41 protein-coding genes and 4 pseudogenes (1 of these 45 running past the window's edge) are annotated in these 57,671 nt (G+C 70.2%); 16 read left to right on the top strand and 29 right to left on the bottom strand.

The window, feature by feature from the left end:
- The 4 genes and pseudogenes from ACFTZC_RS22050 to ACFTZC_RS22035 form a co-directional block, all read left to right on the top strand.
- Nucleotides 1-337, top strand: the 3' end of a protein-coding gene (locus ACFTZC_RS22050) for an extracellular solute-binding protein (protein WP_382892224.1). 1,052 nt of this gene lie to the left of the window's left edge; the window shows 337 of its 1,389 coding nt (coding positions 1,053-1,389); its start codon lies off the left edge, out of view; its stop codon occupies nt 335-337.
- Complete coding sequence (locus tag ACFTZC_RS22045) at nt 334-981, top strand: 2'-5' RNA ligase family protein (protein ID WP_382892221.1); 648 nt, start codon at nt 334-336, stop codon at nt 979-981. Before ACFTZC_RS22050 ends, ACFTZC_RS22045 begins: the two co-directional genes overlap by 4 nt.
- A 199-nt stretch (nt 982-1,180) precedes the next feature.
- Nucleotides 1,181-1,925, top strand: a pseudogene (locus ACFTZC_RS22040) (helix-turn-helix domain-containing protein).
- Nucleotides 1,922-2,131, top strand: a complete 210-nt coding sequence (locus ACFTZC_RS22035; protein ID WP_382892219.1) for a DUF397 domain-containing protein — start codon at nt 1,922-1,924, stop codon at nt 2,129-2,131. The pseudogene ACFTZC_RS22040 and the gene ACFTZC_RS22035 overlap by 4 nt, the downstream one beginning before the upstream one ends.
- Nucleotides 2,132-2,191: 60 nt before the next feature.
- Here ACFTZC_RS22035 and ACFTZC_RS22030 read toward each other — a convergent pair whose 3' ends face one another.
- Nucleotides 2,192-2,953, bottom strand: a complete 762-nt coding sequence (locus tag ACFTZC_RS22030) for a GntR family transcriptional regulator (protein WP_382892217.1) — start codon at nt 2,951-2,953, stop codon at nt 2,192-2,194.
- Nucleotides 2,954-3,149: 196 nt separating this feature from the next.
- On the opposite strand from ACFTZC_RS22030, the gene ACFTZC_RS22025 reads away from it, so the two are divergent.
- The gene (locus ACFTZC_RS22025) at nt 3,150-3,287 is read left to right on the top strand and encodes a hypothetical protein (RefSeq protein ID WP_382892215.1); all 138 of its coding nucleotides are present in this window, start codon (nt 3,150-3,152) and stop codon (nt 3,285-3,287) included.
- 56 nt (nt 3,288-3,343) lie between these two features.
- Entirely contained in the window at nt 3,344-4,597 is a 1,254-nt protein-coding gene (locus ACFTZC_RS22020) for an asparagine synthase-related protein (protein ID WP_382892213.1), read from the top strand.
- 1 nt (nt 4,598) lies between these two features.
- Here the strand turns inward: ACFTZC_RS22020 and ACFTZC_RS22015 are convergent, their stop codons facing one another.
- The 8 genes from ACFTZC_RS22015 to ACFTZC_RS21980 form a co-directional block, all read right to left on the bottom strand.
- Entirely contained in the window at nt 4,599-5,483 is an 885-nt protein-coding gene (locus tag ACFTZC_RS22015) for a GNAT family N-acetyltransferase (RefSeq protein ID WP_382892211.1), read from the bottom strand.
- Nucleotides 5,484-5,577: 94 nt separating this feature from the next.
- Nucleotides 5,578-7,371: an Hsp70 family protein gene (locus ACFTZC_RS22010; RefSeq protein WP_382892209.1), complete on the bottom strand. Its 1,794-nt coding sequence runs from the start codon at nt 7,369-7,371 to the stop codon at nt 5,578-5,580.
- A 9-nt stretch (nt 7,372-7,380) separates the two neighbouring features.
- Nucleotides 7,381-9,516 (bottom strand): Hsp70 family protein, encoded by a 2,136-nt coding sequence (locus tag ACFTZC_RS22005; RefSeq protein ID WP_382892207.1) that lies wholly within the window; start codon nt 9,514-9,516, stop codon nt 7,381-7,383.
- Nucleotides 9,513-10,259, bottom strand: coding sequence for a nucleotide exchange factor GrpE (locus ACFTZC_RS22000; RefSeq protein WP_382892205.1), 747 nt, complete (start codon nt 10,257-10,259; stop codon nt 9,513-9,515). Before ACFTZC_RS22000 ends, ACFTZC_RS22005 begins: the two co-directional genes overlap by 4 nt.
- A 62-nt stretch (nt 10,260-10,321) precedes the next feature.
- The gene (locus tag ACFTZC_RS21995) at nt 10,322-10,783 is read right to left on the bottom strand and encodes a hypothetical protein (protein WP_382892203.1); all 462 of its coding nucleotides are present in this window, start codon (nt 10,781-10,783) and stop codon (nt 10,322-10,324) included.
- The gene (locus ACFTZC_RS21990) at nt 10,780-16,872 is read right to left on the bottom strand and encodes a CHAT domain-containing protein (RefSeq protein ID WP_382892201.1); all 6,093 of its coding nucleotides are present in this window, start codon (nt 16,870-16,872) and stop codon (nt 10,780-10,782) included. Before ACFTZC_RS21990 ends, ACFTZC_RS21995 begins: the two co-directional genes overlap by 4 nt.
- Before the next feature lie 2 nt (nt 16,873-16,874).
- Nucleotides 16,875-20,228, bottom strand: coding sequence for a hypothetical protein (locus tag ACFTZC_RS21985; protein WP_382892199.1), 3,354 nt, complete (start codon nt 20,226-20,228; stop codon nt 16,875-16,877).
- Between the two features lie 9 nt (nt 20,229-20,237).
- Nucleotides 20,238-20,741 carry a hypothetical protein gene (locus ACFTZC_RS21980; protein ID WP_382892197.1) on the bottom strand — a complete coding sequence of 168 codons (504 nt, stop codon included), beginning with the start codon at nt 20,739-20,741 and terminating at the stop codon, nt 20,238-20,240.
- A 707-nt stretch (nt 20,742-21,448) separates the two neighbouring features.
- Here ACFTZC_RS21980 and ACFTZC_RS21975 point away from each other — a divergent pair.
- A complete protein-coding gene (locus ACFTZC_RS21975; protein WP_382892196.1) occupies nt 21,449-22,048 on the top strand; it encodes a hypothetical protein in 600 nt (199 codons plus the stop codon).
- A gap of 176 nt (nt 22,049-22,224) precedes the next feature.
- Here ACFTZC_RS21975 and ACFTZC_RS21970 read toward each other — a convergent pair whose 3' ends face one another.
- Entirely contained in the window at nt 22,225-22,998 is a 774-nt protein-coding gene (locus ACFTZC_RS21970) for a polysaccharide deacetylase family protein (protein ID WP_382892194.1), read from the bottom strand.
- Nucleotides 22,999-23,457: 459 nt separating this feature from the next.
- A complete protein-coding gene (locus tag ACFTZC_RS21965; protein WP_382892192.1) occupies nt 23,458-23,871 on the bottom strand; it encodes an arsenate reductase ArsC in 414 nt (137 codons plus the stop codon).
- Between the two features lie 93 nt (nt 23,872-23,964).
- Here ACFTZC_RS21965 and ACFTZC_RS21960 point away from each other — a divergent pair, with 93 nt between their 5' ends.
- From ACFTZC_RS21960 to ACFTZC_RS21950, 3 genes are all read left to right on the top strand, one after another.
- Nucleotides 23,965-24,279: an ArsR/SmtB family transcription factor gene (locus ACFTZC_RS21960; protein ID WP_382892190.1), complete on the top strand. Its 315-nt coding sequence runs from the start codon at nt 23,965-23,967 to the stop codon at nt 24,277-24,279.
- A complete protein-coding gene (arsB, locus tag ACFTZC_RS21955; RefSeq protein WP_382892188.1) occupies nt 24,276-25,439 on the top strand; it encodes an ACR3 family arsenite efflux transporter in 1,164 nt (387 codons plus the stop codon). The genes ACFTZC_RS21960 and arsB overlap by 4 nt, the downstream gene beginning before the upstream one ends.
- Before the next feature lie 311 nt (nt 25,440-25,750).
- Nucleotides 25,751-26,185 (top strand): hypothetical protein, encoded by a 435-nt coding sequence (locus ACFTZC_RS21950; RefSeq protein ID WP_382892186.1) that lies wholly within the window; start codon nt 25,751-25,753, stop codon nt 26,183-26,185.
- 90 nt (nt 26,186-26,275) lie between these two features.
- Here ACFTZC_RS21950 and ACFTZC_RS21945 read toward each other — a convergent pair whose 3' ends face one another.
- The gene (locus ACFTZC_RS21945; protein WP_382892184.1) at nt 26,276-27,109 is read right to left on the bottom strand and encodes a PIG-L family deacetylase; all 834 of its coding nucleotides are present in this window, start codon (nt 27,107-27,109) and stop codon (nt 26,276-26,278) included.
- Nucleotides 27,110-27,761: 652 nt separating this feature from the next.
- Between ACFTZC_RS21945 and ACFTZC_RS21940 the strand changes: the two genes are divergently transcribed.
- Nucleotides 27,762-34,826 (top strand): glycoside hydrolase domain-containing protein, encoded by a 7,065-nt coding sequence (locus ACFTZC_RS21940; protein WP_382892183.1) that lies wholly within the window; start codon nt 27,762-27,764, stop codon nt 34,824-34,826.
- A gap of 136 nt (nt 34,827-34,962) precedes the next feature.
- Here ACFTZC_RS21940 and ACFTZC_RS21935 read toward each other — a convergent pair.
- The 4 genes and pseudogenes from ACFTZC_RS21935 to ACFTZC_RS21920 all read right to left on the bottom strand — a co-directional run.
- Nucleotides 34,963-35,411: pseudogene (locus ACFTZC_RS21935) on the bottom strand (hypothetical protein); the annotation flags it as partial.
- A 114-nt stretch (nt 35,412-35,525) separates the two neighbouring features.
- On the bottom strand, nt 35,526-35,741 hold the full coding sequence (locus ACFTZC_RS21930) for a DUF6243 family protein (RefSeq protein WP_382892181.1): 216 nt from the start codon (nt 35,739-35,741) through the stop codon (nt 35,526-35,528).
- A 271-nt stretch (nt 35,742-36,012) separates the two neighbouring features.
- Nucleotides 36,013-36,414: pseudogene (locus ACFTZC_RS21925) on the bottom strand (DNA-binding protein).
- Complete coding sequence (locus ACFTZC_RS21920; RefSeq protein ID WP_382892179.1) at nt 36,411-36,659, bottom strand: hypothetical protein; 249 nt, start codon at nt 36,657-36,659, stop codon at nt 36,411-36,413. The pseudogene ACFTZC_RS21925 and the gene ACFTZC_RS21920 overlap by 4 nt, the downstream one beginning before the upstream one ends.
- A 597-nt stretch (nt 36,660-37,256) precedes the next feature.
- On the opposite strand from ACFTZC_RS21920, the gene ACFTZC_RS21915 reads away from it, so the two are divergent.
- Nucleotides 37,257-38,537 carry a YncE family protein gene (locus ACFTZC_RS21915; RefSeq protein ID WP_382892177.1) on the top strand — a complete coding sequence of 427 codons (1,281 nt, stop codon included), beginning with the start codon at nt 37,257-37,259 and terminating at the stop codon, nt 38,535-38,537.
- 782 nt (nt 38,538-39,319) lie between these two features.
- Here the strand turns inward: ACFTZC_RS21915 and ACFTZC_RS21910 are convergent.
- Both ACFTZC_RS21910 and ACFTZC_RS21905 read right to left on the bottom strand, forming a co-directional pair.
- Nucleotides 39,320-39,721: a DNA-binding protein gene (locus tag ACFTZC_RS21910; RefSeq protein WP_382892175.1), complete on the bottom strand. Its 402-nt coding sequence runs from the start codon at nt 39,719-39,721 to the stop codon at nt 39,320-39,322.
- On the bottom strand, nt 39,718-39,966 hold the full coding sequence (locus ACFTZC_RS21905) for a hypothetical protein (RefSeq protein ID WP_382892173.1): 249 nt from the start codon (nt 39,964-39,966) through the stop codon (nt 39,718-39,720). The genes ACFTZC_RS21910 and ACFTZC_RS21905 overlap by 4 nt, the downstream gene beginning before the upstream one ends.
- Nucleotides 39,967-40,260: 294 nt before the next feature.
- Between ACFTZC_RS21905 and ACFTZC_RS21900 the strand changes: the two genes are divergently transcribed.
- Together ACFTZC_RS21900 and ACFTZC_RS21895 are read left to right on the top strand one after the other, a co-directional pair.
- Nucleotides 40,261-42,087, top strand: coding sequence for a DUF262 domain-containing protein (locus ACFTZC_RS21900; protein WP_382892172.1), 1,827 nt, complete (start codon nt 40,261-40,263; stop codon nt 42,085-42,087).
- Between the two features lie 137 nt (nt 42,088-42,224).
- A pseudogene (locus tag ACFTZC_RS21895) lies at nt 42,225-42,485 on the top strand (site-specific integrase); the annotation flags it as partial.
- 283 nt (nt 42,486-42,768) lie between these two features.
- Here ACFTZC_RS21895 and ACFTZC_RS21890 read toward each other — a convergent pair.
- From ACFTZC_RS21890 to ACFTZC_RS21880, 3 genes are all read right to left on the bottom strand, one after another.
- On the bottom strand, nt 42,769-43,170 hold the full coding sequence (locus tag ACFTZC_RS21890) for a DNA-binding protein (protein ID WP_382892170.1): 402 nt from the start codon (nt 43,168-43,170) through the stop codon (nt 42,769-42,771).
- Nucleotides 43,167-43,415 carry a hypothetical protein gene (locus tag ACFTZC_RS21885; RefSeq protein WP_382892168.1) on the bottom strand — a complete coding sequence of 83 codons (249 nt, stop codon included), beginning with the start codon at nt 43,413-43,415 and terminating at the stop codon, nt 43,167-43,169. Before ACFTZC_RS21885 ends, ACFTZC_RS21890 begins: the two co-directional genes overlap by 4 nt.
- Nucleotides 43,416-43,731: 316 nt before the next feature.
- Nucleotides 43,732-45,783, bottom strand: a complete 2,052-nt coding sequence (locus ACFTZC_RS21880; RefSeq protein ID WP_382892166.1) for a hypothetical protein — start codon at nt 45,781-45,783, stop codon at nt 43,732-43,734.
- Between the two features lie 715 nt (nt 45,784-46,498).
- Here ACFTZC_RS21880 and ACFTZC_RS21875 point away from each other — a divergent pair.
- Nucleotides 46,499-47,473 (top strand): MarR family transcriptional regulator, encoded by a 975-nt coding sequence (locus ACFTZC_RS21875; protein ID WP_382892164.1) that lies wholly within the window; start codon nt 46,499-46,501, stop codon nt 47,471-47,473.
- Between the two features lie 565 nt (nt 47,474-48,038).
- Here the strand turns inward: ACFTZC_RS21875 and ACFTZC_RS21870 are convergent.
- The 5 genes from ACFTZC_RS21870 to ACFTZC_RS21850 all read right to left on the bottom strand — a co-directional run bounded on the left by ACFTZC_RS21870 (nt 48,039) and on the right by ACFTZC_RS21850 (nt 53,091).
- Nucleotides 48,039-48,368 carry a MazG-like family protein gene (locus tag ACFTZC_RS21870; protein ID WP_382892163.1) on the bottom strand — a complete coding sequence of 110 codons (330 nt, stop codon included), beginning with the start codon at nt 48,366-48,368 and terminating at the stop codon, nt 48,039-48,041.
- A 26-nt stretch (nt 48,369-48,394) separates the two neighbouring features.
- Nucleotides 48,395-49,717: a UDP-glucose dehydrogenase family protein gene (locus ACFTZC_RS21865; RefSeq protein WP_382892161.1), complete on the bottom strand. Its 1,323-nt coding sequence runs from the start codon at nt 49,715-49,717 to the stop codon at nt 48,395-48,397.
- Nucleotides 49,718-49,825: 108 nt separating this feature from the next.
- Entirely contained in the window at nt 49,826-51,058 is a 1,233-nt protein-coding gene (locus ACFTZC_RS21860; RefSeq protein ID WP_382892404.1) for a hypothetical protein, read from the bottom strand.
- A gap of 301 nt (nt 51,059-51,359) precedes the next feature.
- Entirely contained in the window at nt 51,360-51,578 is a 219-nt protein-coding gene (locus ACFTZC_RS21855) for a hypothetical protein (RefSeq protein WP_382892159.1), read from the bottom strand.
- Between the two features lie 283 nt (nt 51,579-51,861).
- The gene (locus tag ACFTZC_RS21850; RefSeq protein ID WP_382892157.1) at nt 51,862-53,091 is read right to left on the bottom strand and encodes a helix-turn-helix domain-containing protein; all 1,230 of its coding nucleotides are present in this window, start codon (nt 53,089-53,091) and stop codon (nt 51,862-51,864) included.
- A 300-nt stretch (nt 53,092-53,391) separates the two neighbouring features.
- On the opposite strand from ACFTZC_RS21850, the gene ACFTZC_RS21845 reads away from it, so the two are divergent.
- Nucleotides 53,392-54,234, top strand: a complete 843-nt coding sequence (locus ACFTZC_RS21845) for a DUF1932 domain-containing protein (protein ID WP_382892155.1) — start codon at nt 53,392-53,394, stop codon at nt 54,232-54,234.
- Between the two features lie 32 nt (nt 54,235-54,266).
- Here the strand turns inward: ACFTZC_RS21845 and ACFTZC_RS21840 are convergent, their stop codons facing one another.
- The 3 genes from ACFTZC_RS21840 to ACFTZC_RS21830 all read right to left on the bottom strand — a co-directional run bounded on the left by ACFTZC_RS21840 (nt 54,267) and on the right by ACFTZC_RS21830 (nt 57,500).
- A complete protein-coding gene (locus ACFTZC_RS21840; protein ID WP_382892153.1) occupies nt 54,267-55,967 on the bottom strand; it encodes a relaxase/mobilization nuclease domain-containing protein in 1,701 nt (566 codons plus the stop codon).
- Nucleotides 55,964-56,488, bottom strand: coding sequence for a plasmid mobilization relaxosome protein MobC (gene mobC, locus ACFTZC_RS21835; RefSeq protein ID WP_382892151.1), 525 nt, complete (start codon nt 56,486-56,488; stop codon nt 55,964-55,966). The genes ACFTZC_RS21840 and mobC overlap by 4 nt, the downstream gene beginning before the upstream one ends.
- A gap of 214 nt (nt 56,489-56,702) precedes the next feature.
- A complete protein-coding gene (locus ACFTZC_RS21830; RefSeq protein ID WP_382892150.1) occupies nt 56,703-57,500 on the bottom strand; it encodes a DUF2637 domain-containing protein in 798 nt (265 codons plus the stop codon).
- Nucleotides 57,501-57,671: the final 171 nt, after the last annotated feature.

Below are 57,671 nucleotides of genomic sequence, written 5' to 3'. Positions count from 1 at the left end.
CATCAGCCACATGGCCTCCGCCCCCGTGCAGGAGCGGTTCGCCATGGCGTCCGGCTACGCGCCGATCAATACCGAGGTCGGCGCCTCGGCCACCTGGAAGGACTTCCTCGCGAAGAACAAGCCCTCCGCCGTACTCGACAAGCAGTTCAACGACACCCCGGCCAACACCGCCACGTCCGGCTGCCTGAGCGGTGCGATGCCCGGCATCCGGGACGCGATCGTCCCCGAGATGCAGCGTGCCTTCAGCGGAGCCGCACCGCTCGACCAGGCACTCACGCGGGCCGAGAAGGCCGCGACCACCAAGATCGACGACTACCGGAAGCAGGCAGGCAAGTGACCGAGCGATTCGCCAAGGCCCCGGGTGACCCGTACCGCTACGGCGTCTACCTGCGGCCCGACCCCGCCACCTGCGCGGCGGTGACCGCGCTGACCGGCCAGGTGCGCGCCCAGTACGGGTTCGTCTCCGCGGGCGCCTTCCCGCCGCACGCGACGCTCGTCGGCAGCCAGCACATCACCGCGCCCGTGGACGACATCGTCGCGGCGGTGACCCGGGGGATCGCCGGCATCGCGCCCTTCACCGTCCACAACGCCGGGATCCGCCGCCAAGGCGTGGGCATGGTCCTCGGCGTCCACCACCTCGCCGACGGCACCACCCCGAACCCCGCCTTCACCGACCTGGCCGAGGCGGTCGACCGGGCCGTGGCCCCGCTGGTGACCCCGGCGCCCAACCCCGACCCGCACACCTTCGACCGGGCCACCTTCGAGGCCCATCTGTCGCTCGTCTCGCACGAGATGTACGTACGCCCCGACCTGTCCGAGGAAGTCGCGGAGTACGTACGCGGCCTCCCCGTCCCCTTCCCCGACGCCTTCCCCGGCGACACGGTCGCCCTCTACCGGACGCGGAGCGACGACTGGTCCGGCCGGTGGTGGACCACCCTGACCTGGGAACACCTGCACACGTGGCGGCTGCGCGAGGAGTGACGGGCCGTCGCCGGTGAGTGGGGCGTTTCCGTGAAACGCCCCACTCAGCGCGTCCGCGTCCGCCTATCGTCCGGAGTGACGGAGAGATCGCGTACGGTCACTGTCCGGTGCTTGTCCGGTGCTGTCCTGGCTGTCCGCGCGGTTCCTACGGGTAGGGCGTGGGCGCCGAGGGACGGCGCGGCAGGACGGAGGAACACGGATGTCGGTGGACGGCGAGGCGGAGCAACCACTCGGTGACGAGAGGGACGAGGCGCAGGAGGCGCAGGAGCCGGGGTGGGAGGTGGACCCGGACGACGAGTGGGGCGTGGCCGTGATCACCACGGTGGGGCGGCAGTTGAAGCTGCGCCGGGAGGCGGCGGGGATGCGCGCCGGCCAGTTCGGCAAGGCGGTCGGGTACGGCGAGGACATGGTGTACAAGATCGAGGGCGGCAAGCGCATCCCTCGGCAGGACTTCCTCAACGCGGCCGACGAGGTGCTGGGCGCGGATGGGCTCATCGCGGCGGCCTGGGAGGACGTGAAGAAGGTCCGGTACCCGAAGAAGGTTCGGGATCTGGGGAAACTGGAAGCCCAGGCGGTCGAGATCGGCGTGTACGAGTGCAACATCATCCTGGAAGAGGCGCCGCTGCACCGACAGGTTGGGGGGCACAATGGTGTGGCGAGAACAGCTCGAACGTCTGCTGGAGGCCGGGCGGTTGCACAACGTCACGCTTCAGATGATGCCGACCAACACCGAGGCGCACCCAGGGCTGGACGGCAGGATCGATCTGCTGAAGTTCCCGGACGGTACAGCGGTGGGGCGCTCCGACGGCCTGTTCAACGGACGGCCCGTCTCTGATCCGAAGCACCTCCGCATCCTTGAGCTGCAATATGGCACTATCCGGGCGCAAGCCCTCCCGCCGAGGGAGTCGCTGGCCTTCATCGAAAGACTGCTGGGAGAGACATGATGCGCAAGGCCACCGCCGGGGAAGGCTTCGAGCTGACATGGTTCAAGAGCAGCTACAGCGGCGGTACCAACGGCGAGTCCTGCGTCGAGATCGCCACCACCCCCGGTGCCGTGCATGTCCGCGACTCCAAGAACCTCGAAGGCCCCCGGCTGGCGCTCGCGCCCGGCGCCTGGGCGCACTTCGTGGCGTACGCGGTGGAAAGCTGACGGCGTAATCGCACGTGCCCCGCGCGTGGTTGCACCAAGCGCGGGGCCGGCGGCCACTGCCTACCCGGTCGGCTCGGCGGAGGGGTGGCGGGTGACGGAGTATCCGATTTCGAACTCGTCGGCTGACATGCGGGTGTCGTTGACCTCGACCACCGTCCCGTCGGTGCTGGTGGTGGTCCGCACGATCCGCAGCAGCGGGACGCCCTTGGGCAGGTTGAGCCGGGCCGCCTCGATGGGGGTGGGCATGCGGGAGCCGACCGCCTCTTCCCAGACCAGGGGGCCGTGGCCCATGTCTTCGAGGAGGTCGTAGATGCCGCCGGGGCCGGTGTCGCGTTCGGCGAGCCGGGTTCCGCGGGCGAGCGGGGCGGGCAGGAAACTGGTCGCCAGCTGTATCGGTCTCCGAGTCTCGGGGTCGCCCATGATCCGGTCGCGGATCAGCACCTCCTCGCCCGGTCCGGCGCCGAGGGCGGCGGTCACGTCGCGCGGGGCCGGACCGAGAGCAATGGTCGGCGCCTCCAGAGCGACCCAGGGTTGGGCGGTCGGGTCGAAGTAGTAGCCGCGCTCGTCGCGGAAGACCTGCCGGGCGCGGGTGAGCCGGTGCTTGGCCTGGCGGACACGGACGATGGTGCCTCGTCGGCGGATCACCTCCACGAGGCCCTCGGCCTCCAGCTCGGCGATGGCCTCGCGGGCGGTCTGCTTGGCGATGTTGTGGTCGCGCGCGATGTCGGTGATCTTCGGCAGCGCGGTCCCCTCTGGGTGCTGCCCCCGCTCGATGGCTGCCCGGAGGTCAGCTGCGACCTTCCGATAGGCGGGGTTGTTCACGGCGCTCCTCCTTGGTGGGCTGATTTTTCGTCAGACAAGTTACTCCTAGCTCTATTGACGTGCTGCGTCGACCCCTCGAATATAGTCCTAGGACTAATGCCCCGTCAGGGCTGGATGTCCGAACCGCCCGGTCGCTCCTCCGGGCGGGAGCCGCCTGCGCGCTTCTTCGGGACCGCGCGACCTTTCGGGAGGGTTCGTGTCCACCAAGTCCACGCCCGGCGACGGGCAGCACGGCAAGGGCAGCAAGGGTCTGCCGTCCGGCGATGACCATCAGGGCGTCAGGCAGTTCGCCCAGGGCCTGATCCGCGGTTTGACCGGGCTTCGCCGCCGGTGATCCTTCGCCCCCTGTTCGAGGACGGGGCCGGCTCACAGTCAGCGGATCCGCTGGCCGTGACCGGCCCCGGTCCGGTTGTCGACCTGTCCGCACTCGCCCTGCTGCTGGCCCCGCCTGCGATGCTGGGCGAGTTTGTGCCCGCCGCACCCTGGCGAGGCATCCATCGCGTCCCCTTCACGCCGCCGCCCGCTCGACCGGGCTCACTGCCGGACGCGTTCAGCGCGTCGGTTGCCGAGCAGACCAGGGACGCCGAGACGATCGGTGTGCTGGTCTCCGGCGGCTTGGACTCGCTGGCCGTCCTCGTCCACGCGCTCCGCGTCGCCGACGGCCGCCGCGTGATCGCCCTGACCACCGACCTGACCGACGACACCGGCCGCAGTGCTGCCGAGGTCGCCCGTCGGCTCCTCGCCGACCTCGACCTTCCTGCCGAGCTGGTCGTCCTGGACCCGATTGTCGACCGGGCCGAGCCGACCTGGTCGGCGGCTGGTCCCCGGCTGGACGCGCTGCCGGAGAGCAACGCTGCCGCCGCGGCCCGGGCCGCCGAATTCGGCGTCGGCGTGGTGCTGTCCGGGGACGGCGCCGACGAACTGCTCGGCGTCCCCCGGTTCGCCACCGCAGACGTCGCCAGGCGGCGCGGCCCGGCAGCGGCCGTCCGCTATGCGGCCGATGTCGCCTCGTCCGGTCCGGGGGTACCCGGCGAAGTCGCCGCGCTGGCCGCCCAACTGCTGCCCCGCCGGACGAGGGCACGGTCCTACTGGGCGGCGAACTGGCCGGCCTGGGTCGACCCGGTCGCCCCCGCAGTCCTGGCCGAGCCGTTCCGCCGGTACGCCACCGATTGGGCGAGGAGTTGGGTGGATGAGCAGATCACCGGGCATCAGACCGCAGGCCGGACCTGGGCACAGGCGGACGCGCACGACGCCGTCTTCCCCCGGGAGGCGATCCCGCCAGCCGGGATCCTGCCCGAGGCCTCGCCGTTCCTGGCCGAGCCGTTCCTCGGCGCGGCGCTCGCCCTGCCGGTCGGCGACCGCTACCACTCGGGCCTGCCGAGCGCCTACCTGCGCTGCAAAGCCCAGGTCGTCCGGCTGCTGCCCCAGCGCGCGCTCAAGATGCTGCCCAGGCGCAAGCAGTACTTCACCACCGCGCTGGCTAGCCAGTCCACCACCGGGCAGACGGCTCCGACCTGCGTCGCGGCCGGGCTGATCGATCCGGACGCGCTCACCGCCGAGCGCGATCCGGCCGTCCTGCTGGTCGTCGCGGCACTCGAACGCTGGCTCGTCGGAGCGCTCCGGCATGGCGCTGACATCCGCTGAGTCAGGGGCGGCGGCTGAAGGAGAACAGCCGGTCGACCTGGGCCAGGCCGGCCCGGTCATACATTCGGTTGGCCGCTGCCCGGCTCCGCTCCGGATCGTCCGCGGGGGCGTCGTCGTCGACGAACAGGATCACCTCGCGCGCGCCCAGCCCTCGCAGCAGGTCCACGCTCGACCCGAGCAGGGCTTGGCCGAGACCGCGGCCCCGCGCCGCCGGCGTGACGCTGATCCACCACAGCACGCCGATCCCGGCCACGGGCCGGCCGATGGTCGCTTCGGCGAGCAGCTCGCCGCCGTCGCGCATCTCCAGGCGCTTGCCCGGTGGCTCCTCGCAGTCGCGCACCGTGAGGCTTGAGGCATGCGGCAGACCGGCGATCGGCAGCTCGGCGTGCATATAGCGCCACAGGTTCCGGCCCGAGAACCCCGCCGCCTCCAGGCCGGCCCGCGTCACGGGCCGGTGGCCGGCCGGCAGGCCTTCCAGACCCAGGGACAGGGCCGAGGCGAACTCGAAGGCCGACACGGTCCGCTGCCTGCCCAACGCGGCGAGCGCGTGGTCGATCAGAGCACCGACCACAGCGGGGGCCTCGTGGCCGTGCAGCCACAGGACGAACCCGGTGTCGTCCGAGGGCCGCACCGCATAGGAGACGACGCCCAGCACCGTCCCGGCGGGGTCGTGGACGACGTCGGTGACCGGAGCGTCCAGTTCGGCCCACCAGCCGGAGTCGATCGGCGAGCGCCCGGCCAGGGCCTCGGCCAGCATCGCCGACGTCGTCTCCGGCTGCCCGGTGATCCGATCGGCGTTGGCCAGGGAGAGCACGGCCGCCTCGTCCCCGGCCTCGTACCGGCGGGCCGGCAGCCCGGTGGCCGGGCCCGTCGTCACGCTCCCCACAGGCAGTGCCTCCTCGTGTCCTGGACCAGCCTGCCCGTACGGGGCGTTCCACGCCAGCGACCCGGCCGGGATCAACGGCCCGGCGGGGCGCCGTTCAGGAGCCGCGTGAGCGGCCGAGGGTGTGGAGGAGGTCCCTCGCGGGGCGGTGGTCCGGGTCCCACTTGAGGGTTTGTTCGAGGACCTTCATCGCCTCGGCGCGGCGGCCGAGCCGGCTGAGCTCCCTGCCCTGGGTGTAGGAGCGTTCGGCGAGCAGCGCCCGGATCCGGGCGTTGTTCGGGTCGTGGCCCAGGGCGCAGCGCAGCCACTCCTCGTCGCGGGTGAAGGTCTCGACGGCCTGGGCGGCGGTCGCGGCGGTGCAGTGCAGGTCGATCATCTCCTCGAAGACGTCCGGCCGGTCCGGCTCCCGCTGCCAGGCGAGATGGGCCATGCCGATGGCCTGCTGGTACTGCTCCTGGGCGATCAGCCGGCGCGCCCGGGCGAGCAGATGCGCGACCCCGCTGGGGCCCTGGCCCGGTGGGGCGGCGGGCTCGCCGTCCGCCGCCGGTGGTGTGGTGACCGGGGTGCCGTCCCGGGGCGGGGGAGCGGCGGCCGGGGTGTCGTCCCCCGGTGAGGAAGCGGTGGCGGCGGAGATGTCGTCCAGCAGTGCCTGCGCCTCCGCGATCAGTTGGCGCAGTTCCTTTCCGGCCTGGTCGAGGCGGCCCTCCTCGATCAGGCGCCGGGCCGCGTCCAGGCCCGCCGGGCGGTGGGACGCGGTGGCCGGTGTGGTCGTTCCGGGCGCGGTGAGCAGGGTGATGTTCAGCGGCGGGGGCTGCATCTGCGGCTCGGCGGTGTCCCGTGTGTCGGCGCCCAGTTGTTCCTCGTACCCCGGGGACCGGCCGCTGAGCCGGTTGGCGTGCAGCGCGGCCCCGCGGGCGATGTGCTCGTTCCCGGACGGGACCACGGCGGTGCCGAGTCCGGAGATCAGCCCGCGCAGTTCGGGCAGCCGGGTGCTGCCGCCGCTCAGCACCACGGTGTCGACGTCCTCCCGCCGCATCCCGGACTGGTCGAAGAGGTGGTCGGCGCGGTCCAGCGTGGGGGCCACCACCAGCCGGACCAGGGTCGCGAAGCTCTGCCGCTCGATCTCCATGGTGACCGGCTGCTGGTTGTCGGGACCGGCCATCAGGACCGGGAACAGGGCCCGGTCCCCCGCGGAGAGCGTCTCCTTGATCTGCTCGGCGACCGCGCGCAGCCGCAGCCAGCCCGCCTCGCCGTGCTGGACCTCCCCGGGCGTGAGCCCCTGCGGGCGCAGCGCGTGCAGCCACGAGCCCAGCACATGGCTGTCCAGGAAGCGTCCGCCCGGGGTGCGGGCCCCTTCGTAACCGAGCACCCGGTAGCGGCCGCGTACCACCCGGACCAGGCCGAGTTCGAAGCCGTCGTACCCCATGCCGTAGCTCAGATACGTTCCGCTGCCCTCCCCTCCGGTGTGTCCGATCACCGCGGCCACCGAATCGGAGATCAGCGAGACCCGGGTCAGTCCGGCCGTCTCGGCCGCCTCCAGCAGCGCCGCCCGCTGCGTGGTCCCGAACCTGGCCGGCACGCTGATCACCACCTGGCCGATGGTTCCCGAGGTCGTGTCGAGGACCCGTCGGCACAGCTGGGCCAGCGCCCGCGCCACGATCTCCACGGGCCGCAGCGGCTGCCCCGCCACGTCCAGCCGGGTGTTCTCGCCCAGCATGCTCTTCAGGCTGGGGAAGGCCACCGGCACCGGTCCCGCCGTCGCCGGCACACAGAGCAGCCACGGCCGGTCCGCCCCGGTCAGCGCCATGAAACCGGTGGGCCGGCCGGACACCGAGTACGCGGCCCGCAGGCCGGTGGCGCCGAAGTCCAGGCCCAGGTTGACCTCGGTCATCGACGGCTCCTACGGCTCTCGGTCGAGAAGCTTGAGCAGACCGTCGAACTCCTCGGCGTCGACGATCTCGGCCACCGCGTTCTGCTGCCCCACCCGGGCCAGCACCGGTTTCAGCAGGCGCGCCTGCTCCAACGCGGCGTCCCGCCTGCCCTCCTGGTGCGACCTGCGGATCGCGGCGATGGCCTGGTTGATCTTCTCCGCGTCCTCGGGCGAGGCCTGGTCGGCGGTGCGTTCGGCGTAGTAGAGGTCGGAGGCGAGGCCGGCGCTGTAGATGTCCGACTGGAGCACGCTGGTCATGAAGCGGCACTCCGCCGGGTCGGAGAAGACCAGGGTCCGCTGGGCGCGCTCCAGGTCCTGGGCGATCTTCATCGCGTGCGCCGGCTCCAGGTACTGCTCGTACCGGCGCAGGAACATCCGGGTGGCCTCCTCGATGAAGGCGAGGTCCTCCCGGTAGGTCGCGCCGTCCTCCTCCGGCTCGGCGGAGGTCCCGGCGTTCGTCCGCTGGGTGTCGGTACGGAGCTTGGTCTGGTACCGGTTCGCGGTGCCGGGCACGGTGATGGTCACGCTCAGCTCGCGGTTCTTGTCGTACACGAACTCGACGTCGACGCGGGTGTGTACGTCGATCTCCTCGGGCAGTTCGTACTCGATCACGCCCTGCTCGTGGTTCTGGCTGGCGACCGCGGCATCGCCCTCGTACACCGGGACGCGGATGAGGCGGCCGTCGGTGGCCTCGAAGGTGCGGCGCATCGGCTCGGTCATCGGGTTGTAGGGCGTGCCCTTCGGGATGATCGGTACGAAGGTGTCGGCCTGTGCGCCGTGCACCGCGCCCACGCCGAGCGCCATGCCCGTCACGTCGTACACGTTGGTGTCGCCGGTGGGCCGTGCGGTGGCGAGGCTGTGGCCGCACTCGGCGCACACCGCGGCGGAATCGTCGTTGATCTTCTGGCAGGCGACGCACTCCATGCCGTGGGTGGTGCCGGCGAGGATGCCCGCGCCGAGCGCGACACACTCCATCGGGTTGATGTTGCGCCGTACCTTCTGCTTGCCGAAGAAGCTCTCCACCGTCTGGTAGACCTTCGGCGTCAGGGTGGAGCCGCCGACCAGCAGCACGTCCGAGATGTCGTCGGGCCGCAGGCTCTGCCGTTCGAGGGCGTCCCGCACCAGCCGGATCGTGCGGGCCACCAGCGGTTCGATCATCTCCTCGAACTCGGCCCTGCTCAGCGTCATGTCGACGTCCACCACGGTGCCGCCGTCGGCCCGCAGCGCGGCCGGCACGATGATGTCCACCTCGGCCGCCTGGCTCAGCTCCCGCTTCGCCAGCTCGGCCTCCTGCTTGGCGGTGAACCGGAACTTCAGGTCCTCGGACGGGTCGACCCCGGCGTTCTGCTTGATCCACTCGATGATCCGGTCCACGACGAGGAGGTCGAAGTCGTCGCCGCCGAGCCAGTTGTCCCCGGCGAAGTCCAGTACCTGGAAGTGGTTGTTGCCCTCCGTGTCCTTGGTGGCGTACAGGATGGAGATGTCGAACGTCCCGCCGCCCAGGTCGTACACGAGGATGCGGCGCCGCTCCCCGGGCTGGAGGTCGACGCCGAACGCGATGGCCGCCGCGGTGGGTTCGTCGATGATCCGCTTCACGACGAGACCGGCCGCCTCGCCCGCCGCCCGGGTCGCCGCGCGCTGCGCCTCCCGGAAGTAGGCGGGCACGGTGATCACCGCGTGGGTCGGCGTCTGGCCGAGCCGGTCCGTGGCGTCCTGCTTCAGCTTTTCGAGGATCATCGTGGACACCTGCGCCGGGGTGTACGCGGTCCCGGCGATCATCACGTGCGCCCGCGGGTCCTGGTCGGGGCCCGGCACGATCCGGTAGCTCAGCCGGCCGCGGGCGTCCGCCACGTCGGCGTCGGCGTAGTCCCGCCCCATCAGGCGCTTCACCGACACGATGGTGTCCTTGGGCTCGCGCTTGGCCCAGTTGAGCGCCGGTCCGCCGATCAGCCGGGTGTGTTCGCCGTTGCGGATACGGACGCCCACGACCGAGGGCGTCAGCGGCTTGCCGTCGCCGTTGACCAGGACGCTCGCCCGCTTCTGGTCGGGCTCGTACTTCGCCACCGCCGAGTTGGTGGTCCCGAGGTCGATGCCGATCGCCTTCACTGTCGCTCCTTCTTGCCGCCGGTGTCGCCGGTGCCGCCGGTGCCGCCGGACCGGGCCGGGACCCGTTCCGCCGTCCTGGCGTCCGCCACCTCGGCGGGTGTCTCGTTGTCGTACGGTGCCTGGCTGCTGTCCGGCGTTTCGTTGTCGTAGGGCTCGTAGGGCGTTTCGTTGTCGTACGGCGCCTGGTCGTCCTTCGCGGGCTCGCCCGACGCCACGACCACCGCGGCCGGACGGATGAGCGTGCCCCGGTGGCGGATGCCACGCTGGACCACCGTGAGCACCGTGTCCTCGGGGAGGTCCGGGGCGGGTTCCGGGTGCAGCACCTCGTGGGTCTCCGGCTCGGCGATCTCGCCCGGCTCGCCGATCAGCTCGACCTCGTTCTTGCGCAGCATGGTGGTCAGCGCGGCGTGGGTCCGGCCCACGCTGGCCCGGTGGGCGTCGAGGCCGACGTCGGGGCCGAGTTCGAGCAGCCGGTCGAACGAGTCCACGACGCCGCCGAAGCCCCGTAACAACCGCCCGACGTACGCCTCGTGGGCGCGCACCGCGTCCTGAAGCCGCTCGACCTGCGCCTCCCTGTCGGCGAGTTGACCGGCCAGCTGCTTGATCAGCTCATCCGCCGACGGTTCGGCGGGCGGACCGGTCGGCTGCTCGGCCGTCTGCTCGGCGGGCTGTTCGGCGGGCCGGGCGGCCGGGGTGTCGCGGCGCGGCGGCCGGGCCCGCTTCTTGGCCTTGCGGTGGTTCACATCAGGCTCCTAGCGATCTGCGTCTGCGGTCTGCGTCTGCGGTCGGTCCACGGTGTGGGGATCTACCGGTCGAACCGGATCAGGCTGTCGATCAGCGCCCCCGACGGGAACACTCCGAGCCCGGGCGCGGGACCGGCCGCCTCCGGCACGGGCACCTCGACCGCGCTCAACTCCCCGGCCAGCGCGTCGAGCCAGGCCACCGGCACGGACAACGCCCGTGCCACCTCCGGAGGTTCACCGCCCCCGCCCGCCGCGTCCCGTTCGGCCGCCAGGTCCGCCCGGGCGCGGGCCACCTCCTCGGCCGGATCGATGTCGTAGAGCAGTACGTCCGCCAGCAGCCGGCGCCGCAGGTCCCGCAGCTCGTGCCAGGCGTTCTGGGTCCGGGCGTTCATCAGACGCCGGGTCATCAGGTCGAAGGAGACGTCCGCCATCGCCGCGTGCGTCGTGTCGGGTGTCACCCCCGCGACGGTCAGCTCGTTGTACGGGAACGGGCCGTCCCACTCGGTCAACGGATCCTTGATCACCTGTCCAGGTCCCCTTCGCCTACGCCTACGTCCACGCCGTGGCCTTCGACTTCGCGTTCGCTTTCGACTTCGCTTTCGACTTCGCTTTCGGGCTCGCTCGCGGGTTCGCTCTCGGTGGCGCGCGGCCCGAGGTCCGCGTCCAGCGCGTCCAGCAGCGCCTGTCGCACCCGGACGCTGGTCGGATCGGTGCGGCAGGCCCGCACCAACCGGTGCAGGAACCCCGGCCGGTCGCCCAGCAGACGTTTCTCCTCCGCCTGCCGCAGGAGGTCATCGGCGTGCGCCGAGGGGTCGGTCTCCGCGGGGGTGTTCGCCCCGTACTCCGTGATCATGTCGTTCAGCTGGTCGATGCCCACGCCGGCCAGCAGCAGCGGTTCCAGCTCCTCCAGCGCTCCGAGCTGGCATTCGAGCAGCCGGCTGTCCGCCTCCGCCCGGATGAGACCGTGGTGCAGGATGACCAGCGCCTCGCGCAGGATGGTCAGCCGGCCGCCGGTGGTGTTCCCGCCGGGCAGGGCGTCCATCTCGAAGATGAGCGCCTGGGCCAGGTTGAGCCGGGGCCGGGCCGACGCCGGGTTCAGCTCCAGGGCCCGGCGCAGATCGGCCAGGCCGAGCGGCAGGTCCGGCTGTACGCCGACGTCCCGGCACCGCGAGCTGTACCAGATGCCCCGGTCGACCAGGAGCGCCGCCCACCGCGCGGTGAGCGTGTGCGTGCCCACCGTGCCGACCACCGGCAGGGCCGCCTCGACCAGGGCGATCGATTCGTTGAGTGGATCGATCTGAAGTACGGACATGTCGGTCAGCGCGTCCACGCGGCCCAGGATCAGCCGCAGCACCGCCTCCTTCACCCGCACCGTCATCGCGGCGTTCGCGGCGATGCCGATGGCCTCGGTGAGTTCGGCCATGGCCCGGCCCAGCTCACCGCGGTTGGCCAGCAGCCCGCGGGCGATGAACAGATGGGCCCGTACGGCGAGTCCGACCGCGTCCTGCTGGAGATGGTTACGGCGCCGGGGCAGGTAGGTGTGGGCCGGGTTGCGGCGCAGGAAGTCCTGGCACGCCGGGCACTCCCCGATGCCGGGGTGGCCGTCGGCGCCGGGCCCGCCGCAGTCGGCCGGCAGCTCCGGCATCCGCTGCCGGTGGAACTCCGGCAGGGCGCGCAGCGCCGACTCGAAGCGGTGCCGCTCGACGAGGGAGGAGGCCCTGGCCAGCTCGGAGAACGCCCACCGCACCCGGCGCAGCGTCACACTGGCGGACTCGCTCTCGGGTTCGCCGTGACCGGTCCGCTGCTCCGTGGCGCGTGCCACGAACCGGCCGAACCGCCGGAGCAGCCCCGTCATCTCCAGATAGCCGGGCCCGCACGCCAGCCGGGGGCTCTGCGGGTCCTCGGAGAGCGGCAGACCGCCGGCCTCGCTCAGCGCCCGCGCCCCCTCCAGCTCGCGCTCCAGGAAGGAGCCCAGCTCCTGGTAACTGGCGGCCTGTGCCGAGCGGCCGGCGCTGGTGTGCCGGTCCGCGTGCCCGGAGAGCAGGGCCACCAGATGCTGGCCGAGGTCCACCCGCAGCCGGTTGGTGTTGGCGGGGGTCACCGCCTGCCCGTAGGAGGCGGCCCTGGCCTGCCGCCAGCCGGCCCAGAAGAGTTTGTCGTCGGTGAGCAGCACCGCCCAGCAGGCCAGCACCTCCCGCCACACCGGCTCGGCCTGCTCCCACGCCCCGGTGTGTTCCAGCTCGCGGGCCTGCCAGAAGGACGCCACGGCGAGGCTGTGCACGGTGGCCAGGTCGCCGGGGGCGGCGGCCAGCCGTCGCCGCCACTCGCCGGTGGCCCGGCCGCGGTCGCCGGAGAGCAGCGTGAGCAGCGGGGCGTCGTCCGGCAGATCCGCGCAGAGCCGGGCGGTCAGCTCCGGCCGCTCGGCCGGTTCCAGGGCGCCCAGCCGTTCGGCCAGCGCGGCGGGCTCGCGCAGCCGGTAGAGGAACGCGTCCACCAGCAGCCGTTGAGCGGGCCACCGCAGCTGGTTCCAGGCGACCCGCTCCTGCCAGCTCATCCCGCCGCGCTCCATCAGCATGAACGCCGCGTTCTGGACGGTGTCGGTCGGCGAACCCGGGGTGATCCCGGCCGAGTCGAGGGCCCGGTACGGGAACCCCGGGTCGCGTTCGGCGAGCGGATCGGCCAGGAGCTGCCCGCTCGCCGCCCGGTCGGCCCAGGGCAGCGCGGCCAGCAGCGACTCCAGCCGGGCCTGCCGCGCGGCCAGGTCCGCCACCGGCCCCGGCGCGGCGGCGTACGCCAGGACCGCGGAGCGCCAGCGCCCGCCGTCCTCCAGCGCGCGGCCCTGTGCGTACGCCTGCCGGGCGCGGCTGTCGGCGTGCGTCAGGCAACCCGCGTACGCCGCCACGGCCTCCGGCCAGTCCGCGCGCTGTTCGGCCGCCCGGCCGCGTACGTAACCGGTCAGCGTCGCGAGGTCCGAGTAGCCTTGGTCGGACAGGCTCTCGGCGGCCTCGGCGGCGGTGGGCCAGTCCTGTTCCGCGACGGCCAGCCGCAGCCGCGCGTAACCGGCCCGCGCCGGTACGTCGGCGAAGCCGTCCGGCAGCGCGGCGTACCGCTCCACCACCTCCCGCCAGCCGTCGGGGCCCTCAGCCGTGCCGAGTTCGGCGAGCCGGGCGCTCGCGTAGCCGCGCCGTACCGGTACGTCGTGGTGGCCGTCCGGAAGGCCGGTGTAGCGCTCCAGCGCGCCGGCCCAGTCACCGTCCCGCTCGGCCAGCCGGGCCAGCGCGTAGCCGTGGGCCAGGGCCAGTTCCGGATCGGCGCCGGCGACCGGGGCGTAGGCGGTCGCCGCGGTCGTCCAGTCCTGCTCCAGCTCGGCCAGCCGGCCCCGGGCCTTCCGGCGTACGAGGCCGACCTGCCCGTCCCGTTCCTCGTCCCGCGCGTCGCCGAGCAGGGCGAGCACCGAGCCCCAGTCGTCGCGCCGGGCGGCCAGCTCGGCCCGCGCGTACCTGCGCCGCCGGCCGACCTCCCCCTCCGCGTGGTCGTCGGGCAGCCGGCCGAAGCCGTCGATCACCCCGGCCCAGTCGTCCCGCTGATCGGCGGCGCGCCCGGCGGCGTACTTGGCCCGCTCGGCCGCGTCGAGCAGATCCGCCGGCAGAGGCGCGTAACAGCCGTACGCCTCGGCCCAGTTCCCAGCCGCCTCGGCAATCCGCCCGGAGGCGTACCCGAACCGCTCGGCGGCGTCGGCGTGACCCGAAGGGGCGCCGGTACGGGTACGGCCCGGCCGGCCGGTATCCGTGCGTACGGGCCGGCCGCCGGTGTCGGTGTTGGCCGGGCCGGTGCCGGCGGTGCCCGCGTGGGCCTTCCGGCTGTCGGCGTCCGCACGCCCCAGTCCTTCGGCACCGTCCGTGTCAGTGCTATGCGCGTTGGTCCGGTCCGCGTCGGTCCGGTCCGTTTCGGCGGTGTCCGCATCGGCTCGGGCCGTCTTGGTTCGGTCCGCATCGGCTCGGGCCGTGTCGGTGGTGTCCGCGTCGGTTCGGTCTGTGTCGGCGGTGTCCGCGTCGCCCGGAGTCCCGTCGGCCGACGTCGTGTCGGTGGGGTCCCCGCGGTCCGGATCCCCGTGAGCCGAGCCTGTGTTGGCAGGGGCGCCGTCGGCAGTGTCTTCGTCGGCCGGGGTTCCGTGGGCCGGGGTTCCGTGGGCCGGGCCGGTGTCGGCCGGGCCCCCGCCGGTTGTGTCCGCGTCCGCCGGGCCCCTGTCGACCCCACCCCCGTCGATCCGGCTCCCGTCGGCGCGAGCCCCGTCGACCCCACCCCCGTCGGCCCGGCTCCCGTCGACCGGACTTCCGTCGGCCGGATCACCCTCCGCCGGAGCCCCGTCCGCCGGACCGGCGTAGTGGGCCGCCGCCGCTGCCCAGTCCTGGCGCAGCTCGGCGAGTCGGCCCTCGGCGTACCGGGCGCGGGCGCCGGCGTCCGCGCGTTCGCCGTGATCCGGGGGAAGCGCCCCGTAACAGGCCGCCGCGCTCGCCCAGTCCAGGAACGCCTCCGCGGCCAGCCCCTGCTCGTACAGGCTGTCCCCGGCCAGGTCCAGCCAGTCGCCCGGATCCCCGCCCCCGTCGGCCAGCTTGCCGAACGCCCGGTGCGCGGTCTGCCAGTCCGCCTCCTCGGCCGCCGCCCGCCCGGCCGCGTACAGCGCCCGGTGCGGGCTGTCCAGGAAGTCGGCCAGGCGCTCGAACGCCGCCGCCGCGGCGGGCCAGTCCTGCCGGTCCTCGGCGGTTCTGGCCGCGGCGTAACCGCACCACTCGTCGGGCGTCAGGCCGAGCCCGACCGCCGCCGTCAGTTCCCGGTCGGCCGGGGGCCAGTCGCCGGACCCGGCCGCCGCCCGGCCCCGCGCGTACGCCGCCCGGAGCGGCGCGTCCGCGACGGCGGGGCACTCGCCGTACGCCACCGCCGCCTCGGACCAGGCGCGGTCCGTCTCGGCGAGCCGGCCGTCGACGTAGCGGGCGCCCTGCCGCGCGTCGCGGTAGCCGTCCGGGCGCAGCGCGAGGACCGCCGCGTACGCGCGCCGCGCCGCCGGCCAGTCCTCCGCCTCCTGGCACGCGCGCGCCTCCCCGTACATGACGGCGAGCCGGGTCTCCTCGATCTCGCCGCGCAGGCACTCCCGTACCGGCCGCGGCAGCTGCGGCTCGGTGATCCCGTCCAGGATCCGTTCCGCGGCGTCGGGGTCCAGCCGGTCGGCGAGCGCCGCGCACAGCTGGTCGATCGCGGGCCAGGCCAGTTCGAGCCGCGCCTCGGAGATCAGCCGGCTCCGCTCCTCGCTCAGCCGGCCCGTGCGTACCGTACGCAGCACGCCTTCCCAGTCCTGCCGGGTGCGCAGGAAGCGGGCGGCGGCCAGCACACTGGTCCATTTCATGTTGCCGGGGGCGTCCAGCCGGACCAGCGCCGCCTCGCCCTCGACCAGCGGGTCGAGGACCTCGTCCTCGTCGTCGTGCACCTCCCGCGCCTTGAAGAGCCAGCCGTGCGCGTACGACTCGTGCAGGAACAGCGCCGGTGTGGCCCATTCGATCGAGGTGTGGCCCGGCAGGTCGGAGATGCGCTGCCGGGCCGAGGTCACCGCCTCGTCGATGGTCTTGTTCGCCGACAGCCCTTCCATCAGCACCGGGCCGAACACGCCGGCCGCCCGCTCGGTGACCGTGGTCCGCATCCCGACCACCGCGGGCACGCCCCGCCCGATCAGCGCCTGGGCCAGCCCGGAGAACGGCTCCGCGCTGCTGTTCCGGGCGCCGGAGCACAGGTTCAGCACGACCAGGCGCAGCCGCTGCGCCCGGACCATGATGCCGCTGAGCAGGGTCGCGGGAACGCGGTCCGCGGTGCCGTCCTCGGCCTCCAGATACACCACGCCCTCGTTGCGCGGCGTGTCGTAACCGCCGTGCGCGATGAGCAGGACCGCGACGGGCTCGTTCGCGTGCTGGGCCAGCCAGGTCTCGATGGACCGCCGGGTCGCGTGCTCCCGTACGGTCGTCTTGACGACCAGTTCGGACAGATCCTTGCGCAGCGCGGCCAGTTCCGGTCCCGCGTCGATCGCCGGGAGGCCGCCGGGGGAGGCGACCGCGACCAGGAGGTGGATCGCCGCCGGCTGGTCCTCCGCGCCCGGCAGCCGGCCGTGCAGGGGGTTGCCCGGCAGCGAACGGGCCAGCGACATGTTGTAGTTCAGCGCCAGGACCTGCTCGCCCCGGTGGGCGGGTGAGGCCAGCGCCTCGACGGGCAGCCCGTGCAGCTCGGTCGGCAGGTCGAAGCGGAGCCGCAGGCCGCGGAAGCGGTGGTGGTCCTCGGTGCTCTGCGCCCGGCTCAGCGCCTCGGCGATGCACTCCACGAGCCCGTCGTCGAAGAGCAGGCCGTACGTGGCCCGGCCGAGGGCGCGCAGCCGCGTCACGACGTCCCGCCCGCCGGCGGGCGCGTGGCCCAGCTCGATGTCGATCAGCTCGGCGAACTCGCCGCTCAGGCGCCCCGGTTCGCCGTCCACGGCGCGTACGGCCACTCCGGACACCGGGCCGTTGGCGAGCACCAGGTACCGCCGGGGCCCCACTTGACGTACCCGGACGCGCAGTTCCTCGTATTCGAGCACGGTCACCCCCTCTGCCGGTTCGGCGCGGACCGGTCCGGCGCGGACCGCAGCCCGGCGAAGACCTGGTTGAGGCTCTGGCTCGCCGCGGTCCGCTCCTCCAGCAGGCGAGGGTCGCCCGGCCGGTCCAGCAGGGCCAGGTCGAACTGCTCGACCGACTTGGTGAGCAGTTCGACGAGTACGGAGATGTCACCGGCGTCCAGCGCCTCGAACGCCGCGATGCGCAGCACGATGCCGAGATTGAGCCGGGCCCGTACCGAGCGCGGGTTGAGTTCCACCGCGCGCGCCAGATCGGCCCGCGCGGGCGCGGTGCGGGAGCTGTCCTCGTTGACCGTCAGGATGGCCCGGGTGGTCAGCGCCTGGGAGAGCTGGGTGACCACCCGCTCCCGCTGCGCGGGGTCGCGCCCGCCGACCGCGCCCAGCGCGGCGTCGAGGACCGTGATGGCGTCGTCCCCCTTCTTCTTGCGGTGCAGCGCGTCCGCCCTGCCGAGCGCGGCGTCCACCACGGTCCGCCGCACGGGCCCGCCCCGGTCCGCCCGGTCGGCGTACCGCACCGCCCGCCGCCAGGAGCGCGCCACCTCGGCGCCGTCCGGCTCGCGCGCCGAGAGCGCCCGCATCGCCTTGCCGAGCAGGGCCTCGACGGCCAGGGTCGCGCTGCCCCGGAGCAGCTCCTGGTGTCCGGTGGACAGCCCCGCGAGCGCCGGATTGCGCTGGTCGAACGTGGCGCAGTCCGCCCCGCACGTCCGCGGCTCCTCGGTGGCGGGGCCCGGGCGGGTGACGTACCGGCGCTCCGACGCGGAGCGGCGCTCCTCGTCGGCGGCGCGGCAGCGCGCACAGCGGGTGTCCAGGGCCAGGCTCAGCGCCTCGTCGAGCCGGCCCGCGGTCAGCTGCACCTGGGCGAGGCCGAGTTGGGTGAAGTAGACGTACAGGTCGCCGGTGTCCGCGTCCGTCGTGGTCAGCGACTCGGTGAACGCGCCGAAGTGCCGTTCCAGCCCGAGTTCGGCGAGCCGCAGTGGCCCACAGACCAGCCGGGCGCCGGTGTCCGTGCCCGTGTTCGAGCCCTCGCCCGCGCCCGCGTCGGCACCGGCACCGGTGCCGGTGCCGACGTCGTTGCCGTTGCCGGTGCGGTCCGCCGCGCCGGGCAGCGGCAGTCCGCCGTGGTCGCGCAGGGCCTTGGCGGCCCTCTCCTCCCGGCGGAGCAGCAGGGCCGTGGTCGCGGCGGTGCCGGACCGGTCGGCCGTGATGCGCCGCTCGATCAGCTCCTGGACGTCCGCGCGCAGCGTGTCCAGCATCGCGGGGGCGACGGGCTCGCCGTAACGGCGCTCGGCCCGTTCCCGCCACCGTGCCCAGAACGCGTCGTCGCGCAGCAGCGACATCCAGGTGCCGACGCAGGTCGGCCAGTCGGCGCGCCCGCCGCGCGGCCGGACGTCCGCGCTGATCGTGTGGAGCAGCATCAGCGCCCTGACATGGCCGGTCCGGTGGTCGGTGGGGTCATGGGCGTCGGCCCGTTCGAGCCGGTCCACGGCGGTGACCCGGTCACCGCCGAGGCCGTGGGCGAGCGCCTCGATCAGCGTCGGCGTCCGGTCGTCCGGCGCGGCCTCGTCGGCGTGGGCCAGCCAGGACGCGGCCCGCTCCCACTCCGCCCGTTCGGCGTGGCCGTACGCGATGTCCCGCAGCAGCGGGGCCAGTTCGGGGCGGGTACGGTCGCTCGCCACGGCGGCGGCGATCTCCGCCTCGTCCGGCGGCCCGCCGTCGGGAGGGCGGGTGCGCAGCCGCGCCATCGCCTGCCAGGGGCGCCGCCCGCCGCGCTCCGGCAGGGCCAGCAGCTCGGCGAACCGCCCGGCGCGGTACAGCCCTTCGGCATGGAGGGCGCCCCACTCCCCGTGGCCCGGGGCCGGAGCCAGGGCCTCCAGCACGCCCGGCCAGCCGCCGTCCCGGAACCGCAGCGCGGCCAGCGCGTATCTCGCCTGCCGTACGACGTCCGCCCACGCGGGGTCCGCCACCAGACAGCCGCCCAGCTCCTCGGCGGCGTCCTCCGCCGGGCCCGAGCCGGCCGCGCACAGCGCCAGACCGAGGCGCACCCGTCCGGCCCGCGCGCGTGCGGACTCCGAGCGTGCGGCCCGCGCGCGTGCGGACTCCGAGCGTGCGTGCCCCGCACCGCCGGACTCCGCACCCTCGGGCCCCGCACCTTTGGGCCCCGCACCCTCGGACTTCGCACCCTCGGGCCCCGCACCGTCAGACCCCGCGCCGTCGATCCGGCGCCACAGATCCGCCGCCTCGCCGAGCCGCCCGGCCGCGGCCGCCAGCACCGCGAGATAGTGCGCCGGTCTCGGATCCCCGGGGCGCAGCCGCCGGCTCGCCGTCAGGTGCGCGCGGGCCGCGCCGTCGAGGTCACCGCGGGCGATCGCCCGCGCGGCGGCGTGCAGATGCAGCTCCGCGACGAGCGCGTCGGGCGGTACGGGCACCCCGGTGCGCCGGGCCGCCTCCAGGTGCTCGATCGCCTCCGCGAAGTCGCGCCGGGCGGTGAGTTCACGGGCGTACGTCCAGTGCGCGGCCGCCAGCGGGGCGGCGAACCGCGGATCGTCGGGATGGCGGGCCCGTAACTCGGTCCAGGAGTCGAGGTACGTGTCGAACCGGCGGAGCCGGTACGCGGTCAGGCAGTACTGGAGCAGCACCTCGTCGTCGGCGTACCCGCCGGCCAGGGCCTGCGCGTACGCGTCGTACGCCGCCGGGAGCTTGTTCTGCTCCTGGAGCGCGAAGCCCAGCACCGCGGCCGTCCGCGGGGTCCGCGCGGAGGGCTCGACGCGGGCCGCGAACATCTCCGCCTGCTCGGGGCGGCCCTGCCGGAGCAGCAGGCACGCGGCGAGCAGCAGCCCGCTGTCGTCGAGCGCGTCGTGCTGGTCCGCGGCGTACAGATCCACCAGCGCCAGATCGGGCCGGCCCTGGCGGATCCGGACGTACGCCCGCTGTGCATGGGTACGGCCCCGATGGCCGCCGTCGCACTCCAGCGCCTCCCCGAAGAGCCACTCGGCGCGCTCGAAGTCGGCCTGGTGCGCGGCGCCGCAGCCGCCCCAGTAGAAACCGTCGGCGGCGGACGGCGCCAGCCGCCGCGCCTCGTGGAACCAGGGGTCGGCGGCCCGGTAGTTCTCCCGGGCCAGGCAGATCCGCCCCATGCCGGTGTGGGCCTCCGCGGCGGTCGCCGCGGCCTCCGGGTCCCGGTCCGCCGTACGCCGCAGCTTCCGCAGAGCACGGTCGAAGTGCTGCTCGGCCAGGTCCAGTTCACCTTCGTCCCAGGCCAGCCACGCGGCGGCCACCGCCTGCTGCGCCTGACGCCTACCGATCCCGAGGTTCGGCCCCATGGCGGCCGGTCACCCCGCGGCTTCGTCGAGCTCGGAGCGCCAGGCCTCGCGATGCCGGTCGTAGTGGAGCGGGCCGATCCGGTAAGCCGTCAGATCGAGCGCGACGAGCTGCCGGTACGCCTCCGCCGGCAGGTCCGCCTCCAGTACGACGCGCAGCCCGCTGACCGAGTCGTGCAACACCAGCGGCCCCCGGGCCCCGCCTACGCCCCCGCCCACGCCCCCGCCCGTGTCCTCGCTCCCGGCCCCGTCGCCCCGGGGCCCGCGCCGCAGCAGCGACTTGACGCCGGTGTAGACGTCCTTGACCGCCTCCGCCCCCAGCCCGCTGAGGAACGCGTGCAGCGGCAGCGCGAGCAGCACCACCCATCCCAGCTCCGCGGGCCCCCGATGCGCCAGCGCCCGGCGCGCGTCCGCCCGTACCCCCAGTTCGCCCAGCATGGTGACGAGCTGATCTTTCTGCGCGTCGGTGACATCCCGGTCGAGCAATAACTCGGCAGACAAAGAATTGCCGATCATCCGATGACTCCCCCGTAGCAACCGCTTCTGAACTGCTGAACCGCCGAACGGTCGAACTGCCGTACTGCCGAACTGCCGCCACACCGGCACTGGTAAGGACCATAAGACCGGCCGCGCGGTTCCGCCATGAGTTCGCGGAGACTTCCCCGCGCTCGGCGCGAGACCTTCGGTGCCCTGGTGTGCGGCCGTATCTTCGAACGGTTGCCCGCGGCGCGGTGATGTTGACGGGTCCGGTGCGAGGGAGCGGCGGAATGGAAGCGCAATGGAAGCGCAATGGAGAAAGAATGAAGATCGATCTCCCTGGCACGCACGCCGCCGCTTGTCGAGACGGCGCGCCGCGAAAACCTCCGTCGACACGGCACCGGCCCCCGCGGCTCGCTCCGGTGGGCGGCGGCGTCCCGTCTGCCGCCGCGCGCTGGCCGCCGCCGCACTGTGGTCACCGAGGAGCCCCCCCCGCGCCGATGCGCGCCGCGGTGGACCGACGCTCGCGAGATCGGCGCTCGAATTCCATCCGGGGATCGATTTTCGATGCCGGTGAGGGGATTAGGGGATTCGTCCATTGTCCGCCGAATGAAATTACCCGGCCGATCGGTCTTACTCGCGCTCACTCGCGCGAGCGCCAAGTCCCCCGTAACGGGAACTGGTTGGCCGTTCTCGTGGTAGAGTCTTGGTGAATTCACAGGACGCCACGAAAAAAGGGGAATGGCGTGAATACCGAGAAGGTTACGGCTCGGCGTCTTACGGCCGTGGAGGTTGCGGAGTTGGGCCCCCAGGACGGCATCTTCGTCTCGGCAGGGACGGACGGCCTTCCTCTCGACTGCTACGCCCCGGCTTTCCTCACGGGGCCGGGTAAGAACTTCGAGGGAGGGTCCTTCGTCGCGAGGACGGCCTTCGGCGAGGAAATCCATGTGCTCCCGGACAATGCCGAGGAGAGCGGGATCTGGATCGCCGACAAGCAGGGGGAGGAAATCGAGGTTCTCCAGAGTGCCGGCGTCCTCCTGAACCTCGCCCTCTTCGTGCCCAACGGGAACAAGGAATCCCTGGAGGCGCTCTACTCCGCGGCGCGGGACGCCTTCGGCGTGGGGATCGTCCAGCGCTGGAGCGAGGAAGTCGCCGAGGTGCCGGACGTCAAGGTCGACCTGTACGAGGAGCCGGTCCGCGGGCGGAAGAGCGCGAACGGCCAGAACCGCGACCGCCGCGCTCTGGACATCTACCCGACCCGGGTGCGGTTCCTGGAGCCCAGCGACGGCTGGAAGTTCATTGTCGAGCCGCACAAGGAGATCGTGGACGACACGCCGACGATCTGACGGCGTGCGGCCTGCTGGTCACACCTGCTCGCACAACTGATGTCGGCAGTACGCACGAACGCTCGGCTGGGGTCTCCCAGCCGAGCGTTTTACGTGAAGGGACTCGCGACGGTGCGTGGAGGGCCTCGCGACGGCGCAAGGGGACGGCGCGGGCCGCCCGTTGGAGATCCTCCGGCTCAGCGCACCGGGAAGCCGAAGGAATAGCCCTGCTCCTTGAGCCAGGGGAGGACCCGGCGCAGGGCCTCGACGGTCTGGGAGCGGTCGCCGCCCGCGTCGTGGAAGAGGAGTGTCGGCCCGTTCGGCAGCTCCCGCTGGACCGTGGCGACAATGGCGTCCGCGCCCGGCCGCTCGAAATCCTTGGTGTCCACGTTCCAGCCCAGCGGTCGCATGCCCCGGGAGGCGGCGAGCTCCCGGCTGTAAGGGGTGAAGGCCCCGCCGGGCGCCCGGTAGTACATCGGCCGTACGCCCCCGGACGCCTCGGTGATCACGCGTTCGGTGTCGAGGATCTGCTGCGACTGGTAGGCCTCCGACTTCTTGTCCATGGCGGTGTCGTGCGACACCGAGTGGTCGCAGAGCCGGTGCCCGGCCGCGACCACCTTCTTCACCAGGTCGGGGTGGGCCTTCGCCTGCGTCCCCACCATGCAGAACGTGGCCTTCACCTCGTACTTCTCCAGCAGGTCCAGCATCGGGGGAGTCCACACGGGGTCCGGGCCGTCGTCGATGGTGATGTTGACGCCGCGCGCCCCCTTGTCCGAGGCGTGCACGATCTCCTTCGAGACGGGCTTGACGTCAGTGCTCGGCGAGGCCGACGCGGTCGGCTTCGGCGCCGCGTCGTCCACGGAACCGGCCTGCGCGGTCCACACCGAGGCCCCGGCCGCCGCCACCGTGACGCCGAGCACCGCCCCGATCAGCTTGCCGTACCAGCCCCGCCCGCCGCTGTGCCGCGCCATGTCCGCCCCGCTTCTGCTCAGTTACTCGCCGTATCCCCGGTCGCCTTCCGACCATCTGACAGGACGAGACGTGGTGGCCATCGGATCCCTCCGTTACCGATCACGGACAATCCCGGGGGAGTTCGCGGACAACTCGACCACCGGCAACTGCGTCCGGCCGGAGAAGCCCAGCCGCCCCCGACTGCGACCGACCGCGCATCAGATCTGTCCGGCGGAACGCGTCGGCCACGCCGAAGGCGCGGACCGTTACGGGAACTTGTGACGGAAGGGTTGCGTATCGTCACCGCGAAAGCGCGAAGAAGCAGCAGACGAGTTTCGGAGAAGGCGAAATGAAACAGGCATGAGCCGAGCATTCCGATACCTCTGCCACGCTCGGGCAGCAGCGCCGAAGAATTCGTTCAGCGACGGAACACCACGTCATTCCCCGCGACGGTCACCACTCCCGCTTCCGGATCCCGCTCATGCCGTGGTCTCCGGCGCGATCTCGGCGATCAGTCCCTCGACGCGCTTCCTGATCGCGTCGCGGATAGGGCGTACGGCCTCGACGCCCTGGCCGGCCGGATCGTCCAGTGCCCAGTCGAGGTAGCGCTTGCCGGGGAAGACGGGGCAGGTGTCGCCGCAGCCCATCGTCACGCAGACGTCGGACTCCTCGACGGCGTCCACGGTGAGGATCTTCGGGACCTCGGCGGAGATGTCGACGCCGACTTCCGCCATGGCCTCGACCGCGGCCGGGTTGACCGCGTCGCCCGGATCGGACCCCGCCGAGCGGACCTCGACGCGGTCACCGGCCAGATGGGTCAGCCAGGCGGCGGCCATCTGGGAACGGCCGGCGTTGTGGACACAGACGAACAGCACAGAAGGCTTGTCGGACATCGGACGCTCTCTCTTGTTCTCAGCCGGAATCGAGGCGCGAATGACATCAGCGCCAGGTGGCGTCAGTCATCGCTGATGTGAAAATATCAGCCCATGATGACGTCAGTCGACACTGACCTGATCCGGGTGCTCGCCGACCCGCTCAGGCTCCGGATCGTGACCCTGCTCGCCCACCAGACCCTCTGCACCACGCACCTGGTCGAGGAGACCGGCGCCAAGCAGACCAACCTCTCCAACCACCTGCGCGTCCTCCGCGAGGCCGGGGTGGTGGAGACAGAACCCTGCGGACGCTTCACCTACTACAAACTCCGGCCGGACGTCATCGAGACCGTGGCAGGCTCCTTCACCGACCTGGCCACGGCCGCCCGCGCCACCCGGGCGGCCGACACGAAGAGGTCCTGTCCGTGACCAGCACCGAACCGGCCACCGCAGCCCCCGCAGAGCCGGGAGACGACTCGGTCGCCGCGAAACTCTCGACGCTCGACCGCTTCCTGGCCGTATGGATCCTCATCGCCATGGCCCTCGGCCTCGGCCTCGGACGGCTGATCCCGGGACTGAACGACGCCCTCGCGAGGGTGGAGATCGGCGGCATCTCCCTGCCCATCGCCGTCGGCCTGCTGATCATGATGTATCCGGTCCTGGCCAAGGTCCGCTACGACAAGCTCGACTCGGTCACCGGCGACCGCACGCTGCTGGCGTCCTCACTGGTCATCAACTGGATCGTCGGCCCGGCCGTGATGTTCGCGCTGGCCTGGATCTTCCTCCCCGACCTGCCCGAGTACCGCACCGGCCTGATCATCGTCGGCCTCGCCCGCTGCATCGCCATGGTCATCATCTGGAACGACCTCGCCTGCGGCGACCGCGAAGCCGCCGCCGTCCTCGTGGCGTTGAACTCCGTTTTCCAGGTGATCGCGTTCGGCCTGCTCGGCTGGCTCTACCTCGACCTGCTGCCCCACTGGCTGGGCCTGGGCGACGGCCAGCGCCTGGACATCTCCATGTGGAAGATCGCCCTCAACGTGGCCGTCTTCCTCGGCATCCCCCTGCTGGCCGGCTTCCTCACCCGCCGCATCGGCGAACGGAAGCTGGGCCGTGAAAAGTACGAGTCCAGCTTCCTGCCGAAGATCGGCCCCTGGGCCCTCTACGGCCTGCTCTTCACCATCGTCATCCTCTTCGCGCTCCAGGGGAAGACGATCACCTCGCAGCCGCTCGACGTCGCCCGCATCGCACTCCCGCTGCTGGTCTACTTCGCCGTCATGTGGGCGGGATCCTTCCTGCTCGGCAAGGCCCTCGGCCTCCCCTACGACCGCACCGCGACCCTCGCCTTCACGGCGGCGGGCAACAACTTCGAACTGGCCATCGCGGTCGCCATCGCCACCTTCGGCGTCACCAGCGGCCAGGCACTCTCCGGGGTCGTCGGCCCGCTCATCGAGGTCCCCGTACTGATCGGGCTCGTGTACGTATCGCTGGCCTGGCGCAAGAAGTTCCCGGCCTCGCCGCCCTCAGCAGTCAGGCACCCCCTCAACCAGGGGATGGCGTCCCCTGGTTACCCCGACCGCGGACAGAAATAGTCAACGAGTGAACCCGCCCGAACGTGAAGCCTTCCTTCCGCTACGGCGTGCGCGGAACACCACCTCGGAGATCGGACTGCCGACCTCGCCGGCGGCCCTCGTCGAGGACCGGAATACAACCGATGGGAACAAGAGGGCGTAGTCATGAGACGACGGACAGCCCTGCTCTTAGGCGTCACGCTGGCCGCGGCCCCGATCGCGCAGGCGCACGCGCGCCCGAGCCGTACGACGCCCCCTCGTGGGACGCCCGTGGCGAGCGGACCGTCTTACGGCAAGGGATGGCGGCCGCTGGGTGGACGCGACTGCCGTCGATGCCCGCGGGCATCGAACGGGGCAGTGCCGCGATCGGCGTGCACGGAACGGGCGTGCTCGGCGGTCGGGACCGGGGGCAGGTGAACGTGCGGGACACCGTCTACGCCTTCGACCTGCGCTCCCGCCGCTGGTCCGGGCGGGCGCCGATGCCGACCGCCCGCGGCGGCATCGCCACCGCGGGCGTGGGCACGAAGATCTACACGTTCGGAGGCGAGGGCAGACACGACGACACCAACCCGAACACCGTCTTCGCCGAGACCGAGGCGTACGACACCGTCCACGACCGCCGGCAGCGGCTCGCCCCGATGCCGGTGCCGCGCCACGGCACAGCAGCCGTCGCCGTGGCCGGAACGATCCACCTCCCCGGTGGTGGCATCGCGGGCGGCGGCAGCCCGGTGGATGTCAACGACGCCTACCGGCCCGCCCACCGGTGAGCCGCGAGCGGACGGCGGACATCCCCGGGTTCCCGGCGGCTGACGTCGACGCCATGTACCTGGCGGCCGGTGCCGTTGAGGACGGGCGGATCAGCGCAGGCCGGCGAAGAGATCGTTCTCGGGTACGGCCGCGTCGGTGGTGTCCTTGACGCGTACGAAGGTCTCCAGGCCCATCAGCTCGCCGAATTTCTCCTTGCCCATCTTGAGGAAGAAGATGTTCTCGCCCTGACTGGCGTGCGCGGCCAGCGCATCGAACTTCTGACCGCTGAACGCGGTGGTGTCCACCCACGTGGTGATCTCATCGTCGGGGAGGCCGATCTCGGCCATCGCGGCGGCCTCGGCAGGATCCGGCTCCGGCATGTCCTCCTGGAACTCGCGCATGGTCTCCCCGAACCGCTGCATCATCGAGCGGGGCATCGTCGTCCAGTACACCTTCGGTGTCAGCTCGGTCATCTCCAGCGCCGCCATCGTGATGCGGTGGGCCTGGATGTGGTCGGGGTGGCCGTAGAAACCGTTCTCGTCATAGGTGACGACCACATCGGGCCGGTAGTGCCGCATGAGTTCCGCGAGCCGGGCGGCGCTTTCCTCCACAGGGGTCCGCCAGAAGGCTTCGGGAGCGTCGTTGCTCGGCCAGCCCACCATCCCGGAGTCGGCATAGTCCAGCATCTCCAGATCGCTGACCTTCAGGACATCGCAGCTCGCCTCGAGTTCCTGACGGCGCATCAGGGCGACGGCGGCCGGATCGTGGCCGGGATCGCCCGGCTTGACACCCCCCGCTCCGTCGCCGCAACCGCCGTCGGTACATGTCACGAGAACCGTGCGGATGCCTTCCGCCGCGTACCGCGCGAGGACCCCGCCGGTGCTGGTGGCCTCGTCGTCGGGGTGGGCGTGTACGGCCATGAGTGTCAGGGGCCGATCGGTCATGAAAAAGTCCTCCTGCGTCAATACGTCCTGGTCCGAGGGCGCGGCGGGCATGCCGCGTCCCCGGGGTCCGGATCCTGGCGGGGAGGGCGACCGTACGGTCTCCGTGTCCCCCGCCCGTACGGCACCGGTTCCCTCGGTTGCAACCGCGCCGGCCGAACCGGCTGTTCCCGGCACGGCCGCGCGGCCTTCCGGGCGGCGGTGTTTCGACCCGAGAAACACCAGCGTAGGCTCGCCGCCCGCCAACGACGCAGTCGTCCGCCGCCGACGTATGTCGGCCGACACGGGATTCGGCCGTGGTGGCGATCGTGGCGACGGTGCGGCCGACCGCGGCCGGCCGCGGCCTCGCCAGGGGGAGGGCGGGACGCGGGTCCGGAAGCCGGCCCTGCCATCGGTGCGTGCCCGCCCGTCACCGGGCCCGCGCCGCGCGAAGGCGGTGACTCTCTTCGCCGCGTCCCGCGCGTACCTCCCGTGCGGGTTCTGTTTGCCCGTTGTACGCCTTTTCCCTGTCTGATGGCGCACGTTCGTGAACGCGACGGGTGGTGTCCCGTGCGTCCACCGCTGTTTCGCTCCGCACGCTCCGGTGTTCGAGTTGACAACGTTGTCTTACTCTGGGGCGGACCGTGTGGACGTATCGCGACGATGGAGAGGTCACGTGCCCATCAGATTCCGAACTCCCTTGCCCCGCGCGGTTCTTCCGCGGAACGCCCGCCGACGTCATCGGCCCCTGTACGCGACGGTGGCCGTGCTGCTCGCCGGCGCGCTCGGCTTCGGCGCGCCGGCCGGTGCCACCGCAGCCACCGCAGCGCCCGGCGCCACCACATCCACCGGGTCCGGCGGGACGTCCGGCGGGACGGACTACACGAAGTTCGTCGATCCGTTCGTGTCGACCGCGGGTGACCACGGCAACGACATGCCGGGCGCGCAGGCGCCCCACGGTCTGGCCAAGGTCAACCCGCTGACCACGCCGAACCGCAACCACACCGGGTACGACTACAACGAGGACCACATCGCCGGGTTCACGTCGACGAACCTCGACGGCGTCGGCGGCTCCGGAGGCGGTGGCGACCTGCTCGTCGTCCCGACCTCCGTGCGGTACGACAGCCGGCCCGCGACCGGCACGTACGCCCACGCGTTCAGCCACGACGACGAGACCGCGACGCCCGGCTATTACCAGGTGGGCCTCGGAGCCGTCTCCGGTACCGCGTCGTCGGTGAAGCAGGACTCCGGCACCATCAACGCCGAGATGACCGCGACGACGCGCACGGCGCTGCAGCGGTACGCCTTCCCCGCCGGATCGGACCCCGAACTCGTCCTCGACCTCGCGAACAACTTCACCAGCCGCACCCGCTCGACCATGAAGGCGACGACGCTCCCGAACGGGACCGCCTCGATCACCGGTCTCATCGCCGGGTCGTTCAACGGCGCCTCGTACAAGCTGTACTACGCCGCCACCACGAACGTCCCCGTGACCTCCCTGAAGAGCTGGGGCAACGACGGCAAGCTGAGCGACGCGACCACGCGGGACGGGGCCGACACCGGCGCCGTCCTCGGGTTCGACCAGGCCGCCGGCGACGACATCGAGCTGCGCGTCACACTGTCGCCGATCAGCGCCGAGCAGGCCGCGACCGACCAGCGCAACGAGGTGGGCGACCTCACCTTCGACCAGGCGCGCGCCCGGACGAAGGCGGCGTGGAACACGTCGCTCGGCGCCGTCGACGTGCGCGCCTCGGCGAAGTCCGACCCCGGGTCGACGCTCACCCAGCAGTTCTACACGCACCTGTACCGCATGTACGCGCTGCCGGTGAACGCCACCAGCACCAGCGGTACGTACCGCGGCGCCGACGGAGCGGTGCACGAGGCGAACGGCTTCACGTACTACGACGGCTGGTCCACCTGGGACGACTTCCGCAAGTACTCCGTCGAGGCGTACATCGACCCGGCCACCTACCGGGACATGATCCAGTCGCTGATCGTGCTCTTCGCCGACACGCGCGCCTCCGGCAAGAGCCTCGGCAGCCTCACCCACTCGGTCCCGACCGTGCGCTGGGAGCGCTCGGCCGTGCTGGTCGCCGACGCCCTGTCGAAGGGTTTCAAGAACTTCGACCGGCTCGACGAGGCGTACCCGGCGCTGTTGTCGTACTCCGGGTACTACACCGGCGCGCAGTTGCGGCAGGGGTACGTGACCGGTGATCCCGGTACGACCGTGCAGCGTGGCTACGACCAGTGGGCGCTCTCCGTCGTCGCCGACGCGCTCGGCAAGAAGGACGACGCGAAGAAGCTGCGTACGCAGTCGACGATGGCGATCGACAACCTCGTGAAGTCCGGCGCCTGGACCGCGGCCGACGGCACCGAGGTCGGTCTGCTCACCCCGCGCGCCGCGAACGGCGACTGGCAGAGCGCGGATTACGAGAAGTTCGAGGCGGCCGGCCTCTACCAGGGCACGCTGTGGCAGTACCACTGGTACGACGCGTACGACATGGGCGGTCTCATCGAGGCCATGGGCGGCGAGAAGGCCGGCAGGGCCGCGGTCAAGCACATGTTCGGCGAGGACTCCGGTATCGACGACGGCTCGACCATGCTGCACTCCAACGCGAACGAGATCGACCTGCAGGCCCCGTACCTCTTCAACTACGTCGGCGAGCCGAGCCTGACGCAGAAGTGGGTGCGTGCGATCTACACCGGCACGACCTGGAACCGCTACATCGCGACGGGTTCGACGAACGAGGCCCCCAGCTCCGGCGGTGAGTTCACCCCGCCGGTCAGGACCCAGGTCTACAAGCTCTCCCCGAACGGCTTCCTGCCGACCATGGACAACGACGCCGGCACCATGTCGACCATGTTCGTCGCCGCCGCCCTGGGCCTGTTCCCGGTGACCGCCGGCTCCAGCCAGTTCCAGATCGGCAGCCCGTTCTTCGACTCCACGACGATCACCTACGCCAACGGCTCCCGGTTCACGGTGAAGGCCGACGGCGTGTCGCCGAGCACCTACTACGTACAGAACGCGACCCTCAACGGCAAGCGGTTCGACAACACATGGCTCGACTACGCGCAGATCATCTCCGGCGGAACCCTGGACTTCACCATGGGTTCCCAGCCCTCCCGGTGGGGCGCCCGCACCGAGCCCGCGTACTCGCTGAACACCGACGAGGGCGACACCGGTGACGGCGGGGCGGGTGACGGTGGCACGGGCCCGGACCGGGGCCACACCGTCCTCTCCGCCCGCCCGGGCACCGTCGCCACCGCCGAGGACGGCACCGTCCACGGCAGTGTGAAGCTCACCCTCTCCGGACCGGCGTCCTTCGCCGCCCGCAACGGCACCAGCCTCACCAAGTCCGGGGCCGCGCGCGTGACCGGCCTGCCGGCCGGTGTCACGGCGGACCTCCGCGTCAGCGGCTCGCGTACGGCGACGCTGTCGCTCACCGGCACCGCGAAGGTCGACGCACGCCTCGGGATCACCTTCCGCGACGCGGCCTTCGCCCACGGCGTGCGGGCCTCCACGGTGAGCGGCACCGGGATCTCCCCGACCGACCCGCTTCTGATCTCGGCGGCCGCGGTGCACCGCAAGGCGCTCGGCGCACTCGTCGACCAGGCGTCCCTGGTGCGCGGCGCCCACTACTCCGACGGCTCCTGGAACCTGTTCCGGTCGGCCCTCGAACGCGCGCGGACCGTCCTCGCGGACACCACCTCCGCGACGGGCACGATCATGGCCGCACAGGACGCGCTGCGGACCGCCGTCGACGGGCTGACCATCGACGAGGGCGGCTACGCCGTCCTCCAGGCCGAGGACCCCGACCAGAAGGAGGGCCCCAGCCTCATCAGCGAGCGGAACAACTCCGACGGCAACCTCGGTGGCGTCACCGAGGGATCGTGGGAGCGGTTCACCCAGCTGGACTTCGGCGGGGTCGCCCCGCGGAGCGTCTCGGTCCGCTACGCGAACTCGCAGCCGGCGGACGCGAAGCCGAGCAGCGTCGACATCCACGCCGGCGCCGCCGACGGCCCCGTCGTCGCCACCGTCCCGCTCCCCGGAACCGGCGGCTGGCAGAACTACAGCACGGTGCGGGCGGCCGTCACCGACCCCGACGCCCTGCTGAGCGCGAAGAGCGCGACGTTCGTGTTCCACGCCCCGTCGGGCCAGCGGTGGGTGTCGAACTTCGACTGGTACCAGTTCTCGCCGTACGAGGCCTCGGCGTCCCCCACGACCACACTCGCCACACTGACCGCGGCGAACAGCACCACGACCGGCAACGGCTCGCTCCCGCTCAAACTCGCCAACGGCATCTTCGAGAACGTGACCGACAGCGCGTGGGCGCGGTGGAAGGACACCGGCCTCCGCGACGGCGCCGACACCGTCACCGTCCGCTACGACAAGCCCCGGTCCCGCACGGCGTCGGACTCGCACATCGAACTGCGCCTCGGCTCGAAGGACGGCCCGAAGAGCGTCGACATCCCCCTCGACTACAGCGGATCGGACTGGGGAACCGTCGCCACGACGAGCGTGCACCTCGACCCGAGCGTCTTCACCGGCGTCCAGGACGTGTACGCGGTGTTCGTCTCCAGCACACACACCGCCTCCCAGCCCTACGTGGGCAACATCTACTCGCTGGCCCTGACGCGGGCCGCCGACGCCCCCGTGGGCTTCGACGCCACCGCGTTCCGTTCGCACAGCGGCGGCGGCCTCAAGAGCGAGCCCGTCGGCTGGACAGGATCGGGTTCCACCACCGACCTCGGCGGTACCTACGACGGAGCCTGGATCAACTACGGGGACATCGACTTCGGCAGCTCCCCGAAGAGCACCGTCACGATCACCTACGCCAACAACTCCGCCCGCTGCGGCACCGGTTCCGCCGTCCAGCTCTACCTGGACTCCTTCGACGCGGCCGACCCCGGCACGCCGTACGCGACCGTACCGCTGCCGGTCACGGGAAGCGCGTGGTCGTCAGGAGGGACGACGAGTCTGACACTGCCCCGGGCCATCACCGGCACGCACACCGTCCACCTGCGGCTGACGACGAACCCGGACTCCTCGCACCCGTACGTCGCCAATCTGGGCCGGATCACCTTCGACCACGTCGAGACGCCCGCCGTCACGGACAAGTCCGCGCTGCGGAAGGCGATCGAGCGGTACGAGGGGCTCTCCGCCGAGGCGGGGCGCTACGGTGCGATCGACTTCGGTGTGTACGAGCGTGAACTCGCGGCCGCACGCACCCGCGTCGCCGCCGCCGACGCGACCCAGCTGGAGGTCGACACGCAGACGCGCAGCCTCACCCTGGCCGCCAACCAGCTGGTCCCGCTCCCGAGGCTGAAGCTGGAGGACCTGGTCGCCACCGCGTCGGCCCGCGACGACGACCGCTACACGGACGCGTCGTGGCAGGCGTTCGCGGCGGCACTCGCCGCGGCGAGGACCGCGGTCGCCGACGGCGCGGCCACGGACGCGACGCTCACCGCCCGGTACGACGTCCTCCGCCGTGCCCTGTCCGCGCTCACCACGAAGCCCAGGACGGTGCCGGCCGCGCCCGACGCGGTGTCGGCGACCTCGTCCGGCACGAGCGTGACCGTCGCCTGGTCCGCACCCGCCGACACCGGCGGCTCACCGGTCACCGGCTACAGCATCACCCTCAGCGACGGTCACCGGATCAGGATCAACGATCCGGAGAGCCGGAGCGCGACGTTCACCTGGCTGCGGGCCGGCCGGTCCTACACGGCACGCGTCCAGGCGGTGAACGCCGTCGGCACCTCCCGCCCGAGCGCGGCCACGGCACCCGTGGTCACCGGCGGCGGCAAGCCGCAGAAGCCGGCCGTGACGGGTGTGATCACCGACGGCAAGCAGGTCCGCGTGACCTGGCAGGCGGCCGGCGACGGCGGATTCCCGATCATCGGCTACACCGTGGCCCTCGACGACGGAACCACCGCGCACGTCCCCGCCACGACGGCCACAACGCTGCTCACGACCACGGGCAAGGCCACGACCACGACCACAGGCAAGGCCAAGACACACACGGCCACCGTCACCGCGGTCACCCTGGCCGGAACCTCGGACGACTCCGCCGCGACCGCCCCGGCGACCACCGCGACGGACGCCGCCGACCCGGCGTACGAGCCGTCCCCGTTCCCGGACGACACGCTCAACGCCACCTACGCGTCGGACAAGTGGCCGGGCACGGGCGACGGAACCGATTACTTCCGCGACCTGCTGGACGGCATCGACATCCTCGACCCCGACATCCTCGACCCCGACATCCTCGGAGCCAACGCCAAGGTGCCGAACGGCGCCGCGCTCACCGCTGAGAACGACCGGATCGCCGCGCGCGTCAACAATGCGGCGACGCAGCAGGAGGTGGACCGGGCCGAGGTCGACGCGGCCAACAGCAGCACCGTCACGATGGCCGACGGCCTCGGCTCCCGGCTCGGCCCGATCTACCGCGACGCCCTGAAGGGCGGCCGGCTGCCGAAGACCAGCGCACTGTTCTCCCGCGTCACGAAGAACCTCGACAAGGTCGAGGCGGTGAAGAACCACTACGGCTACCTGCGCCCGTACGTGCGGCTCGGGTTCGTCGGCGACGGCGGCGACATCTACGAGTCGCGGGACGGCTCGTACGGCAGCCTCACCACCAGCGGCTCGTACCCGAGCGGCCATACCTACGGCGGCTACGAAGCGGGGACCATCCTCGCCACGCTCCTGCCGGAGCTGGCACCGTCGATCCTCGCGCGCACCTCGGAGTACGGGAACAACCGCATCGTCCTCGGGTTCCACTACCCGCTCGACGTCATGGGCGGCCGCATCACCGGACAGGCCACCGTCGCGCACCGGTGGGCGGACCCCGACTTCGCGAAGCTGCTGATGCAGGCCCACACCGAGATGGAGAACGTACTGCTCGCGCAGTGCGAGAAGGAGGGCTACGGCGACACGCTCACGGCATGCGAGGGCGACTCCTACGCGGGCCTGAGCACGGCGCGGCAGGTCGACCTGTACACGCGGCGCCTGGACTACGGATTCTCCCGGGCCGGGAAGTCCGGGCAGGCCCTCAGGACGCCGTCCGACGCGGCGGCCCTGCTGATCACGGCCTTCCCGGACCTCACCACCGCGCAGCGCACCCAGATCCTCGAACAGACCGCGACGGACTCCGGCTCCCCGCTGGACGCCACCGCGGACGGCGAGGAGAGCTGGGAGCGGATCAACCTGGCGGCCGCGATGTCGGCGCAGGTCGTCGTCAACGCCGACGGGTCGGTCAAGGTGACGAACTACGCGGACGCCACCAAGGCCAGTGCTGCCGACGCCAAGGCGATCACCGTCGGAGGCACCGCGATCGACGGCTTCGCTCCCACCGTGTCCACGTACGTCGTCGACTGGCCAAGGAACAGGAAGATCCCGGCCCTCTCCGCCGTACCGGCGCACCCCGGCGCGCAGGTCAAGGTCACCGACGGCAGTCCGGTCCTCTCCTCGACCGGGCCCCGGTTCACCACCCGCACGATCAAGGTGACCTCGGCCAACGGCTCGGCCACCCGGACCTACACGGTCGGCTTCCAGCTCACGGACCGCGACGACCGTCCGCTCACGGCCGACGGCAACGGTCCTGACACCGCTGACGCCACCATCGCGGGATCCGGCCTGCACCCCACCTACGGCCTGTTCGGTATCGGAGGCACCGGAGCACGTCCGATCGCCGACGCCGCCGTGAACGGAGCCCAGGTGATCCCCAGGACACCGGGCACGACGTAACAACCAAACCTGCCACACCCGGCGCCGGCGCCGTGGCAGGCTCCCGATGATCCGCGTCAGGTGCACCCCCGCCGGCGACCGGCGACCGGCCTCTCCGGGCGAACCCCTGGTGTTCGCCTGGAGAGGCCGTCGGCAACGCCGCGAACTCCGTGTCGTCGATCCAGTCGGCTTCGCCCAGCTGCGCCTGGAGCTCGCTGAGGTCGAAGGAGTCGCGCGCGTGGCGTCGTCCGAGTTCTGCGAGTTCGACGTGGCTCCAACGGTCTGCCGCGGCCTGTACGTCGATCAGGTCCCGGGCGAGCCCACGGTCCGCCGGTGCGCGGACCGTGGTTCCGACGACATCTTCGAGGGACAGCACCAAGCCGTGCTCGGTGTGCACGGGAGGCTTCCAGAGCGCTTCCTTGAGGATGTCGACCTCGCATTCCTCAAGCTGAGCCGGTCGACCAGTCCGTGTGGCTGTACCGCGTAGCCGCCGGTAAGAGCCAGAGGATAAATACCGCCTCGCGCTCTGAGCTTGGGAATCACTCGGTATTGCGTGGGCTTGCCCGCCTCTGGGCTGGGAAAACGCGCCCCTGGGGTGTGCCCCAGTGGCTCCGTCCGGGTCTCTGCTGACCGCCGTTCACCGTCTTGACTGGCACGTAGTGGCACGCCCACCCTGGGGGCGGCCGAGACGCGGGCGGCCGGTCCTGCGGCGGCGGTGCGTCAGCTCTGTGCGGTGTTGTCGCCCGTCTGCTCGGCGCCCTCGGGTGCGCCTGCCTTCTCGCGCATCTTGCGTACCAGCTCTGCCTTCTGGTCGGCGGCACCCTTGCGGTCGAGATTGCGGTGCGGACCGTTGTTCTGCCGTTCGGTGCGGGACAGCCTCTTGCGCTGGCCGCCACCCATGCCCACGGGGTTGTTGATGTTCTTGCTCACGGTCATAGGTTCTCCCGGAATGATGTGAAGTGATCCACGGACTCATCGGTGGGGACGGGCGTGGCGACGTAGAAGGTGACAGCCGGGGCCCATCACGCTCTCACTCGTAAATCGGCGTCCGGAAGAACATGACAAAGACGTTACCCGCTTCAGTCGGCCCCGCTCGCCAAGCCTTTCGCCGCCCCGGCGTCGACCGGGCTTTCGGTGAGCGCCCGGGGCCAGAGGTTTCCTTCCGGTGGCCGCCGCGCGCCGCGGGTGTTCGAAGTGAGCTGGTGGGTCAGAGAGGAATGATGCGGACCTGGCTGCCGCAGAGCTGGGTCACGTCGTCGCTGTCGGACGTGAGCAGGGCGACCGGTTTCGGCTGTCGCAGTGCGACCTCGGCGACTGTGGCGTCGATGGCGTACGTGTGCCCGTGCGGTCCGGCGCCTTGAGGAGCTCCGCTGCCGCTTTCGCCGCCTGCTCGGTGACCGGATCCACCTTGATGCGGGACAGGGCCCAGTTCAAGCGCGGAGTGTTGGTACGTGAGTGGCTGACTTCCACCAGGGTGTTCGCCCCGATTGCAAGGTCTGCCCCCACTGTCGTGGAACACCTGCAACATCGCGAGGAACTTGCGGTCCTGCGCGATCCAGGCGGAGAGTCCTTCCGAGTCGAGGACAACGGTCTCGATGTGCTCGCTCACGCGGCGTCCGCGTCCTTGGAGGAGCCGGCGGCACCGAAGAACTTCGAGTGGGCTTCGGCGAGCTCCTCGGCGCTGAAGCGTCCGTGCTCTTCCTCGTGGCGGCGAAGGTCGTCGCCCAGAAGCTGGTGCCGGATCTGGCGGGCCACGGCTTCCGCCACGTAGCCGGAGACGTTGTCCGTGAGTTTGCGGAGCTCCGCCACCTGGTCGCTGGGCAGTGTGACGGTGATACGAGTGGTCGAGGACATACGGCAAGCATGCTGGAGTATGCGCACAAGGGCTCGCGCTGGCCCTCCGGCGGATTCATCAGCCATAGGTCGAGCGCTGCGGAAGAAGGGTGGCTTGTCGCCGCTCCGGTACTCACGGCAGAGAGGGCTCCGTCGGCGGACACGGAGGCAAAGCGAAGGCACCGGTCTCCGACCGGGGCCTTCATCAAAGAGCGGGTGACGAGAATCGAACTCGCGCTCCGAGCTTGGGAATCACCCAGGCTCCGCGCAGGCCACAAGCGTCTGAACAGGAGTAACGACCCCAGTAGCCGCGCTTTCGGGTAGCCCGACTGGCCCCCGTTGACAGCTGTTTACCGCTCTGACCGGCACGTAGTGGCGTGAAGCGAGACTCCCCACGGCCGACGCGCGGCTTCGGAGCCTGGGTTTCGCCGGAACGCACCGCGTCAACCGGGGGCGAGTGGTTCAGCAGTGGCCGCAGGGGGGATGTCTGACCGGCCGTTGTCAGTGGCACCGCCTAGGTTCAGGGCACTGACAGGTGATCACCCGTCAGCACATCTGACCAGAGAGGCAACAGACGTGCGTACACGAAGAACCGCTGCGTGCAGGGCGCTGACGGCCGTGATCGGCACCGCTCTGCTGATCGGCGGCACGACCGCTCCGGCTTCGGCGGACAGCGCCACCGCGCTGCCCAGCACTTCGTACCGGGACATCGTGGTCGACGACGTGAACGACCACGTGTTCATCAGTGATCCGTCCGGAAGCAGCGTCGTCGTGACCGACTACGCGGGACAGGTCGTGAAGCAGATCACCTCGGAGAACGGAGCCGCGGGACTCGCGGTCTCGGCGGACTCCAGCACGGTCTACGTCGCCCTTCCGTCCGCTGACGCGATATCGGCGATCGACACCGGCACGCTGACGGAGAAAAACCGCTACCAGACGGGCGCGGGCACATCGCCCGAGAGCCTGGCGCTGGCCGGCGGCAAGATCTGGTTCAGCCACGGGGCCACCGGCCGGGCGGGAATCGGCTCGGTGGAGCTCTCCGGGTCCGACCCGGTGATCACACTCAACCAGTCCTCGGGCTGGTACTACGCCCCGACGCTCGCATCGTCGCCGGCCGACCCCAACGTGCTGGTGGCGGGAGACCGTGGCCTCAGCCCGGCTACTCTCGCGGTGTACGACGCGAGTACGGGTCTGCAGCAGCGGGTCAAGCGCACATTTTTCGATGCCCCGGCCATGTCGGACCTGAACGACTTCGCCGTCACTCCTGACGGCCAGAACATCGTGACGGCAAGCGGAACCCCCTACCGCCACCAAGTCGTCAGGACCTCCGACCTGTCGGCGAACGGCACCTACCCCACCGACGCCTACCCCAACGCGGTGGCCATCGCCCCCGACGGCACAGTCGCGGCAGGCGGCGACGGCTCGCAGTTGTACGTCTTCCGCGCCGGCGCCGAGGCCCCACTGCGGACCTACTCCCGAGGGCTCCAGCTTGCCGCCGGACTCGCCTGGGCGCCGGACGACAACCGACTCTTCGCGGTCACCGGCGACTACCTGGGCGCCCATCCGACCCTGCATGTGCTGATAGACGCGGGCAAGGCGGAGAGCGCCCTCACTCTCCTGGCGCCGTCGACAGCAGTCAGGGGCAGGCCCCTGGTCGTCACGGGCACGCTGAGCGCCGGCGAGCAGTTCGGGAGCGGCACCACCGTGGAGGTGACGCGCACCGACCCCCGCACGCCGGACGGTGTGTCCATCGGTAGCTTCGCCGTCGCGGCGGACGGCACCTTCCAGTTCACCGACCGGCCGAGGGTCGCCGGTCAGGTGACGTACGTCGTCCGCTACGCGGGCGATGAGCAGCACTCCGGCGCGACCGACCAGGTCACTGTCGAGGTCACGAAGTAGGGAACCCCGTAGGCCCCGAGGCGCCCGGCGCGCGTCGGGGCCCACGCCGGGCAAGGGGAAGGACGTGCCATGCCGTCGTAGGCGTCGAAGCTGTCGGCGACGGGGGCGGTCTTCTGCCAACGGGTGCTGGTCATGGGCGGGACGCCTTCCCCGCTTGGAGACCGGGTCCTCGCCTACTACTGCGAAGGATGCGGGCACTGCGCCCGGTGCGCGGACGAATCGGAGAACCTCTGCCGGCGGCGAACGTCGGCTTCGATTCCGACGGCGGGCAGTCCGAGTACTACCCGGCCGGCGCCCGCTCCCTCGTGCCGATCGCGGACACGATCTCCTTCGCCGAAGCCGCCCCGGAGGAGACCGCCGTGGTCATCGGCGCGGGCGGGCCACCCTCGCCGACGCCCACACCGTCATGGAGATGGCAGCGGCGGGCCCCATCCGCGGATGTGTGGAGGCCGCGTACCCCTGGGACAGGTGGGCGAGGCCTTCGCACGCCTCGCCGAGGGCACGAGATCTGGACAACAAACAAGGCCCAGGTCGCTGACCTGGGCCTTCATCATGGAGCGGGTGACGAGAATCGAACTCGCGCTCTGAGCTTGGGAATCACCGGCGCTTGGACTGGTGCAGTCGCCCTGACCTGAATGTTTGACCGAGACGTGCGAGGTTGGGAGTGGTCTCCGGGCGCCGTACATGACCGCTGTTGTCCGCTCCGCTGGGCACGGATGGGGCACAGGTGGCGGCAGTGCAACAGAACCTGCCGAGGCCCATGCTCCGGGTGGGCTGGAGGGTCAGAGAGGGATGATGCGGGCCTGGTTGCCGCAGAGCTTGGCCATGTCGTCGCTGTCGGAGGTCAGCAGGGCGACGGGCTTCGGCTGGCGCAGGGCGACCTCGGCGACCGTGGCGTCGATGGCGTACTTGTGTCCGTGCAGTCCGGCGCCCTTGAGGAGCTCCGCTGCCGCTTTCGCGGCTTGTTCGGTGACCGGCTCCACCTTGACACGGGACAGGGCCCAGTTCAGGCGAGGCATGTTGGTGCGTGAGTGGCTGACTTCCACGATGGTGTTCGCTCCGATCACCAGGTCGGCTCCCATGTCGTGGAAGACCTGCAGCATTGCGAGGAGCTTGCGGTCCTGCGCGATCCAGGCGGAGAGCCCTTCCGAGTCCAGGACGACGGTCTCGATGCGCTCGCTCACGCGGCGTCCGCGCCCTTGGAGGGGGCGACGGAGCCGAAGATCTTCGCGCGGGCCTCGGTGAGCTCCTCGTCGCTGAAGAGTCCGTGCTCCTCCTCATGGCGGCGAAGATCGTCGCCCAGGAGTTGGTGCCGGATCTGGCGGGCTACGGCTTCCGCCACGTAGCCGGAGACGTTGTCCGTGAGCTTGCGGAGCTCCGCCACCTGGTCGCTGGGGAGCGTGACGGTGATGCGAGTCGTTGAGGACATAAGTCCAGCATACTGGAGTATGCGGGATGTCGCCGTGCGGTGCTCCGGCTGCCCGCGGGGCAGGCGTCGGTTTCCTGATGGGTAAGCGAAAAGGCCCAGTAGCCACGTCGAAGTCACGACTCCGGCCACCTGGGCATGGAGAGACGTGTATTGACCCCGAGCCGACGCAGCGTGACGGCCCTTGGCGAGGGGCAGGGGCCACCTCCTGTCGGCTTGCATCACAGCACTGACCTCGTGCTCACTCGACCACCGGTAACCTCTCGGCAGCGTTCAGTGTCGAGGAGGGGGCGGGTCGTGACTGAGCAAGCATTCGGGATCGACAAGATTCAGCTGGTAAAACTGCTGCGGCGGGTGGCCGAGGGCGAAGCACAGCTACCGGAGTTCCAGCGCGGCTGGGTGTGGCCGGACCACAACATCATCGGCCTGCTCGCCTCGATCTCTCGTGGATACCCGGTCGGCACCCTCATGTTGCTGCAAACCGGTGGTGACGTCCGTTTCAAGTGTCGCCCGGTTGAGGGCGCCACCCCGCCCCCGGACACCGAACCGGACACTCTGATTCTCGACGGCCAGCAGCGGATGACCTCGCTCTTCCAGTCGCTGATGCTCGGCAAGCCGGTCGAGACACAGAACCAGCGTAAGCAGCGGATCACCGGCTGGTTCTACGTCGACATGGTCAAGGCTCTCGACCCTCAGGCGGACCGTGAAGACGCCATCCGCCTTCTGCCGGCGGACCGGGTGGTCCGCAGCTTCCGTGGCGATCTCATCGAGGACTACTCGACCCCGGAGAAGGAATACGCGGCCCGGCTCTTCCCGCTCTCCCAGCTCTTTTCCAACCGCGATTGGAGCTACGGTTACGAGGACTACTGGAAGGATCAGGGGCAGGACGGCCGCAAGTGGTGGCGGGACTTCGAGGAGACATTCGTCCGCCCCTTCGAGCTCTACCAGGTGCCGGTGATCGAACTAGGGAAGCAGACCGAGAGGCAGGCTGTCTGCCAGGTCTTCGAAAAGGTCAACACCGGCGGCGTCACCCTCACAGTCTTCGAGCTGCTCACCGCCACATATGCCGCCGAAGAGTTCGACCTGCGCGACCACTGGAACAATGTGGTCCGGGCCGCGTGGAAGGCGCCGGAGTACCGCGTCCTCAAAGAGGTTGCCAACACCGACTTCCTGCAGGCCGTCACCCTGATGGCAACGGCTGCCCGGCGCGCCGATGCCGCTACCGTCGGGATTGACGAAGAGCGTCTGCCGCGAATCGGCTGCAAGCGCAAAGACATGCTGGAACTGGGTCTGGACGAGTACCGCCGCTATGCACCACTGGTCGTACAAGGCTTCAAGGACGCCGCCAAGTTCCTCCGCCAGCAGTACCTGTTCGACACCAAGTTCCTCCCCTACGGCACCCAGCTGATCCCTCTCGCCGCGATCCTCAGCACGCTTGGTGCACAGGCCGAACCGGCCGGTGCGCAGCAGAAGCTGGCCCGTTGGTACTGGTGCGGTGTGTTCGGCGAGTTGTACGGCGGGTCGACGGAGACCAGGTTCAGCCACGACCTCCCCGAAACCGTGGGCTGGGTGCGCGGCACCGGGGCCGAACCTCGCACCATCCGCGACGCCCGGTTCAGTGAGAGCCGCCTGCTGACATTGCGCACTCGCAACAGCGCCGCCTACAAGGGGATCTACGCACTTCTGATGAAGGAAGGCGCCGTTGACTGGCGGACTGGTGAGAAGACCGAGATCACCGAGTACTTCGCGGAGGCCGTTGACATCCACCACATCTTCCCGCAGGCGTGGTGCGAGCGGGAGAACATCGCCCGGGGCACTTATAACTCAATCGTCAACAAGACCCCGCTGACCGGACGCACCAACCGCATCATCGGCGGGACAGCGCCCTCTGTCTATCTTCCCAGGCTCGCGAAGAACGCCGAGGTGGACGCGGACACCGTGGCCAACCACATTCGTACCCATCTGGTTGATCCCGCGCTGCTTGCCAAGGATGATTTTGCGGGCTTTTTCCAAGCTCGGCAGCAGGCACTGGTCGAGGCGATCGAGACGGCCACTGGTAAGGCGGTCGTCACTGAAGACGGATATCCCGCAACTGGTGTGGTGGACGAGGGCGACGAAGACTGAATGTTCGCCGGGTGCCGCGGCGGCCCCTCTTCCCGAGCCGTGTCGACTACCCGCTGATCGGGCTCCTTGCTGTCAGTCGCAGCCGATGCACGGACGGAGCCGGCCACGAGCAAGAGGACGCGGAGTCTGGTAAGAGCGTGGCCGTCCTGCCGGAGAACTTCCGTTTCTACGACCTCCGGCACACCGGGCACACCCTCTCGACCCGCTCGGGCGCCACGCTGAAGGACACGATGGTGCGCGCCGGCCAGTCGACGGAGAAGGCCGCTCTGATCTATCAGCACTCCGACCATGAGCGGCAGAAGGTGGTGGCGGGCGGGCTGGACCGGATGGTGCGGGCGGCCCGCGACAAGGCGCGCGAGGAGGGGGCAGGTGGTGCGGAGGCGGTGCAAGGCGCTTAGGGAGGTCTAGACAAAGACGAGCCCCCAGGTCACTGACCTGGGGGCTCGTGGAAGAGCGGGTGACGAGAATCGAACTCGCGCTCTGAGCTTGGGAATCAGCGGTTCTTGAGTCTCCGGAAGGGCTCTGACCTGTGCTTTCCTGCGGGGAAGCTGGGGTCGCCATGGTCTCTGGAGGCTGTACCTGACCGCTGTTGTCCGCTCTGCTGGGCACGGATGGGGCACGAGAGTAGCGGTGTAGCGGACCCTGCCAGGGGGTGTGCTCGGGGTGGGCCTGCGCGTCAGATCAGAGAGGGATGATGCGGACCTGGTTTCCGCAGAGTCGGGTCATGTCGTCGCTGTCGGAGGTCAGGAGGGCGGCGGGTTTGGGCTGGCGCAGGGCGACCTCGGCGACCGTGGCGTCGATGGCGTACTTGTGTCCGTGCAGCCCGGCGCCCTTGAGGAGTTCCGCTGCTGCTTTCGCCGCCTGCTCGGTGACGGGCTCCACCTTGACGCGGGACAGGGCCCAGTTCAGGCGAGGCATGTTGGTGCGTGAGTGGCTGACTTCCACGATGGTGTTGGCCCCGATCACCAGGTCGGCTCCCATGTCGTGGAAGACCTGCAGCATTGCGAGGAGCTTGCGGTCCTGCGCGATCCAGGCGGAGAGCCCTTCCGAGTCCAGGACGACGGTCTCGATGCGCTCACTCACGCGGCGCCCGCGCCCGTGGAGGTGCCGGCGGAGCCGAAGATCTTCGCGCGAGCCTCGGCGAGTTCCTCGTCGCTGAAGGGTCCGTGCTCCTCCTCGTGACGGCGGAGGTCGTCGCCCAGGAGCTGGTGCCGGATCTGGCGGGCTACGGCTTCCGCCACGTAGCCGGAGACGTTGTCCGTGAGCTTGCGGAGCTCTGCCACCTGGTCGCTGGGGAGCGTGACGGTGATGCGAGTGGTTGAAGACATACGGAAAGCATACTTGAGTATGCATAGAAGGGCTTGCGACTTCCCTGACGCTCCACAGTCGAGGTCGCATGATGAAATCGGTGCGGTTTCTGTCGCTCCAGCTATTCGCAGCGGAATGAGAGTCCGCAGCGATGCTCGGCTACCTGCGGCCTAGTGCTCGACCGGTCACGGGATTTCTGGGGTGGGTCTGGCGGGGTGCCGGATCCACCCTGGCAAGTGTGTAGTGCGATTCGTACGCATCGTGATTCGGCGATTAGGGCTCTTCGAGGGCCCAGGCTCTCGAAGCGTCGCCCCGCAACTCCAATTTCTCTCGAGGTCAGCTATGCATGGGTACCTCGTCTCCTGAACGCGATTTCCGTTGTATTTCTGTTGCTGCTACCCACTGGGATCCAAGGGCCCTGATGCGCTGTCCTGCTGTGTGGACGCTGGCCGTGCAGCGGTAACGCTGCTCAGAGCGTTGGAGTACGCCGATTCGCGAAGAAGCCAGGAAGTCAAGGGCCTCCACAACCGTGCCCTCGTCGACGCGGTACTCACGGGTACGAAGCTCGCGGCGGATCGACGTGAGATCAAGCCAGCCACCCTCTTCCAGTGGGTCCTCTGCTTCCGTATTCAAGATGTCGACCAGCGCGTACTCGAGTCGGCTGCGCATGTCCTGGGCCTCCCAATATCCGCGCAAGGCGTCGCCGCGCTGGGCTGCTTTCAGGGCTGGGTCCACGAGGGGTGCCAGTTCAGTCAGGGTAAGCGGCGTCTGCTCCTGATGACGGACGACTTCGGCCAGCAGCCCGGTGTCGATCACGGCGATGGCGGGATCGTCGTCGGCTTCCTTGAGCATGCGGCGTTCGAAGCCCGGCCCGATGAGGAGGTGAATATGAGCCCCGACTCTCGCTCGGTGTTCCGACAGCCCGAACAACGGCTGGTCCCTGACCGGACCAGTGGCCGAAGCCTTCGCTTCAATGGCCAGGGTCCGCGAGTCCGTACCGACGCCGAATCGCACATGGCCGTCCACCGCCCCAGGGCCGCCCACGTGCTGGCCCGGCATCCCCAGGTAGCCCAGCGCGACGACGGCGGCCTTCTCCAAGCGCTTGGGGTTTGCGCTGTCTCGTGCGGCATCCGCCAGCTCCGCTGCGATGTGCGAGCCCGGGAGGCTGGTTTGGTGATTGGTGCCGGTAGGGCTGCCAGCGTGATGGTTATCGGTGGTTCCGTCGGACGGTGCGTAACCCTCGGAGTTGTTTGGCTGGAGGCAGGGAAGCGACTCCTTGAACGCCCGCCCAAGAGCCGTCGTACGGTAAGTGGTCTGCGAGAGCCGGGTGACGAGCCCACAGGCATCCAGCAGGTTCAGACGGGTATTGACCGCGCTGCGGGACAGAGACTTCCCGCGGTTGGGGAGGTAAAGCGAACTGCGTTCTGTAAGCGTGCCGGTCGTAGGCCGCAGTGTCTGGTCAAGCTCGCCCAGCACCTCACCGAAGAATGCGATCGCGGCGTGAACAGTGCGTGCAAGGTCCAGCGGTTCACCAGACTCGACCCAAGCAAGGGCAGCCGGCGTGGCGGTCCAACTCTCGGATGACGTCCGCTGAATCAGTCCGAGCGCCCTCAGGGTGTCTTTGGCCGTTCGTGCCGTGGCCACAGTTTGCGCCTTGGGGAACGTGCTCCTTACGGCTCGCACGAAGTCCGCGTCACTGATCGACGGAATGGCCGCCTCGGTAAGAATCTGCAGTGCATCCAGGACGCCGCCGTTAGCAGCGACTCCCGGAATATAGAGATTCGCGCCGTCTGCCCTCTCTCTGAGGCCGGTTTGGTCGAGCTGTTCGACAAGTCTGGCGATGGCTCCGGGTGTAGGGGCGAGCTGTACGACGGTGTCGGTCTTGTCGGGATCGGGCTTTCCCAGCCCCATGGCCGCAAGGATGCGTCGGCCTGCCTCTGTCAGGTGGACCTGACGGTCGAAGAGGTCAACCATTCCTATGACAGCGAGCCAACTCGTGCGGTCGCGCACAGGGCCCGCGGTGTCCCACTGCAGGTCGAACTCGTCGCGGGCCAGCTCCAGCAACTGATCATGTGTACGAGGCCCGGAGGACAAGGCGTCCATGGCTTCGCCCACGAACCTGACGTTGCGATGGAGCGCTTCCAAGAGCACGGCTGGGTCGCCACTTTGATGCCAGGTGACGGCAGCGGCACTGGGCATAACCGTCGACCCCTCGCGAGAGAGCAGTCCGGCGCGGACGAGCCGCTGAAGCTGATGCCCGTTCAGGCCACCGGAACGAGGTGGTGGCGCGTGATCGCCGGGTGTCGGCGCTCCATTGACAGACAGCTCCTCAATCAGCGTGTGAAGAGTGACGAGCCAGGTCGATCTTGCGCCTGGCAGCACCGGCATACCTGTCGATCGTTCCGCCCATGCCCGGGGGCGTATGAGGTCTTCCATAGTCGTGAACGTTACGTTCATCTTGGCGGCTATGGAGGCGTCTCTGGAGAAAATGCTGACGAGAATCGCAGGAGGGATAGCATGCATCGAGTCGGCCTTCGCGTCCCCGGACGGAACCACTGCTCACCCGCACGGCCCGTGCAGGTGAGCAGCAGAGCAGGCTTCCCGGCGTACTCCTCGGTCGACATCTCATCGGCGCTGACATTCCGAGGGAAGTTACGTCGCGCGAGTGGCACGGTGACCCAGAAGGGTCCAGACAGAAAAGCCCCCGGACGGTTGGCCTGGGGCTCTTTCGTGGAGCGGGTGACGAGAATCGAACTCGCGCTCTGAGCTTGGGAATCACCGATCTTGGCCTCGCCACCCCATCTCTGACCAGCGGAAACGACTACCAGAGCGGACCCTGGGGATCGGCCGACCATCCGCTGTTGACCGTCGTTCCCCGCCCTACCTGGCACGCGTCTGGCACGACCTGTCGGTGCCTGAGTGCTCGGTCTAGGCGTCAAGGGTGCGTCCGCACGCGGGATCGTAGCCGTGGAGTCTGGCTTATCAACTCCGTGGTGATGTACGCCAGTCCCGCGCTGGGCAGGAGTAGGGTGCGAGTCGGTTGCGCTGTCAGTGGCTCATGTCAGACTCGTCTCGCTGGGGTGGAGCTGGTCTTGGAGGGGTCTTGCCTGAGTCCGACGAGCACAAATTTCTCTCGGGTCGCACGATTGACCTGCTGAGCGACATGTCGCAAGCAGGGTTGTACGGGTTCAAGGAGTCTGACCGGAAGAAGTTCGACTTCACATGCAACTTGGTTCGCGATTGGTCTCGCCTGATCAGCGGGCAGACTTTGTGGAAGCATTCCGAAGGGATCGACAAAGACCTTCGGATGCTGCTAGCCGATGAAGAGTCCAAAGTCACCCTTTATGTGGCGCGTGACACAATGAAGAATCGCCGGGTCGTTCAAGAGATTGTTGACGACACGAAGAGAACTCCCATGCGGCCACGCCTGGACCGATTGCGCACCATTTGGGTCACGTCCGATTTCGATTCCGACCTTGAGGATCATCGCGACATGGTTTCGGGCATACTCAAAGAGAGGCTGACAAAGGACCTGCTCCTCTCGGTCATCCTTGGGGGGATCTCGGCGCGCGACTTCCAGGAAGTTGTCGCACGCAGCGGAATCCCTGGGCTGAATCTGGCAGTGATCGAGGCGATCGGACGGGACGGCTTCTTCAACATGCCTGACCTGGCCAAGAGGCTTTCGCTGTCACCCACGACCGTTCGCAACAGAGTCCATATCCTGTCAGCCTCAGGGCTTCTGGATAAGCCGAAAATGCACGCACAGATGTACGCGGTTTCGACCAAGGGGAAGGTGATCCTGGACGTCTGCCGCTCGCTGGCGCTCGCTGCGGAGCCGGAGAACGGACTCACATCTGAGTTGATTTACGTTCTGGAGGTTCTGGGATTCGAGTTCACGGATGAACCGATCCCCTTGGGCCTTGAATCACTTGCAGGGTTTGATGAGGGCCCTTCCCCTCGGGGGCTCTTCAAAGATCTAGTGATTCAGTCGGTGCAGGCGACCGAGAATTTTGGGATTGATTGGCAAGGTCCGTTCTTCGAGCTGGGTGATCGCGAAGGCTCCCATTCGCTGAACTGAGAGCCGAGAGCAGCGCCCGGCCTCAGCCAGCACAGACCTCTTCTATCTCCCATCCCGTCCGCCGTCGGCCCACACGTATGTGGAGCGGACGCGGTGTCGGGCGTCCAGGTGGAGCGCGCCATTGTACGAACGACCTGGACGCCCGGCGCCGTGTCTGCTCGGCTCGCCCTGGGCCGACAGTGGAAGGGATGGGAGTTCCCCGCCTCAACCATCCACGGCCGGCACCCGCGCGCGGCCCCCGCCATCCCAGAGCCTGAGGCCCCCGCCGGAGGCATGCCGGTGAGTGATGGAATCGACGGCCCGTGTGGGCTCAACTCATGCCCTTGGGCCTACCCGCCTTGCAGGGGCGGGCGTCGGCGCAGCGGGGGCGGAGCGGGCCGAAGGCAGGAGCGTCGCCCCGAGCGGAGCCGGGAAGCCCGCCCGGCGGAGCGGAGCGCAGCCGGGTGCTTGATGAAGTAGGGAAAGTTCTACCGCGCTGGGAGCAGGTGCCTGCCGCAGCTTGTGTGTCTGATGTGGCCGTCGACTTCGCTCGCCGGGAGCGGTCGACGGCCACGTCCGGAGGCCGTCAGGCTGTAGCAGCGGCCTCGCGACCCCTGCGCGTCCGACGGTGGAGGATTTCGTCGAAGGTGGCGCGGGCGCCCGTGGGGTCGATGTAGTGCATGGCCAGGAGGGCTGCGATGACGGCGCCGACCAGGTCGTTCTGGACCTCGGACCAGGTGTGGTCGTCGCCGCAGGTGGTGAGGCCCTTCAGGCCGTGGAGGGCGTGCATCGCCTCGCCGGCTTCCTCGGCGACCTTACCGACCTGGAGGGCTTTGAGCTCTTCGTCGGGGAGGTGGGCGCCGGCCGCTCGGCAGACGGCGGAGAGCTTCTCGATGTTGTCCCACAGGGTGTCCACGTCGGACCTCCGATCGATGGGTTCGGCTATTCCTGTGCGGGTCGTCCGAGCTGGCGTACGGTCCATCCGGCAATGCGCCAGGCGTCGGCGTCGATGAGGTTGCGGAGGTCGACGAGGACCTGGTCCGCGACCAGTGGAGCGAGGGCCTTGGGGTCGGCCTCGCGGAAGTGGGGCCATTCGGTGGCCAGGACGATCAACTCGGCTGCCGCGACGGAGCTTTCGAGGCTTTCGCAGTAGTCGAGTTCGGGGTGGCGGCGCAGGGCTGTGGGCACGGCGTGCGGGTCGTGGATGGTGACGGTCGCGCCGCGCTGGTGCATGAGCGCGGCGATCGCCAGGGCCGGGGATTCGCGGACGTCGTCGGTTCCGGCCTTGAAGGAGGCGCCCCAGACGGTGATGCGTACGCCGTCGACGGGTCGGCCGAGTGCCTGCTCGATGAGCTTCAGTGCGGCGGTGGGGCGGGATTCGTTGACCTCTTCCGCCGCGCGCAGCATGGTCGCTGCCTCGTTGGCGCCCAGGGTGCGGGCGGAGGCGGTGAAGGCGCGGACGTCCTTCGGGAGGCAGCCGCCGCCGTAGCCGGGGCCGGCGTTCAGGCCGCCGCGGCCGATGCGGGGGTCCAGGCCGATGGCCTCGGTGAGCTGCTGGACGTCGGCTCCGGCGGCGGTGCACATGTCGGCCACGCCGTTGATGAAGGAGATCTTCATGCCGAGGTAGGCGTTGGCGGCGCCCTTGATGAGTTCGGCGGTGGCGGGGTCGGTCACGAACAGCGGAATGCCGTTCGCCAGAAGGGGTGCGTAGACCTGGCGTACGGCGTCCTCCGCGTGGGCCGAGGGGACACCGACGACGATGCGGTCGGGGCGCAGGGTGTCGTCGATGGCATGGCCCTCGCGCAGGAACTCGGGGTTCCAGACAACCTCCACGTCCTCACCGGCCGGGGAGAGCCGGGCGAGGAGAGCGCCGAGGTCGCGGGAGGTGCCGACGGTGACCGTGGACTTGCCGATGATGACGGTCGGGCGGGTCAGGTGCGGGGCGAGGGCGCGGGCGGCGCCGAAGACCTGTCCGGTGTCGTAGCTTCGTCCGTCCGCGTCGATGGGCGTGCCCACGGCCAGGAAGTGGATGTCGGCGAACTCGGCTGCCTCGGCGAGGCTGGTGGTGAACCGCAGGCGTCCGGTGGCGGTGTGGGTGCTGAGGAGTTCGGGCAGGCCGTCCTCGTAGATGGGGCACTCGCCGGCGTTGAGGCGGTCGATCTTCGCCTGGTCCAGGTCCACGCCGATGACCTCGTGGCCGATCTCGGCCATGGCAGCGGCGTGGGGAATGCCCAGGTGACCACAACCGATGACGGATACGCGCATGGGGTCGACGCTCCTTTCCTTGCCTCTCGCCCGCCCAGAGGAGTCCGGGCCGGCCGGGTGCGTCACGCTAGCGCCAACACCCGGCATGGCCCTCTTCGTGCAGGTGAATCAACCAGCTTGCTGCCTCAGCAGGTTGACGAGGGCGGGTAGCGCCTCGGCGGCGGTTGCCCGGCACACCAGGTCGCCGTCCTGGGGCCCTTCCAGGGGGTAGGGCAGGAACTGGCCGTCGCGCCAGAAACCCTCCGGGTCCAGGTAGACGACCTGCATGCCGCGAGCGCGGGCGCGCGCCTGGACCTTGCGGCGGTCGGCGTGCAGGCCGACGACGAGAAGGGCCTTGGCGCCGTCCACCCACTCGACATCGGGTACGGCCTGGTCGTACCGGCGCATGAAGCACTCGTCGAGCCCGGCGCGCGCCGCGAGCACGTCGAAGTTGTTGGTGATGACCGGACCGACGAGGTGCCCGGCGTCCTTCAGTTCCTTCAGCGCCCACATGGCCGGAGTCGGTTCGGCCAGGAAGCAGGTACGGAACATCTCCACGAACTCCGCCGTCTTCTCCTCCGGCTCCGTCAACACCTCGTGGAGGAGCGTGTCAGCTGTCGGGGAGAGGGTGAAGCGGTGTTCCCGAGGCTCGTGGCCCTGGCGGTCGGTGACCCGGTAGATCTCGTGAAGCCGGTGCAGGGGCGGAATACCCGCCTCGACCGACGTACCGCATCCGATCTCCACCTGAAACGGTTGCAGGTCCGCGAGGACGGACAGGTCCGGGACGCGGGTCGGCGTACCGGGGCGGTCTTTGCACCGGATTCCAGTGGAGAGGACGTTCCATGGCAACTGCCGGACCGAAGGCGGCGGTGCGTAGGACACCGAGGCGATCTGGACGTCCAGGCTCCGGTAGCCGACGGGGAGGGTACGGCCCTCCGCCGCGTCCTGGGGGTGGACGCCGTGTTCGGTGATCCGGCACTTCAGATCCCGCCGTGTCCATAAGAATCCGCCGGGGGCCTCTTTCCAGCCGCCGGTGGCGAGCGAGTCCCACAGGGCGTCGTGGTGCGCGTCGATCTCGTCCGCTGGAGCGGTAGCGGAGTGGTAGAGGTACAGGTCGGTCAGGCCGATGGCCGGCGCGGCGGTGGTGGGGACCAGGCCGTACCGGTAGCGGTAGTGGATGATCCGCCGCCGGGCGTCGTCGTCGGCCGTCCAGCCGCTCTGTTCGGCCGTGGCCTTCTCCTGCGTACGGCGCCAGATGCCTTCCTCGATGTAGCGGGGCCGGTCGGCGTCGCCGAAATAGGTCTTCCAGACCTGCTGTTGGTCGGGGGTGAGCTGGTCGATGACGATGTACGGGATGTCCATGATCTCTCCCTGGAGAATCACGCCTGGATGTTCCGGTGCATGGCAGCCTCCGTTGGCCGGGAAGGTGGGGTGAACGACCGGACAGCGGAGCGGAGTCAGCGGTCGGAGGGCGGGCTCGCGTCCGTTGAGACGGCGGCGGGCTGGTGACCGAGGCCGTTGAGGAGCGGGACGGCCTGCTCACGCAGTGCCCAGGCCGGGCCCACCAGGCCGGCGACCGCCAGAAGCGTGAGCGCGATGCCTCCGCCTTCGGGGCGTACGGAGCGCGGCGCGGCTTTTCGGGCGTGGCGGCGCCGAGCCCCATTCACGAGGTGCCGCCGAGGGCCCGTCTGTGTGCGTCGACGAGGCGGCTGGTCTGCTGGTGCAGCCACTCCACCTCGGCAGAGGTGAGGATGAGCGCGCCATCGAGGGTCGAGCCGTCATCCAAGTGGAACTCGATGGGAACCGATCCCTGCCGGGCACGCGGGTCGTAGACCGCGTCCCGTCCGGCCGCGAGCGTGGCGTGGGTGGCCCTCACCGGCACGGGACTGAGCGTCGTCCCGTTGGCGGACGCGGACCACGGGGCCCCGCCCCCGGGCGGACGCAGGTGGTACGTCGTAGCAGAGCCCTCACCGGGGAGAGCGACCACGACCCCGACACGGCCATCGCGAGCGCTGTCCGTTGCGAGGTCGCCGAGCCGTGGAACGAACGGTGCTGCCGTACCTAACTCGGCTCCCTGCGAGGGAAGATGAGAAGAGCGTGGTCGCGTCATGCCCCGAAGTTAGAGACAGGACAGGCCTCGAATATGAGCCGGAGGAATACGACCCCTATCCGTCCAGGTGAAAGCGGTCGGACATGTGCCGCAGCTTCTCCCTCGTGGCTGCTCGTTCCGCGTAGACGATGCTGCGCAGCGTTGAACGGGCGATGGGGTGGTTCCGTACGAGCTGCGGCGCGATCCGCTCAGCCGTCTCCAGCTCGGTGAGGGCCTTTGCCCGGTTCCCGTCCCACAGCCAGGCCCGTGCGACGTCCATGTGGTGGTGACCCTGACGGGAGTTGGGCAGTGCGCCGACCAAGCTCGGGCTGGTGCGGCGGTTTATCTCCAGAGCTTTGCCCTGCTCGCCCATTTCCAGGGCCACGCTGATCGCGTGGATCTGCACGTTTCCGGCGGAGAACGTCAGCGAATGCCGGTCGTACACCGGTGCCCCGACGTACGCGTCCATGCGTTCAGCCGCGTCCTTCGCATGTCCGATCCGGTCCTCCGCTTCCGATGGACGGTTGGCCCGAGCGGCGGAGATGGCCGCCCGAAGCTGAAGCGTGCCCCAGGCCCGCACGGCAAGTGGATCACCATGCTCGTACGGCTGTTGCACCGAGGCGATCGCCTTGTCCGAGAGGGTCAGAGCGTCGGTCCAGTCAGCGGTCGCCCACATGTCCCAGACGCGCATCCAGTCGGCGACGGCAGGCAGCACCGGGTCTCCCGACAACCTGGCAAACCATGCGGCCCGTTCGCACGCCATGGCCACCAGCTCCGGGTGTCCGAGGGCGTGCGCGGCGGTGTGCGCGAACTTGCAGCACACGGCGTAAATGGCATACGCCTCTTCCCGCTCGTGCCCGTCCGAGTCCTCCGCCAGGGCGCGCGCTTCCCGGAACAGGTCCGGGAGAACTCGGAGGATCGCGACGTTGGAGGCGGTGTCCCGCAGGCGGTGTAGCCGGGTCACCTCACGCCATAGCTGTGAGGCCGGTCGGGGATCCCCGTCGAAGACGGGAACGAGGTCGTAGCGACGCAGCTCGCGCAGGATCGACGAGGCGGCGATCTGCCACTGGCTGTCGTCGGGGGAGCTGCTGTACGGGCGTCCGATCAGGTCGTTCGGATGGACGTGCAGCTCTGCGGCCACCTGGTTGAGCAGGCCGACCCGGTCCAGCTCGATCAGTCCACGCTCCATCTTCGACACCCAGCCCTGCGACTTCCCGAGGGCCGTCGCCAGGTCGGCCTGCGGCATGCCCAGTCGCAGCCTCGCCCTGCGAGCGCGTTTGCCGATCTCCTCGGCTTCCTCCAGCATCAGGACACCTCCCAGCCGCCGGACGATCCGGCGCGACCGCCGGTCTGTCCGTACAGAGTTCGTCTCCTGCACGGTACCCATGACGCGGCTTCAGCGTGAGACGAGCTGCAAGGACAGTCGGGGCCGCGGCCCGTGTACCGCTGTCCCGTCCTGAACGGCGAGTCCGAGACCGGAGGCACTTCTGTCCGCCATCAGCGCCCGGACTGCCATCAGGCATTGAGCCCGAAGCCGCTGGCGCCGAGCGACAGCGGATCATGAGGATGAGGAACATTCCACGTCGCGCACCGCCGGAGGCAGCCAGTGATCACCGTGACCGTCCTCCACCCTGGAACCATGGGCGCGGCGATCACCGCCGAGCTCGTCGCCGGCGGCCATGAGGCGCTGTCGGTGACCAAGGGCCGCAGTGAGAACACCTGGCTCCGCGGGAGGGAGGCTGGTGCCACGCCCTGCGACTCGCTTGCGGAAGCGCTGTCCCGAAGCGCAGTCGTTCTCTCAGTCTGCCCACCGCAGGCGGCGGAGGACGTTGCGGCGGCGGTGGCCGCGCACGGCTTCGCGGGGGTGTATGCCGATGTCAACGCCATCAGCCCTCAACGCGTACGGCGCATCGCCGACGAGATCCGCCCCGGCTCCGCAGTCGTCGACGGAGCCGTTTTCGGTCAGCCGCCAGGCGAGGGGCGTGCCACACGGCTCTATCTCGCAGGGGCCGATTCTGCCGTCGAGCTGGTGGCGTCGCTGTTCACGGACTCTGTGCTGCACGTGCGCCGCGTCGGGGACACACCCGGTTCCGCTTCCGCTCTGAAGATGGCCTTTGCCAGCTACCAGAAGGCCGCCCGCACCCTCGCCGGCATCGCTCACGCGCTCGCCGACGCCCATGGAGTCGGTGCCCAGCTCACGGCCGAAGCCGAGATCATGATCTCCGCGATCCTGTCCGATCCGGAGTACCTGCCGAGCGTGGCAGCCCGAGCCTGGCGCTGGGCACCTGAGATGGAAGAGGCCGCCGATACTCTCCGCGCGGCTGACCTGCCCCCGGACATGGCCGAGGCCACGGCTCGGGTACTCGCTTTCTGGGAGCAGGACAAGGACCAGTACGACTTGCCGGTCGTGCACACCCTCTCCCAGCTCCGTTCAGAAAAGAGCCGTTGATTCGTTCACGCTGAGGGGTAGCCGCTGGACGATCACCTCCGCCGAGGGCGAGACGCGGGAATGGTGGGTGGGGCCGTCGCCGCAGGTTCGGGCGAGGGCACGTGGCGTAGTCCGGTGCTGCGAGCTTGTGCCGCCAGAGCTCGTCGACTGGGAGCCGGCCTCTGCGAGAGCCGATGTACGCGCCAGGTGATGGTGCGTGCCGGGGAGCGTGCGTCGTCGAGGGCTCGTTCTTCTGCTGCCTGCTGCAACAGGCGTTTGGGGTCGTGGCCCGCTGCCTCTGCTTCGGCCAATGCGGTGGTGAGCGCATGCGAGGCAGAGTCGGCGAGAATCTGGTCGGCGTGCGCCGGGGCGGCCTGGCGGATGAGCCGGATGTATTGGTCCGCAAGATTCTGGGGCGGTCGGCGCTGTCCGAGGACCAGCAGGGGCGTGGCTGCCGAAAGGCCGTAGGCGGACTGGAGGTGGAGCAGGCTCTTGTGGGCTGCGGCGACCTGTTGCTCGTGCTCTCGTCGGTCGTGCCAGCGTGCGGCGGCGATGACGGCGAGGAGCGCCGCGTCGAGGAACATCGCCAAGGCTGCTCCGTCCTTCGGCGCCGGCTCGCGAAGTATCGCCTTGACCGCGCCGCGTAGGGCACGAGCGTGGTGGTGCTCGGCGCGGACGCGCGAACGGGTCGCGCGCTCGAAAGCTGAGGCCGCTGAGCGGAGTTCGGTACGCATGTTCGGCGGTGCGGTGAGAGCTACGGCGTCGAGCGCTTCGCCGAAGGCGGCGAGGTGGGCCTGGGCGGCTTCGGCGTTCGGCTGGTCTAGGTGGTGGGGGATGCGCTCGGTGGCTGCGGTGGCTTGATGCCATGGGTGCGGCCTGAGGCGCCCCTCGGCGGACGATGGAACCTCTGCTGCGGCGAGACGGCTCTGGATCTTCGGGAGGGAGAGATCCGGCGCCAGCGTGGAACCGGAGAACCACACCGGTTCCGCTTTGGCGTTCCGGTCGTTCTCCAGGGCGACCTTGTAGCCGCGTGGTTCTCCTGAGGGGAAGTGCAGGACCTCGACGAGGACTCCCTTGGTGTGGGTGAGCAGACCGAGGAACTCGTCGGTATCGGTGGCGGCAGCCGCCGCTGTGCGGACCACGGTCCGCAGGCGTTCGCGGGCAGCCTTGGCCTGGCCGTTTCGCAGGGCCTTCTCCCGTTCGGCGCGCTGGGGCCGTTTGGCGGCGGTGCGGTCACCGCGGATGACCCGTTGCAGCCCGTATTCCTTCTCGATGAGTGCGAGTTCGCGGTCAGCGGTGAGGTAGTCGTTCCAGTGACGTGCTGAGCGGAGGTCACCTCGTACCTTCGTGGCGGCGATGTGGATGTGATCGGGGGCGTGGCGTACGGCGATCCAGCGGCAGCCGTCCGGGTCGTCCGCCGGTGCGATGCCGGTGGCCGCGACGACGCGACGGGCGATGTCCGCCCACTCGCCGTCTTCGAGGATGCGGTCACCGGGTGCCGCGCGGAGAGAGCAGTGCCACACGTGCTGCTTCGGGGCGCGGCCCAGTCGATCAGCTTGCTTGACGCGCAGGTCGATGTCGTCGACGAGCTGCTTCCTGGCCGCCGTGCTGTCGTCGGCGCGGCCTGGGTCGGGGGCGTAGCCGTCCCAGGAAGTGACGAGGTGGGGGTCGGTGTGTTCGTTGGCGCGGCCTGGTCCGTAGAGGTAGCGGATAAGGCCGGCCGTGCTCTTGCCGCTGCTGATCTTGGCGATCATCGGTGGCTCCTTGTGGCGACGGCTTGGTTGGTGGCCTCCGCAATGTGGCGGACGGCAGTGCCGACCGCGGCGAGGGTGCGTTCGGCCTGGGCCAGGGTGGAGGTGTCGCCGGAGTGAGGGAGGTCGCCGGAGTTGAGCTTCCTGGCGATCTGGTTGATGTTGTGGCCGATCTTGGCGACCTCGCCACGGAGCGTGGTGAGTTCGTCGACGTAGTCGTCGAGCGGGGTGCGCTGACCGGGCAAGGAGAGGTCCCCGTCGAGGTGGGCCATGACGACGGCACCGACGTAGTGGGCGGCGGCGATGTTCAGCGAGCGGGCCTTGGCGACGATGTCCGCCGTCTCTTCGGTGCTGTAGCGGACATCGACGCGCGCGGTGCGCTGGGTCTCGTTGCGGTCGCGGCGGCGGGCGACGCGGTGGAGCGCGGCGGCTTCGGAGGCGCGCGGTTGCGGCACGGCAGCGCTGGAGGTGTCGATGGGCTGATCCTGCTCGGGCGCCCCCTGGTGCCCGAGACCCTCCGCCACCCCCGGGGCGGAGGAACCTGCGTTGGACCGGCCCTTGGACGGTCCAACGCCATACCTTGCTCCGCCTGGGGCTGGGGTGGAGGTCAGGTGCCGAGAGGCGTGGGGGAGGGGGTGTGTGGACTGTTCGTGCATGAAGGGCTCTCTGACCGTACGAAGGGGAAGCCGTGCTCGCCCCGGCGATTCCGAGGCGAGCAGTTGGCGGGAGGGCGCGGGCCTACGCCGTGGTGCGGGCTTGGTCGAGCTCGGCCTGGAGGAGGTTCTTGACCTCGTCCAGGCGGGACCGCCCGATGCCGAGTCCCTTGGCGTGGACGGCCGCCTCGATGTGGCGGCGAGAGATTTGGCCCCCACGTCCCGTGGGGGCCGTACGTCCGATCTCCACTGCCTGCTCGAAGGTGGCGCTCGGTCGGCCGCGACGTTTGCCACGTGGCTTGGTGTGCTGAGACACGGACACCGCAGGGGCATTGGCCACATCGGCGTCGGGCACCGGGGCCGGTGTGGGGGTCACCCCGTCTTCGGGAGAGGTGGCTCCGTCGTTGTGCGGTTCGGGGTGGGGCTCCGTTCGCGTGGGTCGGCGTTGGACGAGGAGGTAGAGGTGGACGGCTCCGGCCAGGGCGAGCGGGGCGATGGCTGAGATGGCCCCGACGGTGAGGTCGTCGAGAGCGAGTGCGCTGCGCCGGTTCTGCTGGTTGAGGCGGATGGAGTGCAGGACGTTGGCCCAGATGCTGGTGGCGGTGGCGATGCCGACCAGTGCCGAGACGTAGAGGCGGGCGGACAAGGGCGCGGTCCGTAGGACGAGCAGGGAGCCGATCCCGATGGCGATGAACCCGTCGATGACGAGCGGGAAGGCGTAGGTGAGCGCGGGATGGATGTGGCTGGCGGCGGCCATCTGACGCAAGGCGTCGTAGGAAAGCGCGAAGGCGGCCACGGCCAGCAGCGCGACACCGGTGCGGATGGCCGGCGCCAAGGGCGGCAGCGCGGTCGACGGTCCTGCGGCGAGAGTGGGTGAAGGCAAGGGGGAGTGCTCCAAGAGGTGCGAGGTTCGGCCCAGGGGCGCGAGGACCCGTCACGACATGTCGCATGCCTGGTCGGGGCAGATGCGGGTGCGGCGGTGACGTCGAGACGACTCGTCACCGGATCTCGACCTGTCACCGCCTTGACCTGCGCGGAGACGAGTCGTGACGGG

The organism is Streptomyces sp. NPDC056987 (assembly GCF_042673865.1).
Classification (GTDB): Bacteria; Actinomycetota; Actinomycetes; order Streptomycetales; family Streptomycetaceae; genus Streptomyces.
The sequence above is the reverse complement of the archived record's forward strand: the minus strand, read 5'-3'. Positions and strand labels throughout refer to the sequence as shown.

Excerpts from the sequence above, each read along its gene's own strand:
- ACFTZC_RS22035 (WP_382892219.1), top strand. The coding sequence starts at position 1,922 with ATGATGCGCAAGGCCACCGCCGGGGAAGGCTTCGAGCTGACATGGTTC.
- ACFTZC_RS22010 (WP_382892209.1), bottom strand. The coding sequence starts at position 7,371 with ATGACCGAGGTCAACCTGGGCCTGGACTTCGGCGCCACCGGCCTGCGG.
- ACFTZC_RS21985 (WP_382892199.1), bottom strand. The coding sequence starts at position 20,228 with ATGGGGCCGAACCTCGGGATCGGTAGGCGTCAGGCGCAGCAGGCGGTG.
- ACFTZC_RS21980 (WP_382892197.1), bottom strand. The coding sequence starts at position 20,741 with ATGATCGGCAATTCTTTGTCTGCCGAGTTATTGCTCGACCGGGATGTC.
- ACFTZC_RS21970 (WP_382892194.1), bottom strand. The coding sequence starts at position 22,998 with ATGGCGCGGCACAGCGGCGGGCGGGGCTGGTACGGCAAGCTGATCGGG.
- ACFTZC_RS21965 (WP_382892192.1), bottom strand. The coding sequence starts at position 23,871 with ATGTCCGACAAGCCTTCTGTGCTGTTCGTCTGTGTCCACAACGCCGGC.
- ACFTZC_RS21960 (WP_382892190.1), top strand. The coding sequence starts at position 23,965 with ATGATGACGTCAGTCGACACTGACCTGATCCGGGTGCTCGCCGACCCG.
- ACFTZC_RS21950 (WP_382892186.1), top strand. The coding sequence starts at position 25,751 with ATGCCCGCGGGCATCGAACGGGGCAGTGCCGCGATCGGCGTGCACGGA.
- ACFTZC_RS21945 (WP_382892184.1), bottom strand. The coding sequence starts at position 27,109 with ATGACCGATCGGCCCCTGACACTCATGGCCGTACACGCCCACCCCGAC.
- ACFTZC_RS21930 (WP_382892181.1), bottom strand. The coding sequence starts at position 35,741 with ATGACCGTGAGCAAGAACATCAACAACCCCGTGGGCATGGGTGGCGGC.
- ACFTZC_RS21920 (WP_382892179.1), bottom strand. The coding sequence starts at position 36,659 with ATGTCCTCGACCACTCGTATCACCGTCACACTGCCCAGCGACCAGGTG.
- ACFTZC_RS21905 (WP_382892173.1), bottom strand. The coding sequence starts at position 39,966 with ATGTCCTCAACGACTCGCATCACCGTCACGCTCCCCAGCGACCAGGTG.
- ACFTZC_RS21885 (WP_382892168.1), bottom strand. The coding sequence starts at position 43,415 with ATGTCTTCAACCACTCGCATCACCGTCACGCTCCCCAGCGACCAGGTG.
- ACFTZC_RS21880 (WP_382892166.1), bottom strand. The coding sequence starts at position 45,783 with ATGCCGGTGCTGCCAGGCGCAAGATCGACCTGGCTCGTCACTCTTCAC.
- ACFTZC_RS21865 (WP_382892161.1), bottom strand. The coding sequence starts at position 49,717 with ATGCGCGTATCCGTCATCGGTTGTGGTCACCTGGGCATTCCCCACGCC.
- ACFTZC_RS21860 (WP_382892404.1), bottom strand. The coding sequence starts at position 51,058 with ATGGACATCCCGTACATCGTCATCGACCAGCTCACCCCCGACCAACAG.
- ACFTZC_RS21850 (WP_382892157.1), bottom strand. The coding sequence starts at position 53,091 with ATGCTGGAGGAAGCCGAGGAGATCGGCAAACGCGCTCGCAGGGCGAGG.
- ACFTZC_RS21840 (WP_382892153.1), bottom strand. The coding sequence starts at position 55,967 with ATGATCGCCAAGATCAGCAGCGGCAAGAGCACGGCCGGCCTTATCCGC.